We start from the raw sequence: 57,671 nt of genomic DNA, 5'->3' as shown, positions 1-57,671 counted from the left end.
GTTCAGAACGCCCGCTACAAAAAACAATTAAAATTATGCCAAGATCAGTAAATTCTGTAGCAAAAAGAGCCAGAAGAAAAAAGGTTCTTAAACAAGCAAAAGGTTACTTTGGGAGACGTAAAAACGTTTGGACAGTAGCAAAAAATGCGGTTGATAAAGCGATGCAATACTCGTATAGAGACCGTAGAAACAAAAAGAGAACATTTCGTGCTTTATGGATTACGCGTATTAACGCTGGAGCCAGAGAACATGGTTTATCTTATTCTCAATTTATGGGGAAATTAAAAGCTAATGATATTGAATTAAACCGTAAGGTTTTAGCAGATTTAGCTATGAATAACCCTGAGGCTTTTAAAGCTGTAGTAGAGAAAGTAAAATAAGGCACTTAGCCTATTGTAAAATCATATTATTCGCTTAATAAAAAATCCGATTCTTTCGAATCGGATTTTTTTTATGTAATAAACATGCTTAGCTTAGGTTTTGAAAAACTAGAGAAATTATTTATTTTTCAATCTATTTCCTATACTATTAAAAATCCGATATCCTAATACTAAAGGATCTCTAAGTAGAAATTTAAGTATCGTGTTATTAAAAAGATATTTTATTCTAAAAATAAACCGCTTATTTCCTTTAAAGGTTTTCAATAAACCATTCAAGTTTAAATAACTAATACATTTATAGTTTGGTATATTATAATTTACTCCCAAACTACTTAAACAGTATAAATAAGGGAAGTTAACCCCCGCACATAACGAAGCATCTAATGTGTACCAAAACCTTGGGTTAATCTCTAAAATCTTATATGCTTTCTTATTTTTATCATATCGGACATCTATATTTGCGACTCCAGACCAATTCAAAGATTTTACTAGCTTTTTAACTTCAATATACAATTCGGGTTCGTATAAAAAATCCAATCCAATTTGTGGCTTAAAAGGTTGGTCATGGAATAAATTTCCTTTTTGCATGGTATAAGCTAAAATAGTTCCCTTTTCACATAAAACATTAACACCTAAATCATAGCCTTCTATGTATTCCTCAATGAGATAATCATAATTGAATGTATTCATTAAAAAAAAATCTTCAACACTTTGCCTTGTCTCAAATTTTTGCATTCCTCTTCCGCCTCCAAATCCTTCAACAGGTTTTATTATTACTGGAAAATTAATCAAAGTTTCTTTTAAAATATTTCCCGCTTTTACGATTATACCTTTAGAGCATTTAATTTGGTTTTTATGCATATGCTTTGATAAGACGCCTTTATTATTGGCTATATCAAAATTTTTAATTGAAGGTATAATGCATAATTTTTCTGCACATGAAAACAATGCCTTGTTTTTAATAGTTAACCGGATACCATATTCATCTACTGGCATTACTAAATCAATGTTAAATCTCTTGACTTCACTATCAATACAATTTACCCATTGTATATCACTATTTAAATTTGGGAAATAACTATAGTTTTTAATATAAATGGAATATTTTATAGGACTATACTTTAAACTAGACATCACATAAATCTTAATGCCTTTAATTTGAGACAAGCTATATAATACGCCCAAAAAATATGGCGAATTGGCATCTGGTATCAAAACGGAAAATGGCTTAAGGCTTTTCATTTTAAAATTTTCATACTCCAAAAGCAGTTATAACTATTTTTCTCACACCGCCATGGTTTCTATGCTCACACAAATAAACGCCTTGCCAAATGCCTAAATTTAATTTACCATTGGTTACAGGTATTTGTACCGAAGCTCCTAATAAAGATGCTTTTATATGGGCTGGCATATCATCAGAGCCTTCGTAAGTATGTTCATAATATGATATATTTTCAGGAACCATACTATTTAAATGGCTTTCAAAATCGGTTCTTACCGTATGATCTGCATTTTCATTTATAGTTAAACTGGCCGAAGTATGTTTTATAAAGATTTGTAATTGGCCTATTTCAATGTCTTTAATTTCTGGAATTGCATTTAAAATTTCATTTGTAATTAAATGAAATCCTCTGCTATATGGTTTCAACGTTATTTCTTTTTGGGAAAATTTCATTTTATTAAAATATAGATTTAATTACAAATAAGGGCTTATGTGGTCTGTTTTTTATTCTAATTTAAACGCAACCTTTTTAATAGATTTTCATCTTTATAATAAAACCAAACGTTTGTCTCTTATGAAAATACGATTTATAATTATACTTATATGTGTTAGCGTATTGTTTAGTTGCTCTGTAAATAATGTAGACAACACTAGCAATAATCAAATAACTATAACACAGTGGAACCTCATTAATACTTCTGGTGGCTTTGCTGGTGTTAATGATAATTTTGAAATCGGTGATATTATTTGGGTTTTTAACGAACTCACTGGAAGTTTAACTGTTATTAATAAAAATACAGATGATATGCTTCAGGATGGATTAGACTCAGGGAATTACAGTTATATTTTTTCAGAAAATGATTCCAATTTATTTCTAACTGTAAATGACTCTATAGAATTTGGCTTGTTAACAATTTCAGAAGACACCGAAACTTTTACCTTAAATCAAAATGTAACCTTAGCAGGAATTGCTGCTGATGGCTTTATTTATACGTTTGAAAAAATGGTTATTATTATAGATTAAAATCTAGATTTTTTATTTAGATCCTTTTACTATTTCTGCAACTGCTGCTTTAAACTCTTTCCAATCGATTAAACCATCGCCATCTTTATCATAACCTTCAATAAGTTTTGTAGTGACAAGCCCTCGAATAAACCCATTAATTTCCGCTTCTTTTAACAAAGCTACTATTTCTTTTTTGGATAATTTTCTATTTCCATTTTTATCAAAAAAATTAAAAGCATCTTCTGGTGTTTTAAAATGCTTGGTTATAACGATTTGAACTTTCTTTAAAATTGATTTTTTTGATGCCATAGTTTATGTTGATTAGTTGTTAGTTTGAAAATTGTATTTGAAGGTTTAAAAAACAATTAAAAACTATGTTTTTTGTTTTTTCTTTCTTGCTGCTGGAAATAAAACATTGTTCAATATTAATCGATAACCTGGTGATGTTGGATGTAAATCGAGTTCTGTTTTGGAATCCCCTACTCTATGTTGATAATCTTCTGGGTCATGTCCCCCATAAAATGTAAAAAATCCTTTTCCTTTTATACCGTGTATATACTTTGCTTCTCCGTTGGATTTGGTTTCTCCCATAACCAATACATTTGATTTGATTTCATCTCTTGTAAACGCTGTTGTTTGCCCCATAAACCCTTTTAAAAGTGCTGTATGGTTTTGACACAGCATGGTAGGAATTGGATCCCATTTAGCCGAGAATTCCATAAGCGTAAAATAATCAGCTGTTTTTGGAATCATCCGTTTTCTAGTCATATCAATAGATGAAAACTCATAAACTTTTGGATTTCGTTCTAATATAAAATTATTAAATGCAAAAGTTTTACGGTAATCAATTTTATTTTGATAGGCTGGATCACTACCATCACCATCAAACATCGGTTCACAAATATCTACACCTTCGGCAGATAATGCGATATCAAAACTATCTGTAGCACTACACATTGCAAACATAAATCCGCCTCCGATAACATAATCACGAATTTTTAGAGCTACTGCTAATTTTGCATCTGAAACTTTATTATATCCAAGCTTTTCGGCTAGTTTCTCAGCATCTTTTTTTTCTTCAATGTACCAAGAAGCTGCCCGATATTGCGCATAAAACTTACCCAATTGTCCTGTAAAATCTTCATGATGCAAGTGCAACCAATCAAAAAGCAACAGACCGTCATTTAAAACTTCTTCATCATAAATAGTTTCATAAGGAATCTCTGCATATTGCAAAACCATGGTTACAGCATCGTCCCAGGGCAGTTTCCCTTTTGGTGTATATACTGCTATTTTTGGCGCTTTTTCTAAAACTACGGCTTCCATATTTTTACTTGGACTGCTTATCGCCTCTAAAATACTTTCAGCCTTGGAATTAGAAATAACTTCAAATGAAATACCGCGTATTTGACATTCGCGTTGAATATTATCTGAATCTGGTAATAAAAAAGAACCTCCTCTATAATTAAGCAACCATTTTACTTTTAGCTCCTTAGTTAAGGTCCAATAGGTTATACCGTAAGCTTTTAAGTGATTTTTTTGACTTTTGGCATCCATAGGTATTAGGATATAGGATGCAAAAGCATTATAATTAATAATGAAGAAGAATATAATAATAATGAGCTTTCTTGTATTCAATGAAAATATTGGTTTTCAAATTAAGCAAGAAAGATACTTAAAATTTATTTTTATTGAATGTATTTAACAGGAGTTTAATTCTTAAAACGGTACATCATCCTCATGATCATTAAATGAACTGCCAAAGGCTTGGTCTGGGCTTGCCTTAAAATTATCTGCTTTAAACGTATCATCGTTTGCAGCAGCATTCATTTTAGAATGAAACTCGAAAGGTGAGTCAAAATCATCTAAATTATCAAACTTACCTAAGTTTCCAATAAATTTCAAACGTATATTTTCTAAACCTCCATTACGGTGTTTTGCTATAATAAATTCTGCTTGTCCTTCAGTAGGTGAACGTTCATCATCATCCCATTCATCAATTTTATAATACTCTGGTCTGTAAATAAAACTTACAATATCGGCATCTTGCTCGATGGCTCCAGATTCACGTAAATCGGATAACAACGGACGTTTACTACCGCCACGAGTTTCAACAGCACGAGATAACTGCGACAAAGCTATAACAGGAACCATAAGTTCTTTTGCCAAAGCTTTAAGGTTTCTAGAAATCATGGATATTTCTTGCTCACGGTTTCCACCATGGTTACTTCCACCTGTCATTAATTGTAAATAATCAATCATGATCAATTTTATACCATGTTGTGATGATAAACGGCGGGCTTTTGCTCTTAAATCGAAAATAGAAAGTGACGGGGTATCGTCAATAAACAACGGTGCTTTTTCTAAACCTTTTACTTTTACATTAAGTTGTTCCCATTCGTGCTTTTCAAGTTTTCCGGTTCTTAATTTTTCAGAAGACAAGCCTGTTTCACTAGAAATTAAACGTGTTATTAATTGTACTGAGGCCATCTCCAACGAGAAAAATGCTACTGGTATATTTTGGTCTACAGCAATATTTCTTGCCATAGACAGCGTTAATGCTGTTTTACCCATACCTGGACGTGCAGCCACAATAATTAAATCGGATGGTTGCCAACCTGAGGTTAATTTATCCAGTTTATTAAACCCAGTTGGAATACCACTAAGGCCTTCTTTATTAGAAATCTCTTCAATTTTCTTTTTGGCTTGTATTACTAAATCTTGTGCTGTTTCACTTGATTTTTTAATATTTCCTTGAGTAACTTCGTATAATTTAGATTCAGCTTTATCTAATAAGTCGAAAACATCTTTAGTTTCATCGTAAGATTCTTCAATAATTTCGTTAGAAATTTTAATCAAACTACGTTGTATAAATTTCTGCAAAATAATGCGCGCATGAAACTCGATATGTGCTGAAGATGATACTTTTTGTGTTAACGAAATAAGGTAAAAATCGCCACCTGAACGTTCTAGTTTTGAATTTTTCTTTAACTGTGTTGAAACGGTTAATAAGTCAACTGGTTCACTGTTTTCAAACAGATGAAAAATAGCTTCAAAAATATGTTGGTGTGCTTCTTTATAAAACGATTCAGGACTTAAAATATCAATAACCTCATCAACGCCTTTTTTGTCAATCATCATCGCTCCTAAAACAACTTCCTCTAAATCAATAGCTTGCGGAGGTATTTTTCCTTTTTCAAGACTAATAAGTGTGCTTTTATCTACTTTATATCCGGCTACTTGGTTTGGTTGTTTCATAACTGTAAAATTAACTAAAAAGAAAGAGCTTTAGCTATTATTTATTTTGTGATTGTTAACTAACGGTTAACATTTTAACTGTTAATAACTTAAAAATATTGTCAATAAGCATAAAAAAAACCTGAAGTGATACACTTCAGGATTTTATTATGATATGGTTTTAAAAGACTTAACCTTTGTACACACCCATTTGAGCATATTTCTCCATACGCTGTGCTACTAAATCTTTTGGTGATAAGTTTTTAAGTTCTTGATAAGATTTTACGATGGCATCGCTAACCGCTTTAAAAGTTTTTTCTCTATCTCTATGTGCACCTCCAAGAGGTTCTTTGATGATCCCGTCTACTAATTTAAACTTCTTCATATCCGAAGCAGTTAATTTTAAAGCTTCTGCGGCTTGTTCTTTATATTCCCAACTACGCCATAAAATTGAGGAACATGATTCTGGAGAAATTACTGAATACCAAGTGTTTTCTAACATTAAAACTTTATCTCCAACGCCAATACCTAAAGCACCACCTGAAGCGCCTTCGCCAATTACAATAGTAATTACAGGCACTTTTAATCGGGTCATTTCTAAAATATTTCTTGCAATAGCTTCACCTTGTCCGCGTTCTTCAGCTTCTAAACCTGGATAAGCACCTGGTGTATCTAAAAGTGTTACAACTGGAATTCCAAATTTTTCAGCAGATTTCATTAGGCGCAATGCTTTACGATACCCTTCTGGATTTGCCATCCCAAAGTTTCTATACTGTCTTGTTTTTGTATTAAATCCTTTTTGCTGCCCAATGAACATAAAACTTTGGCTGCCAATTTTACCTAATCCACCTATCATCGCTTTATCATCTTTAAAGCTTCGGTCTCCATGAAGTTCTAAAAATGAATCCCCACAAATAGCTCTTATATGATCTAATGTATAAGGTCTGTTTGGATGGCGGGATAATTGAACACGTTGCCACGGTGTTAAGTTTTTATATATATCTTTTTGAGCTACGGCTAGTTTTTTTTCTATTTGCGCACATGTTTCTGTTACATCTACTTCACTCTCTTCTCCAATTACTTTACATTTTTGCAATTGATCTTCAAGCTCTTTTATTGGAAGTTCAAATTCTAAATATTCCATAAAAATTTTGTTTAGGAAGTTATCATTTAGTTAGTCCACAAATATAAAAACTTTAATCTTCTTAGAGTACTATGAATGATTTCTTTTTAATTTTCTACTATTTTTTAATAGGGCATTTAAAATAACCACACTTATAATAATCATAGCGCCGTAATAAAAGGCTGGACTCATTTTTTCTTTCTCTGGAAATAAAATCATAGCCATAATAATACCATATATAGGCTCTAAATTGTATGTTAATACGACTGTATAGGGGCTAATAATTTTCATAACATATACAGATGCTATAAATGCGTAAGCTGTACATATTGAGGCTAATACAAACAGGTACGCTAAGTCTGATGTACTGATATTAAAAAATTCTACTGAAAACCCTTCTCCAAAAAACAATATATAAATAGAAATAAACAAAACACCACTTAAAAATTCATAAAAGGAAATTGTAGTAGCGGTATGGTGCTTTAAAAAAGTACCATTTAGTACAGCAAATAATGATGATAAAAATGCCGAGGAAATCCCAAGAAGAATGCCTATAAGGTATTTTATTTCGCTTTGCGTTATTATAAACACCCCAATAATGACAATAATTCCGAAAATAATTTCGTACGAAATTATACGTCGCTTATATATGATCGGTTCAATAAAAGAGGCGAAAAATGCTCCTGTTGAAAACATAGCCAGCGTAATGGATATATTAGATTCATCTATAGCTCCAAAAAAAGTAATCCAATGTAATGCTATAATTATTCCTGCTATTGAAAATCTAAGTATAGCCTTTGGCTTAATTTTTAATTTAACCTTTGCTATTTTAATATAAATAAGCATTAGAATAGCGGCTATAATCATTCTATACCAAACTAAAGCCACCGCTTTAATAGTTATCAATTCTCCTAAAACAGCGGTAAATCCAGCAATAAAAACTAAAAAATGAAGGTGAATATAGTTTTTTACTTTATCGTTTAGCATTATATAACAGATATGTTGCTAAAATACCAAAAATGATATTAGGAAACCACACAGCAATTATTGGTGGGAAATCTGATTGTTCTGCCATAACTCCAAAAATTTTGTCGAAAAACACAAATACCATAGCTATACAGATACCTACGGCTAGATTAACTCCCATGCCTCCTCGTCGCTTTATTGACGATACTGCCACGGCTATAATAGTTAATATAAATACGGATACTGGCAAACTCCATTTTCGATATAATACCAATTTAAAGCGCCCGACATTTGATGATCCACGGGCTTCTTCTTTTGCTATAAATTGTTTTAAATCGCCATACATTTTGGTTTCTGCAGCATAAATTACTGGTATGAGATCATCAACATGAAATGAAAACAAGGTGTCTTTTTTTCTTTCTTTTTCCAAGACATCTTCATGTTCCCCAATATCTCTTTTCACATAATTAGTCAACCTATACATGGTATCTGCTTCTATATACTTTATGGTATTGGCAGAAATTTTGTATTTAAGCTTATTGTCTTCAAAATGCTCTAAAGTAAAGTTACTACCTGTTTTATTTTTAACATCAAAATTACTCACGTATATAATATCGCTATCATTTATCTGCCTAAATACATTGGTATTAACAACGGCACTTCGCCCTCTTTTGAAGTATTTATAATGAAAATCATTAAATCCTTCGCTTGCTTTTGGCGCTAAAAATAAGCCTAATAAAATAGCTAAAAGACCTACTATCGTGGCTCCAATCATATAAGGCCTTAAAAAACGTGTAAATGAAACTCCTGAACTCAAAAAAGCAATAACTTCGGTATTATTAGCAAGCTTGGATGTAAACCAAATAACCGATAAGAATAAAAATAGCGGAAATAATAAATGAGCAAAATAAATGGTAAAATCCAGAAGGTAGAGTAAAACTTCATTTAAAGGCACTTCATTTTCAAGAATCTTTCCGATTTTCTCAGCTAGATGTACTGTTATTCCTATGGGAATAAACAATAGTAGCATCATAAAAAATGTAAATAAATAGCGCTTTAATATGTACCAATCTAAAATTTTCAATTCAATGTCTTGTTTATTTTTAAGAAAAAAGATAATAGAAAAAAGACTGTTGAAGTATAATTCTTCCTTGTTCGTTACTCTTTGTTCTTTACTCTTTACTCTTTACTCTATATTCTAAAATGTCTTATAAACGGTTATCCATTTGTTTTACCATTTTTTCTTTCCAGATTTTAAAATCTCCTGCTAATATATGTTTTCTTGCTTCGCGAACCAACCATAAATAAAACCCCAAATTATGAATAGTAGCTATTTGTTTTCCTAACAACTCATTAACGGTAAATAAATGTCTTAAATAGGCTTTGCTATATTCGGTATCTACAAATGTAATTCCCATATCATCTATTGGAGAAAAATCATCTGCCCATTTTAAATTTTTAATATTTATAGTGCCTTGGGCTGTAAATAACATCCCATTTCTGGCATTTCTTGTTGGCATTACACAATCAAACATATCTACACCTAACGCTATATTTTCCAAAATATTGATTGGAGTACCAACGCCCATTAAATAACGCGGTTTATCTTCTGGCAAAATGGAACAAACCACATCGGTCATGGCATACATTTCTTCTGCTGGCTCACCTACAGATAAACCACCAATAGCATTACCAACAGCTCCTGCGTTGGCTATATATTCTGCAGACTGCTTACGTAAATCTTTATATGTACTTCCTTGTACTATAGGAAAAAAAGCTTGGTTATAATCGTATTTTAATGGTGTTTTTTCTAAATGGTTTATACATCTATTTAACCAACGGTGCGTCATATGCATGGAACGCTTTGCATAATTATAATCACAAGGGTAAGGTGTACACTCGTCAAAAGCCATGATGATATCCGCTCCAATACTACGCTGGATTTCCATAACGTTTTCTGGTGTGAAGGTATGGTAACTGCCGTCTATATGCGATTTAAACTTAACACCTTCTTCCTTAATTTTTCTGTTAGCTGACAGTGAATATACTTGGTAACCTCCAGAATCTGTTAAAATATTTCTATCCCAATTCATAAACTTATGAAGTCCACCAGCCTTTTCAATAATATGGGTTTGTGGACGCAAATACAAATGGTAAGTATTCCCTAATATGATATCAGGATTTATATCTTCTTTTAACTCGCGTTGGTGGACACCTTTTACAGTAGCCACAGTGCCAACTGGCATAAAAATAGGCGTTTCTATAATACCGTGATCTGTAGTTATTTTACCTGCTCTGGCTTTACTTTGAGCATCTTTAGCTTTTAATTCAAATTTCATCTATGTGATACTATAAGTTGGCAAACCTACATATTTTTTTAATTTAAATTCGTTTTATTCTATCAAATTAATGTTAGTTCACTGACTCCAATTTATTGAAATAACAATCAGGAAGTAAAGATAAATAACTGAAAAGTGATAATGATTGTTATGAAAAGAAAATAATATGCTTTTGGCAACGTTTTTGATACAATGAACTCGTTTAAACAAGTTCTATAATTCAAATTTAAAAACGAACATTATGAAAAGTCTAAAAAGCTTTCACGAACACTTTAAAAGTTTTAGTGACGTGAGTAAACATCTATTTTTTATTTTATTGGTTATTATTATCACGCCATCAATTTCTATAGCACAAACAGCTCAAGGTATTGGCTTTAAGGCTGGGTTAAATTACAATGGTAATGGTAAGTACATTGAATCTATTAACAACAATTCACAAAATCCAGACAGAAATGTTGGTTATCATTTTGGGCTATTTGGTAAAATTGGGGAGGATTGGTATCTTAAACCAGAGATTGTTTATACTAGTACCAAAAGTGATTATAATGATGATAGCTTTAAAATGCAAAAAATTGATGCGCCTTTGCTCGTTGGTTTTAAAGTACTAGGCCCTATTAGTGTATTTGCAGGTCCATCGCTTCAATATATCTTGGATACTGAATTTGATGGTATTTCTATAAATGATATTGAAAGTGACTTTTCTGTTGGGCTAAACTTTGGTGTTGCGTTTAACTTAAAAAAGTTAGGTATTGATTTAAGGTACGAACGTGGTTTTAGTGATAATGAGGCTACCTTTTTAGATAATAATGGGGTTAATATTAATAGATTAGACACACGTCCAGATCAACTGATTTTGAGTTTATCATTGATTTTATAAATCTTTTCAGTAAAAATAAACCCTCGTGTGACGAGGGTTTATTTTTACTTAACTATAAAGTCTGTTTCTTCTGGATCTAAATATCTGGCTATACCGTTTTTTCCGATGTCGTTAGTTGGATCACCATCGTCATCTAAATCTTCATTTATAGTTGGTATACCATCGCCATCATCATCTGAATCAAAATAATCTGGAGTACCATCACCATCTGTATCATCATCGGCAAATCCTTCAAAAGTAAGAAGCTCTTCATTTCCATTTCTGTCTTCTAAGTAAGATGGAATCCCATCACCATCTTGGTCATTTTCAAGCATTTTATATAAATCAAACTTAAAAATAAGAGGCGAATAAGGTGTAATTCCTCCACTAGGTCCTGTGCCATTAAAATATGCTAAACCAGATGGTAAAAACATAACGCCTGAGCCGTGATTCATATAATCAACTGTTCCATCACCATTTTCAGCAAAACCTACTGCTGTATTAAATTGAGGAAAAACTTTTCTCCATCCCACTATCACTGAAGATAAATCAAAAAAAACTTCAGGGTTAACTTGACTATCAAAAACCTCACCATCTAATGTAAACCCTTCATAGGTTCCAAATACGCTATCAGCAAATTTCGGAGAGTCAACTCCATCTCCTTGGTTTAGTCTTAATATATAATAATCATAAGTAGTATCTGCATAAGTTATTGTAATAGTCTCAACAACATTAGGATCACTTAATAATCTACTCCCTACAGGCACAGTTTCACCATCTTCTAACTGAGTGATAACCAAATCCTGAGTACTTATCGTATTAGCATCCGTAAAAGCACTTGCATTATAGTAATGAGTGTCTAAATATTCTAATAATAAAGCCTTATCTATAACTTGCTGTTCTGTTCTATCATTAGGTGGGATAATTATTATCTCTGTTGCATTATCATCATCCTTTTTACAAGATAAAAAACCAAGCGTTAAAATTAAAATGAGTAAAGTAACTTTTCTTAATCGCATTATTGTTTATTTTTGAGGGTGCAAGATACAATTTTAATGTAATCTTGCACAACAACATTAACGTAGTTTTAGTAATAATTGTATGCGAATAGACAAGTATTTATGGTGTGTTAGGTATTATAAAACAAGAACGCTTGCCACCACGGCTTGTAAGAAAGGCCAAGTACGTGTTAATGACGATATTGTTAAACCGAGTAGAGAGGTTTATCCTCAAGATGTTATTGGACTTAGAAAGAACCAAATAAACTATAAGCTTACTGTTACAGATATTCCTGAACGTAGAATTAGTGCTAAATTAGTTGATATTTACAGAACTGATATTACGCCAAAGGAACAGTTTGAAGCGCAAGAGCTTTTAAAATATTCTAAAGAGTATTACAGAAAAAAGGGTGTTGGTAGACCAACTAAAAAAGATAGACGGGATATTGACGATTTTACGGGTGAAACATTGACAACATAATTTTGACCAAGGAAGCTACAGTCTACCCACATCTTTAAAGCGTTAAAATACACGAATAATTTCTTAGCATCACCTTTTGTCATTTGACAGGACGTTTTGTAACTTTTTGATTATCAGTCCTTTTAAAGCCATACTTTTTTCATTGATGAAAAAGCAGGGCAAAAACCTAGGCTTACGAGCATATTACTGAAAATACTACGGAGTCACCTACCACAGATAAAAAGAACTCGCTCTATGGCCATTTATTGTTTGCTATCTGTTAGCTTGCCCATGCAATCTACCTGTTAGTAATGTAGTTGGTTTGCTCGGATAGCTTTTTACCTCTCAGCCTTTGCACTACCTTCTTGATTTTCTAGTAATATTATCAGGAAGGGTGTTTTTTTTAATTATTATATCTGTCCTTTAAAAAAAGATGAAATAAATAGATAAAAATGAGTAATTTTATACTTTAAATTCTTAGATATACTATAATGACAGCTATCAATAATATTATACTTAATCATGATGAAATTAATCATAAAATAAGACGTATTGCGTTTCAAATTTATGAAACAAATGTCAATGAAAAGGAAATTATCTTAGCTGGTATTGATAAGAACGGTTATGTTTTTGCTAAAAAACTAAAAACCATACTTCAAAAAATATCTGATATAAGTGTTGTGCTTTGTAAAGTTAGTATTGACAAAAAAAATCCTTCTTCTGAAATAAAAACTTCAATTTCTGAAAATGATTATAAAAATAAGTCTTTGGTTTTGGTTGATGATGTTTTAAACTCAGGGACTACTTTAATTTATGGAGTTAAGCATTTTTTAAACGTGCCGTTAAAGCAATTTAAAACTGCTGTTTTAGTAAACAGAAATCATAAAAAATATCCTGTAAAAGCAGATTTTAAAGGTATTTCGCTTTCTACATCATTACATGAGCATATCCATGTTGTTCTTGAAGGCAAAACCTTTGAGGCGGTTTTAGAATAATTCTAAAATAATATCTTCAACAATGTCGTCTTTTGTTTTATCATCAATGGTCACTTTTGTTTCTGCCTGATCATAAAACGGTATTCGCTCAAATAAATGTTTCCCTATAAACTCTGCCATGGCTTCTTCGGTTTCAATATGAGCAATTAAAGGTCGTTTATCCTTTTTCTTAATAAGTTTTTTAACTAATGTAGAAATTGAAGCTTTTAAATAAATACTGGTTACATGATCCGCATTTAAAATATCTTGCATATTATTACTATAACATGGGGTACCACCTCCAACTGATAGTATGATATTGCTATTATCGTTAAGCAATTCTTTTAAAAAAAATGATTCTTGTTTTCTAAAATAGATTTCGCCTTTGGTTTTAAAAATATCAGAAACAGATAATTTTTCCTTTTCTTCAATAAAATCATCTAAATCAATAAAATTATAATTCAATTTTTCAGCTAATTTCTTTCCTAAAGACGTCTTTCCAGAAGCCATATATCCAATTAATACAATGATCATTTTTATGCTATAAATTGATTATTAAAAACATACGTTTAAGTGGTGCAAAAAAACAAAAATTTATTGAAAAAAAGTATTGTTTTATTAATTAAACATTTTATATTTGCACCCGCTAACAGCAATATGTTAGTTATTATTAATGACCTGGTAGCTCAGTTGGTAGAGCATCTCCCTTTTAAGGAGAGGGTCCTGGGTTCGAGCCCCAGCCCGGTCACAAAAAAAGTTAAGCGATATTGCTTAACTTTTTTTATTTTAGAACTTATTTAAAAGCGCACGTGGCGGAATTGGTAGACGCGCTGGCTTGAGGGGCCAGTATCCGTTTAGGATGTGGAAGTTCGAATCTTCTCGTGCGCACTTTTCTTTTAAAAACGCATACCCGTTGTTTATACATCTATCACTAGGTAATATTAAAAATGGCACCCATTTTTAAAAATTTAATACTTTATCAATATTTTTTCACCAGTATTCTAATAATTATGCTTACTTTTGTTTAACTTAAATTAAATTTTGATGAACAATATTCAGGTTAACTTTAGTATTAAAGATTTAGAAAATCTTACAGGTATCAAAGCACATACCATACGAATATGGGAAAAACGTTATAATTTACTTAGCCCAGATCGATCAGATACTAACATTAGAAACTACAGTTTAACGAGCTTTCAGAAATTATTAAATATATCATATTTAAATAATAATGGACTTAAAATTTCTAAAATAGCTAATCTAAAGGAAGAAGAAATACCTATAAAAGTTCGGGAAATTGCATCTAGAGCAAAAATTGAAGACCATGCCATTAATGCTTTAAAAATGGCCATGATTAATTTTGATCAAGTTCTATTTTACAGTACTTACAACAACCTTTTAGAAAACAAAACCTTTAGTGAAATTTTCTATTCGGTATTTTTACCACTACTGAATGAAATTGGTCTCTTATGGCAAACTAATACTATTACTCCCGCTCACGAACATTTTTTATCGGTTCATATCAAACAAAAAATTCTTTTAAATACTGAAAGACTCCAGCTTTTAGAACCAAAACCAGTATCAAAAACATTTGTACTGTTTTTACCTGAAAATGAAATTCATGATATTGGTTTGCTTTTTATAAACTACCAGCTTAGAAGTAAAGGTTACCATACTATCTTTTTAGGCGAAAGTGTACCGATGGAAAGTTTAACCGATTTACTTGAGTTTTTTGATGAAGTTACATTTGTTTCATATTTTACTGTGTACCCAATAGTAAATGAAATTCCAGATTATATAAATAAATTCAATACATTGCTTCTAGGAAAAGATAATACAAAATTACTATTATTAGGAAAACAGCTTTCTGAAATAAATCTTGACAAGCATTCTGAAAAGGTAAGTATATTCAATTCCATTGAAAATTTAGTTAAAGAATTATAAATATTATATTTTTGTTTAACTTTTAACTATATTTGTTAAACAAATGAAAAAAACTATACATATAATTGGTTCTGGCTTCTCATCTCTAGCGGCTTCCTGTTATTTAGCTCAAGCTGGCTATGATGTAACAGTATTTGAAAAAAATAAAACCATTGGGGGTCGAGCAAGGCAATTAGTAAAAGAAGGATTTACTTTTGACATCGGACCAACTTGGTATTGGATGCCTGATGTTTTTGAACGCTTTTTTGCTGATTTTAATAAAAAACCTTCTGATTACTATATCCTAAAAAAATTAAATCCTGCCTACAGTGTTTACTTTGGTAAAGACGATTTTATTACTATAGAAAATACTTTAGAAAAGATTATAAATGCTTTTGAAAAAGAAGAGCCTGGTAGTTCTAAAAAGCTTAAAAAATTTATACAGACTGCTAAAAGCAATTATAACATAGCTATAAAAGACTTGGTTTATAACCCTGGGGTTTCTGCTTTGGAATTAATTACACCAGCAACCATAAAAAAAGTAAATCAATTTTTTAGCACCATTAAACGTGATGTCAGAAAAGAATTTAAGAATGACAGATTAGTAAAAATCCTTGAATTCCCTGTATTGTTTTTAGGTGCTAAACCTAGCGATACGCCTTCATTTTACAGTTTTATGAATTACGCCGATTTTGGTTTAGGGACTTTTCATCCCAAAAAAGGCATGTACCAAGTCATACTAGCCATGGAACGCTTAGCTTTAGAACTGGGCGTAACCATAAAAACAGATGCTCCTATTGAAAAAATCATTGTTAAAAATAAAGAGGCTAAAGGCATTGTCTCAAAAGGTAAGCTATTCAAATCTGATATTGTAGTTAGTGGTGCCGATTACCACCACACAGAAACGCTTTTAGACAAACCATTCAGGCAATATTCTGAAAGCTATTGGAACAAAAAGACCTTTGCGCCATCTTCACTCCTATTTTATGTTGGCTTTGATAAAAAACTAATTAACGTTAACCACCATACCTTATTTTTTGATGTAGATTTTGATATTCATGCTGAAGCTATTTATGACACCCCTAAATGGCCAGAAAACCCGTTGTTCTATGCAAGTTTTCCTAGTATAACAGACAACAATTCTGCACCTGACGGAAAAGAAGCTGGTATCTTTTTAATTCCATTAGCTCCTGGTTTAGAGGACACTCCTGAATTAAGAGCCACTTATTTTGAAAAAATAATGACACGTTTTGAAAATTTAACCTCCCAAAGTGTAAAAAATCATGTTATATTTAAGGAAAGTTTTTGTATAAACGATTTTATAAAGGATTATAATTCCTATAAAGGCAATGCATACGGCATGGCAAATACTTTAATGCAAACCGCCTTTTTAAGACCTAAATTGAAAAGTAAACGTGTTAAGAATTTATTTTTTACGGGACAATTAACCGTTCCTGGGCCTGGAGTTCCGCCTTCATTGATATCAGGAAAATTAGTAGCAGATTTAGTAACAAAGTACCACAATATTTAAGTATGAAGGCATTATTTGATACCGTATCTTACCATAGTAGCAAACTAGTCACCAAAACGTACAGTACGTCTTTTTCATTGGCTACAAAAATGCTGTACAAATCTATTCGTAGTGATATTTATAATATTTATGGTTTTGTTCGGTTTGCTGACGAAATTGTAGATTCTTTTCATGATTATGACAAAGCATTCCTTTTTAACAAGTTTTCGGAAGATTTAGAACTGGCATTGAAACATAAAATCAGTTTAAACCCCATACTAAATTCATTTCAACACACCTATCATAAATACGGTATTGACAAAGCCTTAGTTGACGCCTTTATGAAAAGTATGCGTTTGGATTTACATAAAACCAACTATCTTACTGAAGAAGAATACAAAGCTTATATTTATGGATCTGCCGATGTTGTGGGCCTTATGTGCTTAAAAGTTTTTGTAAAAGGCGATAAAACTAAATACAATGAACTTAAAGACACCGCTATGGCTCTAGGTTCTGCATTCCAAAAAGTGAATTTTTTAAGAGATTTAAAAGCCGATTTTGAAGGTTTGGATCGAACCTATTTCCCTAATACGGATTTAAATAATTTAGATGAAGTTTCTAAACAACATATTATTGATGATATTGAAACCGATTTTGAAAAAGGGTTAAGCGGCATTAAAAAATTACCTATTGAAGCCAAATTTGGTGTTTTTATGGCCTATAGGTATTATAGCCAATTACTAAAAAAGCTAAAGAAAACACCTGCTTTAAAAATAAAAGACTCTAGAATACGCGTTTCTAATCCTAAAAAAATTGAACTTTTAATGCGTAGTTATGTAAAATATCAATTAAATTTAATGTAAAATTTTAGTGATGGACACCTTACTTTGGATACTTGTTTTTTTAGGCACGTATTGTATTATGGAATTTATGGCTTGGTTTACACATAAATATGTCATGCATGGTTTTTTATGGAGCTTACATAAAGACCATCATAAAAAAGACCACGATAGTTGGTTTGAACGTAATGATGCTTTTTTTATTTTTTACGCAGTAGTTAGCATAGGCTTTTTTTTACTATGGAAAAACACTAGCTTTTGGCAAGGACTACCTATTGGCTTAGGGATTTTCGCTTATGGTTTATCCTATTTTATTGTGCACGATATTTTTATACACCAACGCTTTAAATTGTTTAGAAACGCCAACAATTGGTATGCTAAAGGCGTAAGGCGGGCACACAAAATACACCATAAACATTTAGGCAAAGACAAAGGTGAATGCTTTGGGATGTTATTTGTTCCGTTTAAATACTTCAAAAAGTAACGGATCAATGAATTATTTATATCTGTTGCTAAACCTAGGATCGCTATCCGTTCCTTTTATTTTCAGTTTTCATCCTAAATTAAAGTTCTACAAACTATGGAAACCATTATTTATAGGGATAATAATTAGTATGTTGATTTTTATTCCTTGGGATATTGTTTTTACACAACAAGGTATTTGGGGTTTTAATGAGGATTATTTTTTAGGAACTAAACTATTTTTTCTACCTATTGAAGAATGGTTGTTTTTTATATGTATCCCTTATGCCTGCGTTTTTACGCATTATGCACTAATTTATTATTTTCCTAATTTGAAATTACCAATGAAAACAACAAAAACATTAAGCTATTTATTTATTGTCATATTGACCATACTTGCATTCAGTAACTATAATAAATGGTACAGTTTTATAAATTTCTCGTTAGGGGCATTATTAATCACTATTGCTATAAATAATAGTATTGAGTTATTAGCGAATTTCTACATCACTTTTTTAGTGATGCTAATTCCTTTTTTTATTGTGAATGGTGTATTAACAGGAAGCTTTATTGAAAATGAAGTGGTTTGGTATAATAATTTAGAAAATTTAAATATTAGGTTATTTACTATTCCTATTGAAGATACAGTATATGCCTTTTCCCTTATTCTTTTAAATTTATTTATTATGAATTTGTTAGAAACAAAAAAACTACCTCAATAAATTATCAATAGTACTAATAACGATTTTACTATTCCTGTAGGCCGTTCCAGATTTATCAATTAACTATAAACATATAAGGCACAGTCCCAATATGGAAACCATGCCTTAAATCTAACAAAAATAGTCTTATACATTATCTAGTAACTTCACCCCAAGGTAAAGACCCTAGATTTTGTCCGAAGTCATGCGTTGTAGGTGCTGTTTCTTGTCCTGACACCCCTACTAAAGGTTTCATAACAAAAGGTGCTGGTGAATCATCTGGAACAGGCTCTACAGATACAACAACGGTACGTCCTCTAACATCTAAAGGAAATGTTTCCCCTGCTGGTGCATTTATGAAAAAATCTTCTCCGGGCACTGGTGGTCCTGGTTGTGCTGTTTCACTAAAGTCATCAAAACTATCACGGGCATCAAAAGCTGTAAAGGTTCCTGTTGTAATTGGCCCTGTTTCACCAACTACCCAACCTTCATAAGTCCACCCTGCTGGCAACATTGGTAACACAAAATTTGGTGCTGGTGGCATTCCAGGCGTCCCAAACCAAACACCATAATGATCATTTCCATTATTCATACCAGTTTCATCTGTTGGCGATCTTAAAAAGAAAGCTCCGGATGCATTGCTGAAATCTCCAACAATAGCTGAATTTACATCAGCTGTATTTCCAGAAAAATCTCCAACTAAAAGTTTGGTATCCGCTGGCGCTGGATCTGGATCAACTGCTGGTTCAATAGAAAGTACAAATCTAACAGCATTAGCTAATTGTGTTGCATCAACTGTAAAAGATTGTGGAAATGTAACAGAGGTAAACGTTCCTGTTGAAACAGGTACTCCATCTACAATAATCCAACCTTCATAAACAAAATCGGCACCTAAAGCTTCTAAACCGTTTAAGTCTAAAGTTAAACTTGCTATTGCTTGTCCGTTATCATCGTCATTACTACAAGAACTAGCAAAAAAACCTATTGCTAGTACTGCTAAAAACATTTTCTTAATCATGGTATTTTTTTTTAAAGTTTTTTAATACTTCAAAAGTATATCATGACAATATTTTAAAATGTTAGCTATCTAACACTAGGCAATATTTTTATGAATTCTTATTTCTTTTCGAGTAAATTCTATGACTTGTTCTTCTTTTAATTCATTTAAAAGAATATTTAATGTTGGTCTAGATGTACCAATTAAGGAAGCTATATCTTTTTGGGTATAGGGGTGTTGAATAACCTTATCGCCTGTTTTTTCACAATCATACCCATAGTCAGCGCATAACTCATCCAAAAACTCTATAAGGCGTGTTTTGGCATCTTTAAATAACAATAACTGTAAACGTCTTTCCAATTTCTTTAATTTAAAGCCAATGACTTTATATATTTTAAAACTAAAGGTTTGATTATCCCGCATTAAGTCGTGCATAGTATCAACGCCTATAGGGCAAATACTTGTGCTATTATCTATGGATTGTGCAAATTCTTCTCGTACCGATTCTCCTAAAATAGCAGTTTCTCCAAATAACTCACCTCGTGTTAAAATGGCTTTGACAACTTCGTTACCTTCTTCACTATAATATCCAATTTTAACTTTCCCTTTTTCTATAAGGTATACTTTGTTTGCAGAATCTTCTTCAAAGTAGATGTAATCTTTCTTTTTATAGGCATCAAAATCATGATCTGACTTATAAGCTTTAAACTTGTGTGGGCAGAGTACCTTGAAAAGATTGACATCGTCAAAAAACCAAAGTGATTTCATTATGTTTATTGTTTTGTTAGACTTATAGTGTCGAAAAAAAACAATATAACTTACTTTTAAAGCATAAAAAAAGCCTCTAGAATTAGAGGCTACATTTTTATAGTCTTATGTTATTTATTCTTCTTCATTAGAAGCTTCACTATCTCCATCATCAGAGTCTAATGTATCTAACATATTATGTTTCTGCAATATATTATACCATTGTATAACCTTTTTGATATCACTAGCGTACACGCGATCTTCATCATATTCAGGTAAAATACCAAAGAAATATTCCTCTAACTTATCCTTACTATCTTTTGGCTTAACACTAGCAGGTGCACCATTTTCTTTTTCCTTAATACTGTTAAGCACCCGGCTTAAAGGCACTTCTTCTGTTAGTGTGTATATGGCAATTTCACTTAAAACACTAATATTGTTTTGTACACTTACAGATATGCGTTTGTTATCCAGCAACGACTCAGCAACAAAACCACCACGCGTTTGTGCTATTAACTTGTATAATCCTGGTTTTCCTGATATTGATAATACTTTTTCTAAACTCATAAATTACTTTTTGAAAGGGGCAAATATCAAATGTTTATTGATGTCTTGCAAATATTATCGTTTCTTTTTTTGGTCTGGGAAACGCATTCTATAATCTACATTTATCTTTCCTTTGGAAATATTTGTTAGCCTTCCTTTTATTAAACGTTTTTTTAAACTTGATAGTTTATCGGTAAACAAAATGCCTTCAATATGATCATATTCATGCTGTATAACTCTGGCTATCAAACCATCAAAAGTTTCCTTATGAGGTTTAAAGTTTTCATCAACATACTCAATTGTTATATTCGGTTTTCTAAAAACATCTTCTCTAATATCAGGAATACTAAGGCAACCTTCATTAAAAGCCCATTCGTCACCAGATTCATCTGTTATTTTTGCATTTATAAAAACACGTTTAAAACCTTTTAAAGTGTCTTGTTCTTCTTTGGTTAAACCTTCGTCTTCAGAAAAAGGCGTGGTATCAACTAAAAACATTCGGATAGGCAACCCTATTTGTGGCGCTGCTAAACCCACTCCAAAAGCATTATACATCGTTTCAAACATATCTTCTAAAAGACCATCAAAATTATGATAATCTTTAGAAATATCTTTCGCTTTCTTTTTTAAAACTGGGTCTCCGTAAGCTACAATTGGTAAAATCATCTATATGTTTTGTTAGGAATTGCAAAAATACTAACTTATAATTTATTGATCGTATTTATAAATTATTCTTTTAAAGCATCATTTATTTAGAATATAAATAGCTTTGTAAAATAAGAGTTGCACTAATCTCGTCTATAAGTGCCTTGTTTTTTCTTTGATTCTTTTTTAAGCCACTATCAATCATCGTTTGGAACGCCATTTTAGATGTAAAGCGCTCATCCACTCTTTGAATAGGAATTTTTGGGAATACTTTTTCTAATGTCGTAATAAAAGGTAAAATATGCACTTCGCTCTCTGAAGCTGAATTATCCATTTGTTTAGGTTCACCTACTAAAAACAATTCTACGGATTCATTTTTAATATAGTCCTTTAGAAATTGTAATAAGTCTTTAGTATTAACTGTGGTCAATCCAGAAGCTATAATTTGTAACTCATCTGTTACAGCTATTCCTGTTCTTTTAGTGCCATAATCTATTGCTAAAATTCGTGACATAGTATCTTTTTTGCAAAAATAGACATAAAAACAAGAAAGGCTATCTTTTCAGACAGCCTTTATAAATAGAAATAACCTTATTATTAATATTTGAACATTATTGTTTAAGCCTTTATCGCTTTATTTATTTTTGGAAATAATAATTTAATATTACTAACTTTTCTTTTACGGTTTAAGTAAATTCTAATATCACTAGCAGTGCGTGCTATAGATCCTTTTAATGTTTCAGCATCAATTAGTAATGAATCGTTTTCTTTTACTGTATTAATTTCAGTTACAACAACTGTATTTACATCTTCATTAGAAACAGAAACACTATTACTAGTTTTAACTTCTAAAGCTGCCTCAGTACTTTGAGCATTTCCTAAAGAGAAAGAAAGTGTTAAAATTAATAATATGTAAATATTTATTTTCATCTGTTTATCATTGTTTGATGGTTCAAATATATATCCACATCAATACTAATGCACAAAAAATTAGTTATATGCCTTGTATTTTCGATTATAAGAGGAGTGTAATATTTTTATCGATGAATAGTTGAAATACATTTTTAATCGCTCAAATACCCTTTTTTGTGTATTTTGTCCTATACGCTATTAGGTAAAAAGATAAAATGCATATTTCATTCTATGAAAAACCGCTAATAAAATTGAAGATTTATTAGATAAACCCATTTATTATTATGGCTATTTCATACCCTTTTTAAATGATACCCATTATATTTGCTGAAAATTATATATCAATGACTGAATTACAACAAATCATAGAGAGAGCTTGGGATAATAGAGACCTACTAAAAGAAGAAGCTACAACTTCTGCCATAAGAAATGTAATAGATTTATTAGATAAGGGCAAATTAAGAGTTGCAGAGCCTATTACTGGTGGTTGGCAAGTTAATGAATGGGTGAAAAAAGCCGTTGTTTTATACTTTCCTATCCAAAAGATGGAAACTATCGAGTGTGGGCCTTTAGAATTTCATGATAAAATTCCATTAAAGACAGGATATGCTGAAAAAGGCATACGTGTGGTACCACATGCTGTTGCAAGACATGGTGCTTATATTTCTGCGGGTACGATATTAATGCCTAGTTATGTTAATATTGGTGCTCATGTAGATGAAGGCACTATGGTTGACACTTGGGCTACAGTTGGAAGCTGTGCACAAATTGGTAAAAATGTTCATTTATCAGGTGGTGTTGGTATTGGAGGCGTTTTAGAACCTTTACAAGCCGCTCCAGTAATTATCGAGGATAATGCTTTTATTGGTTCGCGTTGTATCGTGGTTGAAGGAGTTCGTGTAGAGACCGAATCTGTTTTAGGAGCTGGTGTTGTATTAACAATGAGCACAAAAATTATTGATGTTACTGGTGATGAACCCGTTCAATATAAAGGTAGAGTTCCTGCACGTTCTGTAGTTATACCAGGTAGTTATGCTAAAGAATTTCCTTCTGGAAGTTATAACGTACCTTGTGCATTAATTATAGGCAAACGTAAAGAAAGCACCAATAAAAAAACATCGCTTAATGATGCTCTTCGTGAGCATGATGTTGCAGTTTAAAAGAGTTTACAGTATTCAGTGGCAGCAAGCAGTTCTTACTCTTACGTAAGAACTCATAAAAAAATCAAAATTATTAATTTTGAAAATTTTAGTAATACAACAGAAAATGATTGGCGATGTGTTAACAAGCAGTATATTGTTTGAAGCACTTCGTCAAAAATTTCCTGACGCTCAGTTAGATTACTTAATTAACACACATACCTACCCTGTTGTAGAAAACAATCCTTTTATAGATGATTTTATATTTTTCACTAAAAAAGAGGAAACCAGTAAAAACGCTTTTTTTAAACTCGCCAAATCTGTAAAACATAAAAACTATGATATCGTAATTGATGTGTACTCAAAGCTATCTAGTAATTTTATAAGCGTTGTGTCGCAAGCAAAAACTAGAATTTCATACCACAAGTACTACACAACGCTATTTTATAATTATAATATAAAAAGACAAAAAAGCACAGATCAAAAAGCTGGTTTAGCTATTGCTAATAGAATGCAATTATTAAGTCCCTTAAATATTGAATCCAAATCTATTAAACCAAAAATCTATTTAACTAAACATGAAATTGCTAACAGCAAGCGTTTTTTAGAAAAATACCATATCGATTTAAAAAAGCCACTGTATATGATAAGTGTACTTGGTAGTGGTGATAACAAAACCTACCCTGCACCTTATATGGCTAAAGCCATTGATATAATAGCCCAACAAACACAAGGACAAATTCTATTTAATTATATACCAAAACAAGAAACACAAGCTAAGGAAATTTTTAATTTATGTGAAGACCATACTAAAACCCACATTTTTTTTAATGTCTTTGGTAAAAGTTTAAGAGATTTTTTAGCAATCACTTACCATTGTGATGCATTAATTGGAAATGAAGGTGGTGCCGTAAATATGGCTAAAGCCTTGGATATAAAAACATTTACAATATTTTCTCCATGGATAGATAAAGCCACTTGGGGTCTTTTTGAAGACAGCAACAACATTAGTGTACATTTAAAAGACTTTAAACCAGAATTGTACACAAAGCCAGAAAAGAAACTCAAAAAAGAAACTTTTGCTTTATACCATAAATTTAATCCTGAGCTATTTTTTGATAAATTAAAGTCTTTTTTACAAAACTAGACGTTTAAAGTTTCTATAGCTTTATTTACAGCCTCCTCAACAAATTGACCTTTCATTACTTTTTCTTGAACCTTTTGGACGTTATGCTTCATAGTTTTATAGTCTGCTTCTGTTAAATTTTCCATGATTTTATTCAAATCTGCTAAATTAGAAACAGCTATTCCAAGATTGTTTTCAACAATAAAGGTGGCTATTGCAGCTTTATCCCATACTATTACTGGAAGTCCGCACACAAGGTATAGTGAGGTTTTATGAGGGTTGTTATATTTTAAGTATGCTCCTAAATCTCCGCTACATGATTTGGTTGAAATGCCATCCCAAACCAATCCAAAATCCGCTTCAATTTTATAAGCTATTTGATCAGACGGAAAAGCGCCTTGGTAATAAATAACAGATTTCTCCTCACTTACTTTTCGTTTATTAGGATCAAAACCAACACCATAAAGTTTTAAATTATACCTATTGTTTTCTAAGATATCAAAATCAAAAATATATGCGTTTTTACCATCACCAAAGCCACCAGCATAAGCAATATTATATTTTTCTTTTTCAACCGTTGCTTTATTTTGAATAGGTTTTTCTTTTGATACATAATCAAAAATACCCAAAACCACTATCGGTATTTTAGTGCCTTGATCTAAAAACCATTGTTTCATAGAGGTATTATGAACAATAATAACATCAGAATTTATAATTTTGGATAATTCTTTATTAATGTCTTTAACCCTCCCTTTTAAAACCCTAACATCATGTACAATGGTAATAATTTTGCATCGTTTTAGCTTTGCAAAAAACATGATAAGCTTTCTAAACTTATTATTAGGATATTGTGTACATATTACAGCCTTAAAAGGCAACCTTAATAAAGCTATAGAAATTCCAAAGAAATTCTTAATCGTACCAATAGCTGAATTAGGTATTGAAGATTGTTTAAAACCTAAATTCTTAAATCCTATATTTCTGAGTGTATGTTCACAATCTGTTTTAGCCTTTCCTGCAGCATTGAACAATGATTTATAGTTTCTAGAAATATAATACATCAGGTTGAAAAGTTTTTAGGAAATTTAATCCTAGTTTTGTTAAAAATATAAAAGTATGCAAAAATATGATTATTTAATTGTTGGTGCAGGATTATTTGGAAGCGTTTTTGCTCATGAAGCAACTAAAGCTGGGAAAAAATGTTTGGTCATTGATAAAAGAGCTCATGCAGGTGGAAATGTATATTGTGAAAACGTGGATGGTATTAATGTTCATAAATATGGCGCTCATATATTTCATACTAATGACAAGACAATCTGGGATTATGTAAACCAGTTTGCTGAATTCAACAATTATGTAAATTCACCTGTTTCAATCTCTAAAGGTAAATTATACAATTTACCTTTTAATATGAATACTTTTTATCAATTATGGGGAACAAAAACACCAGAAGAAGCTAAATCTATTATTGAAAACCAAATAAATGAATATGGCTATAAAAACCCTAAAAATCTTGAAGAACAGGCTTTATCTTTAATTGGGAAAGATGTTTATGAAACCCTTATAAAAGAATATACTGAAAAGCAATGGGGTAAAAAAGCAACTGAGCTTCCTGCTTTTATTATTAAACGATTACCAGTACGTTATACATTTGACAACAATTATTTTAATGATAAATATCAAGGCATTCCAATTGGTGGTTATAATAAAATAATTGAAGGTTTATTAAAAGGTATAGAGGTAAAAACAAATATTGATTTTTTTAAGGATAAAGTAGCCCTAAGTGCACTTTCAGAAAAAATAGTATTCACAGGTAAAATTGATGAATTCTATGATTATAAATATGGAAATCTAGAATACCGATCCCTTAGGTTTGAAAACACAAGATTAGAAAAAGAAAACCATCAAGGAAATGCTGTGGTAAATTATAATGATGATCATGTTCCTTATACACGTATTATAGAACATAAGCATTTTGAATTTGGCAAACAAAAACACACGATTATAACAAAAGAATTCCCGGAGCAATGGACAAAAGAAAAAGAAGCCTACTACCCTATTAATAATGATGATAATCAAAATAAATACCAACAGTATAAAGCACTAACTTCAAAAGAATCTAATACCATTTTTGGAGGCAGACTAGCCGAGTATAAGTATTATGACATGCATCAAATAATTGCTTCTGCTTTACAAAAAGTTAAAAAAGAATTAAATTAATTGGATTGGTTTATACCAAAATCAGTATAAACCAACTTATTTTTTTTTGTGAGTTTTCTTATTGAACTATTAAACTGTAACGCTTCTTCATTTTTATAGGGTCTTTCGTGATACAAGTGTAAACAAATGGCACTATACCGAACTTGTTTAAACGTTATGCCTTTATTCATTAAACGCTTGCCTAACTCTCTATCCTCGCCACCATATTGCATACGTTCATCAAAACCATTAACATCTAAAATATCTTGTTTCCAACCAGAAACGTTCATGCCATCAAATGTAGCTTTGGTTGGTGTAAACGCATTTAAAAACCAAGTTTTAAAGCCTTTAGCTGTTATTTTATTAGTTTTAAATGACTTTTTAACTCCGTTTTCAAGTAACCATTTCAATTTAAAACACTCTTGGTGCTCTATATTTGCTCTTGTTATGGTATTAGAAGTTATACTAGGTAATTTAAAATACCCTCCTGATAAAAAACAATTGTCTTTTTTTAATCTTAAATGCGTTTCGACAAAATCATGTCTAGGGATACAATCTCCATCAGTAAAAATTAAATAACTGGATGAAGCCTTTTTAATCGCTTTATTTAAAATCTTTGTTTTTTGAAACCCATTGTCTTCTTGCCAAATATGCATAATGGTCATTGATGTGGAAGCTATAAAATTATCCACAACCTTTTTAGTTTCAATAGTAGAACCATCATCAGCAATAATGATTTCAAAATTAATTTCTGTTTGAAATTCATAACCCCAAAGTACTTTTTCTAACCATTTAGGTTGGTTATAAGTACTTATAATTACTGACAAATCGAATGTGCTCATTGTAACAAAAATAGTTATTTTTGACAAACCATACATAGAATATGATTAAAGTATCTGGAGTTATTATTACCTATAATGAATCACGAAATATTGAAAATTGCTTGCAGTCTTTAATTTCAGTTGTTGATGAAATTGTGGTTGTCGATTCTTTTTCAACCGACAATACAAAGTCTATTTGTGCTAAATACAATGTAAAGTTTATAGAACAAGAGTTTTTAGGTTACATTGAACAAAAAAACTTTGCGCTTACTCAAGCATCTCATGATTATATTGTTTCTCTAGATGGTGACGAAGCGCTTTCTGAAACTCTTCAAAAATCTATTAACGAATTAAAGGCTAATTGGAATTTTAATGGCTATTACTGCAACAGGTTTAATAATTTTTGTGGCCAGTGGATTAAATATTCTGATTGGTATCCCAATAAAAAATTACGGGTTTTTGACAGGCGTAAATCTGAATGGAAAGGTATAAATCCTCATGACAATGTTGTTTTAAATAATCCAAAAGAAAAAACCAGCCACCTAAAAGGTGATATTTTGCATTGGACCTACCAAACATATTCCGAGTTTAATTTAAAGACAGAACATTTTTCAAGCATTTCAGCTAAAGCATATTATGATTTAGGAAAAACGGCGCCTTTTTGGAAAATAGTAGTCAACCCAACCTGGGCATTCTTTAAAGCCTATTTTATTCGATTAGGCTTTCTTGATGGTTTAAACGGGTTTGTAATTTGTGTACAAACTGCAAACATTACGTTTTTAAAATACACCAAATTGCGCGAATTAATAAAACAGAAAGGTTAACCCTTTTTCCAAAATTTCAATTTCTTTTTTAGTCTGCGTTTACGATGGTATTTCTCTTGAAAGTTTTCGGTTTCTTGCCACATTAAATCAAAAATAGTATCATAATGTTCTCCAGAACATTTTGCATATTCGCTACTCATTACTTCTATCATTGACTTATGAATGGTTAGTCTTGAAAAGTTTTTGATTCGTGTTTCAAAATCCAAAGGTTTAAATTCCATTCGGTTTAAATCCACCAAATAAAATTTATAATGACCATTATTAATTTGAATTAAGGTATTTCCCGGAGAATGGTCTAAAAAATGAACCCCTTTTTCATGCAACTGATAGGTAAACCTTGTAAACGCCCTCAGTATAGCTTCATGGTTAGGGTAACTTAAATCTGTGGTTAATTCTCTATAAGTTAAATCGTCCTGTATTTGCTCACTTATATAATAACTTTTCTTAAATAAAAAAGGTGTGGTAAATTCATAATAAGCAATAGGTTTAGGTGTTCCTATATTTAATTCTACAAGCTTATTAGCATACTCAAAAGAACGCTGCGCCTTACTTTTTCTAAAAAACCGATACGCTATTTGATTAACTATATTTGGAACTTTAAACGACTTAACATTTATTGTTTTATTGTTTAATTCAAATAATTTTAATGAATTTCTATCTTGATTACCAAATGGAATTCCTTTAGAATCGAAATTTAAAATAAAATCATCCAATAAACCTACTTGGTTTTTAAACGCTTGTTGTATGTGTTGCTTTTTATTCAAAATAAAGAATTATGAATTTAAAAAATAGCCATCTATAGTTTTTGAACAATTTTCCCAAGTATATGGCAAAACTGTTTTTCTAATATTGGTTTTCAAGGTATACGCCTTTTCTATTAAAGGAATAACATCCAAATACGTGGCATCTACATCAAATAAAAAACCATTTTCACCATGGTTAATTAAATCTGTACAAAAACCTGTTTTTGAAACTACTGGAACACAATTAGACATCATCGCTTCTAATACCGGCACTGGCCCTCCTTCTAATAAAGAAGGTGAAACAAAAACATCTATTTTACTATACAATTCTGGATAAGTTTCGTAAGGTACATTATTATAATATGTGAAATTTGGTAATCGCACTAAGTCTTCAAAATTCTCATAAAGTTCCCAATTCCTTCCTATTAAATAAAAGGCTCGGTCTGGTAAATTCTTAACGATATCCAAAATTAAATCTGGATTCTTACGCACATGAAAACTAGAACAAAAACCTACAGCGCCATTTGATCTATCATGGTCATAAAAAAACGTTGAAGATGTTCCAATATGTAAAACTTTAAGCAAATTAGGTTTTACCCCCATTTTAATTAAAGAAGATTTAATTTCGGAGTTTAAACATATAATGACATCTGCTTTATTGAGGCACCAAACCACATGCACTTTAGAGTATTTATCAGACCAATTTGGATGTGTAAACATCACTACATTTCTTTTTCGTAAAATACTTGGAGTACTACGAATACAGCGACAAAAATAGTTTTGATAAATATAAAAATACCCATCGGCTTCTGGTAAATTCCGTAATTTATTATGAAAATGAGTTTTAGCATTTAAACCAGAAAACTTTGATAGACGTCTAACTTTTGCTCCAAAAATCCAATCCTTATCTTTTTCTCTTGCAACATATACTAAGCTTTCAACAGCTTTAGACGTTTTAGACGTTTTAGACGTTTTAGACGTTTTAGAAGAATAAAATTTCGAGCAAAATATAGCCCAAAGATATTTCCATTTATGGCATATTATAAAATAAAGGTTTTCTCCTAAGTTGTGCATATTTACTTTTAATTATAAGGCATTAAACACCTAAGATTACGCTTTCATATTTTTAAAGTATAAATAAATAGGGTAATACATATTTTGAATTGCAAATGTATGAAAACACGATTAAGAAAATAGAAGTATAAATACTTTAATGTTATAGACGTAATATAAAAATCTTTTCTATTTTTGTTTGCTAACCCACTGTAACTATGTATCAAATAGCTGTAATTTTAATAAATTATAACTCTTCAGATTTCACAATTAATGCCGTTAAATCTCTTATTGACAACACTTCAAAAGAACTTAATTATCAAATCATTATTGTCGATAACGCTTCAAAATACGATGATTATCTCATACTAAAAAAAGAGCTTCAAGACATAGACCATTTAACACTTTTTAGAAGTAAAATAAATACAGGATTTGGTGGTGGAAACATGCTGGGCGTACAATTTGCAGATGCAAAATACTATGCTTTTGTGAATAATGATACTTTGGTTAAAAACGACTGTTTATCTATACTTTCAGAATTTCTAGAACACAACAACAATATAGCTCTTTGTTCTCCACAAGGGTTTGATGAAGATGATAATGTTTTAAAATCGTTCGATCATTTTTTAACATTAAAGCGTGAATTATTTGGCAGAAAAGTACTTGAAAAACTCAACCCTAAAGAATACCCTAAAAGGAACAGAAAATATCATGATCCGATAAAAGTGAACTGTATACCAGGATCTTTTCTTTTTGCAGAAGCAAATGCTTTTAATGCTGTTGGAGGTTTTGATACGAACATATTTCTGTATTACGAAGAAACTGATTTAGCATATAGAATAAGTAAATTAAAGGATAGACATGCGTGTTATTTAGTACCTAGTGCACAATACATTCACTTTAGAGGAAAAAGTACGTCAAAAAATATTAATATAAAAAAAGAACTAAAACTATCTTTATTATATGTACTTAAAAAGAATTCTTCTTATTTAAGTTATTTAGTTTTAAAAACAATCATGATTATACAATATTTTCTTAAATCTATAATAAAGCCAAAAAAATTTACTTTTATAAACTTATTATTATTTCAAGGAGCTTCACTAAGTAAATCTCTAAAACATTCACAAAAAATATTAGAAAAGTAAATGACTATTTTACATGTTTCGGGTGTTACAAATTGGGGAGGCGGTGAAAATCACTTGGAAAATTTGTATTATGAAATTGATAAATCCAACCCAGAAGTATCTCAACATATTTTTTGTGTAAAAGGTGCAGACTTTCATAAAAGATTAACAAAAGAAAATTACAGTATTATAGCAGCACCGTTAGATCTTAAAATTGATCCTCGATTTATATTTAAGCTCATTAAAACGTGTTATTCTAAAAAAATCGATTTAATTCATATACACGACCCAACAGCCTTAACCCTCTGTGTTATAGCCGATCGTATTTACAGGAAACTTCCGTTATTTATTTATGCTAAGAAAACATCTTTCCCTATAAAAGATAGAAAATCAACACTTTTTAAGTACAATTATAAAAAAATACAAAAATATATCTGTGTGTCTAAAGCTGTTGAATTAGTGGCTTCAAAAAGCATTGCGGATACATCAAAAATTACAACTATTTATAATGGTATTAGGTTTAGTAATAAAAGTCGAAAAACAGATTTTTTTTTAAAAGAAAAGTTTAACATCCCCAATAACAAAGTGGTTATTGGCAATATTGGCAATCATATAAGAGCAAAAAATTTATTTACTTTTATTGATGTGATAAATGAAATTGTAAACATAAAAAAGAACACATCTTTTCATTTTGTGCAAATAGGAAACTTTACCGAAAGAACTCAAATGTATTTAGATAAAATTAAAGAATACAATCTTGAAGAGTATATTACTTTTACAGGCTTTATTGATAGTGCTTCTAATTTTATTCCTCAGTTTGATATCTTTCTACTAACATCGCAATCTGAAGGTTTGCCTCAAGTTATAAACGAAGCTTTTTATTTTAAAGTTCCTGTAGTATCTACAAACCCTGGTGGAATTCCAGAAATTATAAAAAATGAAGAAAATGGTTTTATATCTAACATTAATGATGTAAAAGAATTATCCAAAAATATAATCACTTTAAATTCCAACAAAACACTATACAATCGTTTTACCGAAAAATCATTTAAACAAATAACAACCTTTTTCTCTTCAGAAATTATGGCAAAAAAAACGTTAGAGGTTTATAAATCAATTCTTAAAAAAAACTAACACATGGATTACGAAAATAAACCAGACGGTTATTATAATGATGATAGAGAAGAAATGCTTATTTATCTTCCTAAATCTGCAAAAAAAATATTAGATGTAGGTTGTGGAAACGGTATTTTTGCTACGAACTTAAAAAGAATGAATAATGCTGAAGTATGGGGCATTGAACTTATGAAAGAAGAAGCCGAAATTGCAAGAAAAGAACTTTTTAAAGTATTCGATGGTCCATGCGAAGAAAATATTGAATTATTACCCGATAATTATTTTGATGTCATTTATTTTAATGATGTACTGGAGCATCTTACAGACCCCTATACCGTTTTGAAAAAAATAAAATCAAAACTTAACAAAGGAGGAATTATCATAAGTTCTATACCAAATATTAGATATCATAATGTATTAATACCTCTTATATTTAAAAAGAAATTTGAATATGAAGCCTATGGCGTATTAGACAGAACACATTTACGTTTTTTTACTAAAAAAAGTATTAAAACGATGTACGAAAACTTAGGATATAAAATCATTACTCACGAAGGGATTAATGGTAGTAGATCCCTAAAACCTATTCTCTACAATATCCCTATGTTATTTACTGCTACAGATATAAAATATCCACAATTTGCTACTGTTGTTTCAGTGCTTTAGAAAAACCATGCAAAATCAAATAAAAGAAACAGTACAAACTATAAAAAATGGCGGACTCATCCTCTACCCAACAGATACCGTTTGGGGTATTGGTTGCGATGCTTCAAATCCAGAAGCAGTAAAAAAAGTATATGCATTAAAACAAAGAGTAGACTCCAAAGCATTAATCTGTTTAGTAGCTGATGATAGAATGCTCAAAAGATATATTAAGACTGTTCCCGAAGCTGCTTTAGACATCATTGAAATTAGCGATAAACCCACAACAATAATTTATGACAATGCTCAAAATTTAGCACCTAATTTAATTGCTGAAGACGGAACTATTGCTATTAGAATACCTGATGATGACTTTTGCTATCAATTAACAAGAAAATTTAATGGTGCCATTGTATCTACATCTGCAAATATAAGCGGACAACCAACCGCTAAATCATTTAAAGAAATAGACCCAGTCATTTTAAAAGGTGTGGACTATGTTGTAAATTTGCAACGCGAAAAAATCTGTGATAAACCATCATCAATTATTAAGTTAAGCAATTCTGGTATCGTTAAGATTATCCGTAAATAAAAACACAAATTCCAAGTACTAAATTCCAAAAATAGGTCTTGGAATTTAGAATTTGATTTTTGGAATTTAGTCTATGAATTACAAAGAAGCATTACAACATTCTATTTTTAAAATCATTTCTAAATCTGCATCAGAATTAGGGTTAGAAAGCTATGTTATTGGTGGTTTTGTTCGGGATTTTATTTTAAAGCGTGGTCATGCAAAAGACATCGATATTGTAGCCGTTGGAGATGGTATAAAATTAGCAAAACAGGTTGCCAAAAACCTTCCTAGTAAACCCAAAGTCCAAGTTTTTAAAACCTACGGAACAGCCATGTTAAGACATGATGATATCGAAATTGAATTTGTTGGCGCTCGCAAAGAATCTTATACTGAAAACAGCAGAAATCCAGCAGTGGAAAACGGCACACTTCAAGATGACCAAAACCGCAGAGATTTTACCATAAATGCCTTAGCCTTAAATTTAAACGAAGAACATTTCGGCAATTTACTAGACCCTTTTGGCGGCATTACAGATTTAGAAAAACAAATAATACGTACACCTCTAAATCCAGATATTACATACAGTGATGACCCACTCCGAATGATGCGAGCCATAAGATTTGCAACACAGTTAAATTTTACAATCGAAGAAACATCATTACAATCCATTAATAATAATAGCCGTAGAATTAAAATTATAACCAAAGAACGCATTGTAACAGAGCTCAATAAAATTCTTGGAAGTAAAAAACCATCCATTGGTTTTTTACTATTAGAAAAAACAGGACTATTAGACTATATTTTACCCGAACTAACCGCTTTAAAAGGTATTGATGAAATTGAAGGGCAACGCCATAAAGACAATTTTTATCATACACTTGAAGTCGTTGACAATATTTCTAAAAACACAGAAAACCTTTGGCTCCGTTGGGCAGCTTTATTACACGATATTGGTAAAGCACCAACAAAAAAGTTTAGCAAAAAAGTCGGCTGGACCTTTCATGCTCACGAGTTTGAAGGCTCTAAAATGGTGTATCATTTATTTAAAAGACTAAAAATGCCATTAAATGATAAAATGAAATTTGTTCAAAAAATGGTATTTATGAGCTCTCGTCCTATTGCGTTGGCTCAAGAAGTTACAGATTCCGCAGTTCGCCGTTTAGTTTTTGATGCAGGCGATTATGTTGATGATTTAATGACACTTTGCGAAGCAGATATCACTACAAAAAACCCTAAAAAGTTTAGCAAATATCATAACAACTTTAAAATAGTTCGTAATAAAATTATTGAGGTTGAAGAACGGGATCATGTTAGAAACTTTCAGCCTCCAATTACTGGTAGCGACATCATAGCAGCATTTGATTTAAAACCATCACGCGAAATAGGTGTCATCAAAGAAGCCATAAAAGAAGCTATTTTAGAAGGCCATATTCCTAACGAATATGAAGCAGCCTATAAATTAATGTTAGAAAAAGGCAAACAAATTGGTTTAAAAGTAAAAGATGATAAAACTAATTAGGACCAACTCAGATAATGTAGACTTTATTAACTTAGTTAATCAGCTAGATACTTACCTAAAAATAGTTGACGGCAAAGACCATGCATTTTATAATCAATACAATAATATTGATGTTTTAAAAAACACAGTCGTTGCATACATAAACGAGATCCCTATTGGTTGTGGTGCTTTTAAACCTTATAACACTAATACTGTTGAGATTAAACGGATGTTTACACTACCAGAATCAAGAGAAAAAGGCATAGCTAGTTTAATACTAAAAGAATTAGAAAATTGGGCAAATGAATTAGGATATAAATATTGTGTTTTAGAAACAGGAAAAAGACAAGTTGAAGCTGTTTGCTTTTATGACAAGATGCATTACACCATTATTTCTAATTTTGGCCCATATAAAAATGTATCAAACAGTCTATGCTTTCAAAAAAAACTTATTTAAGGTTATGAAAAAAGACAATAACAAAGTTATTTATTGGCTATTAACAGGATGCATACTTATTTTTATAATGGTCGTAGTCGGTGGCATTACTAGACTTACCCATTCCGGTTTATCTATATCAAATTATAAATTAATATCTGGCACTATTCCTCCTTTGAATGATATAGAATGGGAAACCGCTTTCGATTTATACAAACAATACCCTGAATACCAAAAACTAAACAACCAATTTACACTTCAAGATTTTAAAGATATCTATTTCTGGGAATGGCTCCATCGTGTTATTGGCAGATTTATAGGGTTGGTGTTCTTATTACCCTTTATATATTTTTTAGTTACCAAACAACTCACAAAATCAACTACAAAAAAAGCTGTAATTCTTTTAAGCTTAGGTGCCTTTCAAGGTTTTCTAGGCTGGTATATGGTGAAAAGCGGCTTGGTAGATAATCCAGATGTTAGTCATTATAGATTAGCAGCCCATCTAACAACAGCTTTTATAACATTTGCTTACACATTTTGGGTCGCATTAGATTTAGTATTTCCAAATAAAAAAGAAGTCAATAAAAGCTTTAGAAATTTAATACGTTTCGGACTCGCTCTATTAATTCTTCAAATTATTTACGGGGCATTTGTAGCTGGTTTGGACGCCGGTTTTATCCATAACCATTGGCCAATGATGAGTGAAGGCAAGTTTATGCACGACACTGTATATATTGAACAAAATCCTATATTTAAAAATTTTATTGAAGGCAAAAGTGGTGTACAATTTATTCATAGAATATTGGCATATCTTGTTGTAGCTTTAATTTTATTAATTTATGCAAAAGCTAAAAAGCTAAGCTTAACCACTTACCAGTTCAAAGGCATCAACTTTCTATTAGTTATGGTTGGTATTCAGTTTTTATTGGGTGTGTTTACAATTCTACTACAAGTTCCTGTTTGGCTTGGCGTAGCTCACCAAATAGGTGCATTTTTCTTATTAAGTGGCATGACATTTACATTGCATCGTTTTTCTAAATAATTTAAAAAAAGTTTACCTTTGTAATATAATTTATTACTAATGATTTATAGATTTAGAGTTATACTTGATAATGATACAGAAGATGATATTTTTCGTGATTTAGAAATCCGAGAAGCAGATACTCTTGAAGATTTACATAATATTATTACGCAATCTTTTGGGTTTGATGGTACAGAAATGGCTTCGTTTTATTTAAGTGATGACCAATGGGATCAAGGTGAAGAAATTTCACTGTTTGATTTAAGTGAAGGGGAACCATCACGTTTAATGAATGAAACTGTTATTAACGATGTTGTTCACGAACTTCAAACAAAACTCATATATGTTTATGACTTTTTAAGCATGTGGACATTTTATGTGGAATTAGCAGAAATTGTTGATGAAGCTGAAGGTCACGATTACCCAAACCTTATGTTTGTTCAAGGTCAAGTACCCGATACAGCACCAGAAAAACTATTCGAAGCTGATCACGAAGACAGTTTTGATGAATTTGATGATGGTATTGATGTCGATGACTATAACAACTTAGATTTTGACGAAAACTGGAATTAATTTATTTTTTTAAGTTTAAAGGGTTTACATCTTCATAATTTCTAGTTAAAAACCCTAAAGCATCCCTAAGAATTTCGCCCATGTTTTTACATTTTTTAAATTTTATATCCTGAGAATAATCAAATATTTTCAACTTCAGTAAATCTATATTTTCTTTTTTAGAAATAGAATCTTCCAACATACATTCTAATAACTGGTCTATTCTACCATGAAAACTTTTTAAACGTTTTACTAAAATGGAGCGTTCTTCGATTTTATATTGATCTATTGATAACTTTTGAAAACACTCAGAAACCAACTCAACCATCTTTAAATTTTCTTTGAAAAATTGGGGCCTATAAATATTAAACTTTCCTTCATAAGATTGCTGATCAAAATCAATGGCTCTAATTTTATAAACAACATGGTCAAAATCGTGAGTCGGCACAATAACGTAATTATAGGATCGCATATCGCCCAAAAGTCTAATCATACAACGTTCATTAAACTTTACAAACTCTTTGGCTATTTGCGATTTTTCAGATTTATTACATTTTGGTAACATATTTTTTATAAACTCATCACCAGGAATACCTGCAATATGTTCTTCTATTAAAGTATCCTTATAGACTAAAAAATTCAAATTATAAGGCGATAACATATGCTCTAATTCCAAACCATAAACACGAGAAGCATCAGCTGTTTTTATATAAAAATAAGTGTAATTATCATTTAAGATATTTCTAATTTTAATCCTAAAAGGTTTTGAATTTCCAAACGTGCAAAAATCAATGGCGTCTACATTAAGAAACGGGATTGTACTTTCATTTCCATCAGAATGTAAAATAGTGTACATTTTTTTTAACGATAAATCAATTTCCTCACGTTCATAATCATTGTAATAAACACGTATCCAAAGTGTATCGTTATCATCTTTATCATAAACAACTATCGAACCCTGAAAGCGCAACAAATCATCATAAAAAATAGGTATTTTTATATTCCTATTATATTGTGAAAGATAATCATGCAACTTAGGTGTTATAGGAAACGATGGTTTTTTTTTAGATATCTTTAAATCTTGCATAGGTTTTGAAACTTATCCAAATTTAATGTTTTTATTCATAACTATGTAACAAAAATCAATGCGTATCGTCATACTTAAATAACTAATCTACGCTAATTTATATCGTTAGCGTTAAAAACTAATATAGTTTGGAAGCCATACTTACAATAAATAACCTCACTAAAAAATTCGGATACTTAACCGCTGTAAAAAACCTGTCGTTTACTATAAACAAAGGGAATGTTTATGGCATTTTGGGACCAAACGGTAGTGGAAAATCCACAACATTAGGTATTGTTTTAAATGTTGTAAATAAAACAGAAGGTAATTTCCATTGGTTTGACGGCAACACAACAACACATGATGCATTAAAAAAAGTAGGCGCCATAATAGAGCGTCCTAATTTTTATCCTTACATGACAGCCACACAAAATCTAAAGCTTGTTTGTAAAATCAAAGGTATAGATTATAGTAAAATAGATAAAAAACTAGAGATTGTTGGTTTACATGAACGAAAGGATAGTAAATTCAGAACCTATTCATTAGGTATGAAACAGCGTTTAGCCATTGCTTCTGCCCTATTGAATGACCCTGAAATTTTAATTCTCGATGAACCTACTAACGGTTTAGACCCACAAGGTATCCATCAAATTAGAGAAATCATTAAACAAATTGCCACCAAAGGCACTACTATTTTGTTAGCATCGCATTTGCTAGATGAAGTTGAAAAAGTTTGTACACATGTTGTTGTACTTCGCAAAGGTGCTAAATTATATTCAGGCAGAGTCGATGAAATGATTTCCAGTCATGGTTTTTTCGAATTAAAATCCAATGACAACCCCCAATTAATACAATTACTGGAAAATCATGAATCCTTTGGAAAAATTAAGGTTCAAGATGATTTAGTGACCGCCTTTTTAAAAGTACCTATGCAATCTGAAGATTTCAATAAATTCTTATTCGAAAAAGGTATTATACTAACACATCTAGTGCAACGTAAGGAAAGTTTAGAAGAACAATTTTTACAATTAACCGATAACAACCAAAACTAAACACATGTTACGACTTTTAAATTTAGAATTGCAAAAATTATTGTTAAACAGAACTAGTAAAATACTCATTTTTATATCGTTTATTTTGCCTTTTTTCGTAATCCTTCTATCTTCTTTAAAAATTAATGTTTTTGGTTTTTTTACTTTAGAATTAGGCGAGCTAGGGATTTTTAACTTTCCTATAATTTGGCATTTAACGACCTTTTTTGCATCACAATTCAAATTCTTTTTTGCCATTGTTGTGGTCAGTATGATTGGTAATGAATACAGCAACAAAACCATTAAGCAAAACCTTATTGATGGTTTGAGTAAAAAGGAATTTATTTTATCTAAATTTTATACTATTGTATTTTTCTCACTTCTATCAACTATACTTATTAGCTTAATCTCATTTTGTGTAGGTTTATATTATTCCAGTTATACCGAAGCATCAATAATTTTTAGAGAAACCGAGTTTTTAATGGCATACTTCATTAAATTAATAGCATTTTTTAGTTTATGCTTATTTTTTGGAATGTTGGTAAAACGTTCAGCGTTTGCTTTAGCATTTCTATTTATTCTTTACATATTAGAATGGATTATTTTTGGTTTATTAACATGGAAGTTAGATAGTGGCTTAGCTGAAAAAATTCAAAATTTTTTTCCGCTAAAATCTATGTATAAGTTAATAGACCAACCTTTTCAGCGTATTGCCATGACCAAATTCCCTGATAAAACAGATTTGGCATACGACTATGCCGTACATTGGTACGAATTTGCTATAGTAATTTTTTGGACTGCTCTATTTGTCTTTTTATCGCTTAGATTATTAAAAAAGCGAGATTTGTAATATATTTGTTAGCTATTGCTAATAAAAAATGAAAAAGACTAAAATATTCATAATATGCTATATTATTGGATGCCATGCATTTGCTCAAAACGAAGCTTCTAATTGGTACTTTGGTGAAAATGCTGGAATAAAATTTAATGTTTTTACAGGAGGGGTTTCACCACTTTCAGATGGTCAAATAAAAACCCGTGAAGGTTGTGCCTCTATTTCTAATTCAAGTGGCGAATTATTATTTTATACAGACGGCACAACGGTTTACAACGCATCTCATAACGTTATGCCCAATGGAAATGATTTGTTAGGTGACGAGTCTAGCACACAATCCGCTATAGTTGTTCCTAAACCAAATGACCCCAATATTTATTATATTTTTACCGTTGGCTCAAATCAAACCAATGAAGGACTTAATTATTCTATTGTTGATGTTTCAGCTAACTCAGGAAATGGTGAAGTAAAAAATAAAAACACAAATTTAATTCTAAACTGTGCCGAAAAAATATCTGCAGTGGTTAAAGATTGTGAAACAAAATCCATTTGGGTCATAACACTATCAACAGAAAGTGGTTTTGTGAGTACTACAACACCTTTAAATACATTTTATGCGTATAGTGTTAGTAATGCAGGTGTTAATACCATTCCTGTAAAAAGCACATTACCTATAAGTATTTTTGATCGTCGAGGCTATTTAAAACTCTCACCCAGTGGCTCAAAATTAGCATGTGCCAATGTAGTTTCTGGGCTACATTTATTTGATTTTGATTCTGATACTGGCATTGTTAGAAACCCTAAACAATTAAGTATTAATAATGTAAATGATAAACCTTATGGTGTTGAATTTTCACCTAATAGTGAATTGTTATACGTAACATCTACAAATGACTTTTTTGATAGAATAGTCGGCGCAAACAATGATATCCCTGAAAACCATAATTCTATACTATTACAATTTAATTTAAATGCAACAGATATAGAAAGCAGTCAAATTATTTTAGATAATAGAAATCTTTATCGGAGCGCATTACAACTAGGCCCTAATGGAAAAATATATAGATCATTAAGTGTAACCTATAATCTTGGTTTTAATGGACTAGGCGCTATTAACAATCCAAACGCTTTAGGCGTTGCCGCATCATATCAACATGATGCCATTAGTTTAGGAGCTAACAACTCTACTCAAGGGCTTCCACCTTTTATAACATCTTTTTTTAATGACCAAATAGATATCATAAAAAATGGAAATGAAACAGCTTACCTACCATTATGCGAAGACGATACGTATACCTTAACTGCTGAGGACATTCCTGGGTCAAAATATATATGGACCCGAGACGGTATCTTACTACCAGAATCAGACTTTGACTTAGTTGTTTCAAAAAATGGCGAATATTCAGAAAGCGGAACCTATAAAGTTGTCATAGAACCTTTAGATACTGTTATTACAAATTCATGCGGATTTCCCCAAGGGCAGGCAACTATAGAGTTTTTTGATTATCCAGAGGCAACAGACACCTCATTATTTCAATGCGATTTAGATTTAAGCACAGTTGGTATAACAACTTTTGATTTAACTGAAGCCTATGAAATGATAACCAGTCCCTCTGATGATACTACAGTAACATTTCATTATACAATAAGTGATGCTACAAATGGTATTAATGCCATTTCTAACCCAAAAGTATATGAGAACACACAACCAAATGAACTATTACACACTCGTGTAACCCATGATTTAAGTGGATGCTTTGAAATAGCAACCCTTAATTTAGGTGTTAGTAACACTCAAGTGCCTCTATTTACAGCAAACCCCATTTGCGATGAAATCGATTCGCCAGATGGTATTGACTTAATTCAGCTTACCCCTTATGTAACTCAGATAGCGGATAACTTATCTATTCTTATAACAGATATTAGAGTAAAATTTTATGTAAGTCTTGATGATGCACTTTTAGAAGAAAATGAAATTTTTGAATACCAAAATACAACACCATATTCTCAAACTTTATTTTATAGAGTAGAAACCATAAGCAATAATGAATGCTATGGAATAAATGAAATTGAATTAACCATAGATAAATTACCAGATATTATAGAAAATGAAACGTTTTATTACTGTACAAATACGTTTCCGCAAACTATAACTATAGATGCAGCGGTTTTAAATGATTCCCCAAACAATTACACTTACAATTGGTCTAATGGTGAAAGCGGTTATGAAATTCAAATAAACGAACCCAATACGTATACCGTAATAGTTACAAATGCAAATGGTTGTTCTAAAACAAGAACGGTAGTCGTAGAGCCTTCAAATACAGCTACTTTTAGTAAGCCCCCTTATGCTATAAAAGATTTTTCTACAAACAATTCAATTACTGTTTTTATTAATGAAGATAGTAAAGATAGCTTCCAATTTGCTTTATTGGATGAGAATGATGTCATATACAGAGATTTTCAAGATAGTAATGTATTTGAAAATCTTTCACCCGGAATATATACCATAAATGTAAAAGAGATCAAAAATGACTGTGGTATTGTTTCTCTACCAGTCTCAGTTATTGGATTTCCAAAATTCTTCACCCCTAATAATGATGGTGTACACGATACTTGGCAGATAATAGGCGTATCAGCTATGTTTCAACCTAATACTAAAATTAAAATTTTTAATCGTTTTGGAAAATTAATTAAGGAACTGGACCCATTAGGCGAAGGATGGAATGGTTTAACAAATGGTAATAAGTTGCCTACAGATGATTATTGGTTTTCTATTAGGCTGCAAGACGGAAGGGTAATTAATAACCATTTCACTTTAAAATATTAAAATATTGAAGTTACTTTTAAAACTTAGTTTTTTTTGCTTACTAACAATCTATTGTAGTAAAACTTACGGGCAGCAACCAACAGATTGTATTAATGCCGTTATTGCATGTGGGAATTCAGATCTAACATTAGACGTTAGCGGTGTAGGCACTCAGGAACTTAGTGGTTCTAATACCTGTTCCAGCCAAGAAAACAACAGTATATGGTTACAGGTTACACTGGTTTCAGACGGCACATTAGGCTTTACATTAACACCTAATAGCGCTAATATTAATGAAGATTATGATTTTTTTGTATTCGGACCAAATGCTTCCTGTGGAAATATAGGTCAAGCCATTAGATGCTCGACAACAAATCCTGATAATGCAGGTCAAAGTAATAATTTAACAGGAATGAATGGCACTTCAACTGATACTTCTGAAGGGCCTGGTCCCGATGGTGATAGTTTTGTAAGGTGGCTTGATGTACTTGCTGGTGAAACTTATTATATCGTCATAGACAGACCTATAGGAAATAGCCCTTTTAATTTAGAATGGACAGGTACTGCATCGTTTTCCGAACCACCAACCGATCAATCAACCATAACAGGAACAGTATTGGATTTAGAAAACTGTGATGTAGACATACCGTTTACAGATGGGTTTACAACATTCAACCTATCCGATAATACAGCTTTTATTAGAGGCTCACAAACCGATGTGGATATTACTTATCATGAATCCGCAAGTGATGCCAATATTGGCATTGATCCATTATCAGACCGGTATACTAATATCAGTAACCCGCAAACCATTTATACAAGAATAACAAATAGAACTACAGGATGTTTTGAAGTGAGCAGTTTTGATTTAAATGTAAATTTAGGTCCGGATTTTAATCCCCCTTCAGATTTTATACTTTGTGATAATTTAAATGACGGTGATAATAAAAATGGACGTGTTACTTTTGATTTAACATCTAAAAATGAAGAAATTTTAAATGGATTAAACCCCGCTGATTTTAATGTTTCATACCATACCACACTAACTGATGCAGAAACAAAGACAGGCCCTTTCAACGCCTATTATAATACAACGCCATTTAATGACCAAGTTTTTGTTAGAATTGAAGATGTATTAAATCCAGATTGTAGAAGTATAACCACTCTAAATCTAATAGTAATCCGAACACCAGAGGCCTTTAATCATACGGTATTGCAATGTGATGAAGATGGCTTATTAGATGGTATTACCATGTTTAATCTAAATCAATCCAATATTGAGTTAACCGGTAATATTGATGGTAGGTCTACAAAGTTTTATGAGGACGTATCAAGAACTAAAGAAGTAAATGGAGATGCATATACCTCGACTACGGACAGTCAGATTATTTATGTCGAAGTTATTAATGATGAAACAGGTTGTTCAAGTTTTTCAGAATTAAACCTCAATGTTAGCCTAACAGATGCTCAAGATACAATGTTAGAAGTATGTGATGATGATGGTATTGAAGACGGATTTCATCTATTTAATTTATTAAATGCCAATAACACTCTTGTTGATGGACTTCCTGATGGATTAGATATTTCATATTATGAAACTTATAATAATGCTTTGCTAGAGCAAAATGTTTTAGATCCTTCCTTTACCAATACCATACCAGATTCCCAAATCATTTATGCGCGTGTTGAGAATATGAACAATTGCTACGGCATTAGTGAAGTTAATTTGGTAGTTAATCCATTACCAGAAATTAATATTGATGATTTAGATTATTATTGTTTAAATATATTTCCTAATACCATTCCAATTGACGCTGCACTTTTAAACGACATACCCAGTAATTATACCTATGCTTGGTCTACAGGTGAAAACACTTATGAAATTCAAATAAATCAAGCAGACATATATAACGTTACAGTTACCAATATTACTTCGGGCTGTTCTAAAAACAGAACAGTTGTTATAGAAAACTCCAATATAGCTTCTTTTGACTCGATAGAGCCTTTTCAAGTTACGGATGCCTCTCAAAACAACACCATAATCGTATTTGCTACTGGCGAGGGAATATATCAATACGCATTATATGATGATGACAATACCGATGTTTATAAACCATTTCAAGACAGTAATGTCTTTGAAAATATTTCTCCAGGAATTTATACCGTGCGCGTAAAAGATGTTAAAAATGATTGTGGTACCATAAAAGATAAGGTTTCGGTAATAGGCTTTCCAAAATTCTTTACCCCTAATAATGATGGTGTAAATGACACTTGGCAAGTATTAGGCGTATCAAGTATGTTTCAACCCAATACAAGAATTCTCATTTTTAATCGTTTTGGTAAGTTAATAAAGGAATTAGATCCATTAGGTAAAGGCTGGAATGGCTTATTAAATGGCGTAAAGTTACCAACTGATGACTATTGGTTTGCAATTACATTACAAGATGGTAGAATCTTTAAAAATCATTTTACTTTAAAATATTAAAGCTAAAAAACCCATTTAAGCATCTTTTAATCGATTTTTTTTGCATTTCATCTGAAAAATATATACTTTTCGCCAGAAATTGTGCCACATTGTTGGTAAAATTTTAGCCTGAAAAATCTAAAAGAAAAACACCTACAAGCTATGAGGTTTATTTACTATATCTTATTTACGCTCCTTTGCAGTAGCAATTTTGTGTTTTCTCAACAAATATCTGTCGATGATTCTGTTGATTTACAAGCCCTTATAGAAAACAATTTAGTTGATGGTTGTGTAGATATTACCAATATAACTTCTTTAGTTAATGGTAACTCATTTGGGCTTCCAAGTTATGCCTATTTTGAAAGAGGAAGTTCAAATTTTCCTTTTCAAAATGGTATTATGCTTTCAACCGGTGGAGCAGCTTCTGGAGGAAATGCAGAAAGAACACCTACACTCAGTGAAGGCTCTACAACTTGGGGCACAGACCCCGATTTAGAAGCCGCTTTAGGCACTACAAATGCTTATGTTAATGCAACCTCCATAGAATTTGACTTTGTTTCAATTTCAAATCAATTTCAGTTTAACTATTTATTAGCATCAGAAGAATATTTTGGCATAAACCCTTGTCAATTTTCAGATGGCTTTGTTTTTCTTATTAAAGAAGCTGGAAGTCCAGCCCCTTTTCAAAATATTGCATTAATACCTGGAAGCACCATTCCTGTTAACACCAACACCATTCACAATGAAATTTTTGGTGTGTGTCCAGCCCAAAACGAAGAATACTTTGAGGGTTACAACCTAGGCGATACCAATTACAATGGTAGAACAACTGTTTTAACAGCATCGGGAAGCATCTTACCCAATGTAACTTATCGTATTAAATTAATTATAGCCGATCAAACAGATGGAACTTTTGACTCAGCTGTATTTATTGAAGGAGACAGTTTTAGAATATTAGATTTAGGGCCTGATGTTTCAACTTGCGCTAGTTCAGTAACCCTAAATGCCGATTTACAAAACCCATTAGCCTCTTACGCATGGTATCGAAATAACACCTTAATTGGTGGAGCTAGCAATGCTACATTCAATGCGGTACAAGATGGTACTTACAGGGTTGAAGTATCCGTACCCGTAAATGGTACAAGTTGTGTTGAAGAAGATGAAATTGTTGTTGTTTTAAATACCGAAGAGCCTATTTCCCCTATAACAAATTATGAACTATGCGATGATTCATCTGCTGATGGCATAGAACTATTTGATTTAACAACAAAAGACGCAGAACTCATAATCAATATAGAAAATATACCCTTTACAAATTATGACTACAGCTATCATTTATCCGAAACTGAAGCAAGAAACAATACAAACCCCATAACCGCTCCTATTTCTAATACCACAAGTCCACAGTCTATTTTTGTTAGAATAATCGATTTGGATGGTAACTGTTTTGCTTATACCAGTTTTGATTTGATAGTTAATGCAATTCCAAATATAGTAGCACCAACGCCATTAGATATTTGTGATGGTGATGATAACCCCGATGGCTTTGCTATAATTGACTTAACACAAAAAAATGAAGAAATAACATCAGGCAATACCAATCTATTTGTAAGTTATCATTATAATACTTTAGATGTTAGTACAGGTAATAACCCCATACCAACACCATACATCAACAGCACATCAACAGAAACAGTTTATGCTAGAGTTCTTAACACAACTACCGGATGTGTAAATACAACCACGTTAGACGTTAACGTTACTATTAGCCCGATAGTGAATAGAGACACCCAATATATTGATGCCTGTGATACCGATCTGGATGGTAATGCTAATTTTGACCTAACCCAAGTAATCAGCGCTATTCTGAATGGTTTAACCAATGTTAGCACAACATTTCACACAACATTTAATGATGCAGAAATGGATGTTAATGCCATAGCAGATGAAACCAATTATGAATATACCAATGCCATTATTGAACCAGGCTCAGCAACCATCTATTTAAGAGTTGAAGATGATAATACAGGCTGTGCATCTATTGTACCCTTTGAAATACATACCAACCTATTACTAACAGCTACGGATACTGGTAGTTTTGCCATATGTGATGATGACGATGATAGCACCAATGAATTTGGATTTAATTTGGTTACCGTTGAAACGTTTATAGAAAACGATTTGCCAAACCCTATTACAGTTACATTCTATGAATCTGAAGATGATAGAGACAATGGAATTAATGCCTTAAACAAGTCACAAATATATTCATCCACTAGCCCTCAAGTTTTATATATCAGTCTTGATGATGGCGCATGTACAGAAGATACAGAAATTACTTTATTAGTAAACCCAATATTAGTGTTTCCTGATGTAATTGTTCCCTATTGTGATGATGACGATGATGGTATAACCAGTATAGATTTACAATCTTTAGACGATATTATTACGAATTCCAATCCAAACTTTACAGTTAGTTATTTTGATAATGAACCCGATGCACAAGGCAACATTAACCAATTACCTCAATTTTATGCCAACACAAACCCCATAGAAACCTTATATGCACGTATAGAAAGTGATGGTTCTTTAGGTTGTTCTACAGTAAACCCTTTTCAAATTGAAGTCCTAACAGCACCAACAACTACACAACCACAAAACATTATTATTTGTGATGATAATGATGATGGACAGTTTATCATTAATCTTAATGATAAAATCTCTGAAATTGTACCAAGTACAGCAGGCTTAGCCATTGATTTTTATACATCCTTTGATGACGCAGATACAAATGCAAATGCAATTACAGATAGAAGTGCTTATAACACAACTACACAAACCATTTATGTACGTGTGGAAGACACAGCTAGTGGAACAGGATGTTATGCAATCGTTTCTTTTGAAGCCATTATAAATACAGTACCAAGTATTCCAACAGACATTATTTTTCAAATCTGTGAAGATGATGGTGATAGTTTTGCTGACTTTTTACTAGTTGAAACAGATGATGACATTTTAAACGGACAAACCGACAAAGAAGTCTTTTACTTTGAAGATGAAATTGATGCTACCAATGGAAATTTAGCAAACGCTATAGATAAAAATAATATTTATAGAAATACTTCAGGAACACAAACCATATACATACGTGTCCAGAATATTACCGATTCTGATTGTTTTGATACAGGAGAAATCACATTACAAGTATCGCCAGACCCTATTTACGACCCTATAATAGATTTTCTAGTCTGTGATGATGCTAGCAATGATGGTTTTAATGAATTCAATTTAGATGAAAAAGCCAATGAAATACAATCAACTTCTCCTGATGTTTTAAATATTTCATTTCACTTATCCCCTCAAGAGGCTGAAGATAACATGAGCCCTTTAGGAGCAACATATACCAACATTACCAACCCACAATCCATTTATATTAGAATTGAAAGCAATGCCTCTTTTTGCTATGTAGTTGAAGAACTCGGTATCAATATTGTTGCACCACCAGATGTCTTTTTTGACCAACCTTCCATAGCAAATTGTGATGCCGATTATGATGGCATGACATCTTTCGATTTAACAGCTTTTAATTTAGACACCGCAAATGCCAATTTTGAGGTTCTGGACAGGGTAAAAAGCAACCTAGATATACATTATTTCGAAAACTTAAGTGATATCAATTTAAGTAATGGTTTAGATAATACATTAGCCATTACAAACCCTACAAACCTCATTTCAAATACAAAAACGGTTTATATAAAAGTAGCAAATACGTTAACCGAATGCTTTACCATTATTCCCTTAGAACTTATCGTTAATTTACCTCCACCAATTATCACTATCGGAACAATACCAATTTGCGATAATGATACGGATACTTACGATTTGTCATTGGTAAATACCATGATTGTCCACACCACCACTTCGGCAAATATCTCATATCATAATGATGCAAATGATGCTGAAAATAATTTAGCGCCATTAAACACTATTTACAATTATACAGCGAGTAGTCACACCATTTTTGCTAGAATTTCAGATATTACTACAGGCTGTCATATTGTATCGTCTTTTACTTTACAAATCAATCCAAATCCAATAGCCGTAACACCGCCAGATTTAATCAGTTGTGATGACGATTTTGATGGTATTTTTGAATTCACATTATCAGATAACACCAATGCTATTTTAGGTTCAGAAGACCCTACGCAGTTTACAATTACATATTATAGTGATTTAACAGATGCTGAAGCAAACACAAACCCATTAAACAATCAACACCCAGCAGAAGATGGAGATACCGTTTACGCCAGACTGGAAAATAACAATACAAGGTGTTATGACACCACACAGTTTAACATTACAGTAAATCCATTGCCAATAATTAATATAAATGATATCGTACCATTATGTCTCGATGATTTACCTTTGTTTGTAGATGCAGATACAGGTGTTTTAGGAGAAACGTATTCATGGTCAACACTTGTAAATCCTCGTGAAAACAATAGTACCAATTCCCAAATACAAATAAACCCAACTGAATTGGGCGTATATTCTGTTACCGTTACATCACCTGAAGGTTGTCCGATTACCAGAACTTTTGAAGTTAGGGAATCCGAACAAGCAGAAATAACATTTACCTCAACCGTCAATTTTGCAGACCCAAATAGCATTACTGTTGATATTGATACTAGTAGAATAGGAAACTATGTTTATATCTTAGATAATGGAGAACCTCAAATTTCTAATATTTTTGAAAATGTAACTTTTGGAATGCATACCGTAACCGTTCAAGATTTAAATGGTTGTATGGATGAAACAAGAGATGTGTTTGTTTTCGATATTCCTAAATTTGTAACACCAAATGATGACTCCTATTTTGATACCTGGCACATTATTGGTGCCGACCAATTAACAGGCACCATAGTCTATATTTATAACAGACACGGAAAACTGTTAAAAACATTATCGCATACTTCATTGGGATGGGATGGTACTTTTAATGGCCAAAATATGCCTTCAGATGATTATTGGTTTCTTGCAAAAGTCATTGATTTAGATGGCAATGCATTTGATGTTAAAGGGCATTTTGCCTTAAAACGATAAAATCACATACTGATTCCATAAGCCCATTATAAAGAAAACCTCCTTTTGTACAATAAATTAAAATATAATAGGGTGTTAATCTATTAATTACAACCGTTTATCGTAAAGCCCTAATATACCTATAATTGGGTATGGTGAAACTCTTTTTTTATCAATAAATTTACAATAGCTATTAACCATGATTAGTTAGTGTATCGTTTACATTGGCTAATAAAAAACTAAAACCTAGCATGAAGTATTTTTTTTCGCTAGCCCTTTTTTTATGTTTTATATTTTCGAATGTAACACATTCTCAACAAATCTCTACAGATAGTTCTATTTCCTTAGAACAACTTATTTTAAACAATTTAGCTGAAGGTTGTGTAGAAATAACCAATATACAATCTAATGTAAATGGTAGTAGTAGTAACTTAGAAAGTTATGGCTATTTTGAAAAAGCATTATCAAACTTTCCCTTTGAGAATGGTATTGTACTTTCAACAGGTAGTGTAAATTCAGCTGGAAACACAACAAATACAAATATTTTAGCAGAAGGAGATGATAATTGGGGCACAGATACAGATCTAGAAACCGCTTTAGGTATTAGCAATACACTAAACGCCACATCCATAGAGTTTGACTTTGTATCTTTCTCTAACCAAGTTCAATTTAATTATCTTTTAGCTTCAGAAGAATATTACGAAACCAATCCCTGTAATTATTCCGATGGATTTGCATTTTTAATAAAAGAAGCCGATACAGCAAACCCATATGAAAACATTGCGCTAATCCCTGGAACAAATACCCCCGTAAACACAACAACCATACATGAAAACATTGTTGACTTTTGTGCTGCACAAAATGAAGCATACTTTGAAGGTTTTAATATAGGAGACACAAACTTTAATGGAAGAACCACGGTTTTTACAGCAAATGCAACCATTACACCTAATGTAAAATACCACATTAAATTAGTGATTGCCGATCAAACAGATTATAAATTCGATTCTGCAGTTTTTATAGAAGGAAATAGCTTTAACGCCTCCGTAGATTTAGGTTCAGATGTATCAACCTGTGCCAACACTGTAGATTTAAATGCCGATATTAATAACAATTTAGCGTCTTACGCATGGTTTTTAAATGACGTTTTAATTCCTGGTGAAAATGACGCCACTTATGCAGCTATAACCTCAGGGATATACAAAGTCGAAATAACCCTGCAAGTCAATAATACCTCATGTACTATTGAAGATGCCATTGAAGTCACTCTAAATGGCGAACAAATTTCTGGTAATATATCGGACTTCATTCTCTGTGATACAGCTGATAATGATGGTGTAGAAAATTTTGATTTAAATTTAAAATATTACGAAATCCTATATTCCGTACCTTCAGGAAACTATAACATTTCTTACCATGCCACTGATGATGATGCTAAAAATAATACTAATCCAATTATTTCAGCATATTCAAATACCAGTAACCCAGAAACCATACATGTTAGAATTGAAGACACCAATAATGGTTGCTTAGCCTATCCAACATTCAATTTAGTTGTAAATGAAGTTCCCGAAATTAATGACCCTGAACCTATTATTGTTTGCGATATCCAAGACGAAGATGGTAACGATGGATTTAGAATAATAGATTTAACTCAAGCTAATGATGAGATTACTAGTGGAGACACCACTTTACAAGTTACCTACCACTATTCGCAACAAGATGCAGATAATGGGTACTACCAAATATACCCCCCATACATAAATATTAACCCAACAGACACCTTATATGTTAGAGTTTATAGTTCTTTTACCGGATGTTATACAACCACAACTATAGATGTTACCGTTCAACCAAACCCTGATATAAATTTAGAAGACAGACATTATATCAATGCTTGTGAAGAGAATTCAGATGGTTTTGCAGACTTTGATTTAACCTCGGTTTTAGGTAACGTTCTAAATGGTGTGACCAATGCAACAACCACTTTTCACCTAAACGAAGCAGATGCACAAAACGGCATTAATGAAATAGCTAACGAAACCAATTACCAAAATATAGACCCCTTTTTCCAGCTCATTTACATACGGGTTGTAGATAATACAACAGGATGTTTCTCAATTACTCCTGTTGAATTACAAACCAATTTAGTTGAATTTGGCATTGATTTTAAAGAATATATCATTTGTGATGATTTTTCCAATGATGGTATTGAAGATTTTCATTTAAGTGATATTGAAAACGATATAAAAGCAGAATATGGCGATTTAGATGTGGTTTTTTATGAAAGTCAAGATGATTTAGACAATCAAACCAATCCTCTAAACGAAAATATTCCATTTACAGTAAGCTCTAGTCCAACCATACTTTACACAACTGTTGTTGATGATGTTTGTAAAGTAAACTTACTCGTAGATTTAGTAATTAACCCCGCATTAGAATTACCAGATGTTAATAGCGTGGATTATTGCGATACCGATACCGATGGCTATACCTCAATTGTGTTAAGTACCTTTGATAATGATTTAACAGCAGGAATATCACCAGTAAGTATAAACTACTTTTATAGTGAAATAGATGCACAAAACGACGAAAACAGATTACCGCCTACATTTTACAATTCATCAAATCCACAAACATTATATATAAGGGTTTTTAACCCACAAATAGGATGTGTAGCTATAAAACCTATTGATATTAATATCATAACAGCACCAGTTGTTAATTATCCTGACAACATCATTATATGTGATGATGATCAAGATGCCTTTTCCATAGTAGATTTAACAAATGTTGTACCAGATATTGTTTCAGATACTTCAAACTTAGAAATTAGCTATTTTAGTGATTATTGGGCCGCTTTTAATGACGAAAATGAAATTGCCGATCCTGAAAATTTCAATGCAACGAATCAATACATCTACTTTAGAGTCAAGAGCAACACAACCTCATGCTTCAACATCTCTTATGTTTATATAAATGTAAATACATTACCTATTTTTCCTGAGCTCAGCATCTTTGAAAATTGCGAATCTGGCACAAACGATATTGCTGATTTTTATTTCTACGTTAAAGATGGCGAAATTTTAAACGGTCAATATGGCAAACAAGTCCTCTATTTTGAAACCGAACAAAATGCCATAGATCGCACTAATGAAATTGACAAATACAACATATACAATAACACCTCAAACCCTCAAACCATCTTTGTAAGAGTTGAAAGTATTACAGACCCCGAATGTTATGACACCGCTTCTTTTGGAGTAGAAGTAGGCTCCATCCCTTTATTTAATGAGCCTAATGACATTAAAGTTTGTGATGATATTTCTAACGATGCTATTGAAACATTCGACCTAACATCGACCATAGATGATATAAAAGAAGGTATGAGCGAAAACCTAACCGTGACCCTTCACACAAGTCAATATGACGCTGAATATGGCTATAATGAAATAGACCCGAATTTTACAAACTATTACAATCCACAAACTATTTTTGCACGTATTACCAATGGCACCTACTGCCATGGCATAGCCGATTTCACACTTAGTATCGTACAAGTACCAAGTACCACAGAGCCAGAACCGCTTAAGGTATGTGATGTCGATTATGATGGTTTGGTAACCTTCGATTTAAAACAATCAGAAGTGCAAATTTTAGGACTCAGACAAGATAATTTAGTAATAACATATCACACGTCGCAAGATGGCGTAGATAATGATACAGCAATAATTAGCGACCCTGAAAATTTCAATAATACGAGTAACCCCCAAACCGTATTTATAAAAATCAATAATATCATTTCAAACTGTTGGGTTAGTTTACCTATAGAACTTGTAGCAGACTTACCTCCTGCAATTGTAGAGTTCGAAACCTATGAAATCTGTGATAACCCAGCAAGTTATTTCAACTTAAATGATATTAATACAGAAATTGTAGATAACGATCCAGATGCTATAATTACATATTATTTAAATTCAACTGATGCGGAAATTGGCAATGCACCAATTAGCACCGATTACAACTATACGACTACAAATGATATCATTTATATTCGAGTAGAATCGGCAATTAGAGGGTGTCATTATGTCTATCCGTTTCAACTTATTGTAAACCCTTTACCCATAGCCAATCAACCTACAGATATGGAGTCTTGTGATGATGTTAGTGCCGATGGCTTCGAAATTTTCGACCTTTCAACACAAAACACTAGTGTTTTAGGCGGGCAAAATCCTAGTGCCTTTTCGATAACTTATCATGGTAGCAATGCCTCGGCTAATAATAACAGTACGCCTTTAACAACAAATTATAATGCCGAAAATGATCAAATCATCTATGTTCGTATTGAAAATAATGTAACAGGATGTTATAGTACAACCCAATTTAACACCATTGTACACCAATATCCTAATCAAGTAACACCACTCGTACAATGTGATGTAGATTACGATGAAACAGTTATTTTCGATATTTCATCAAATGAAAATAATTTATTTACTTCACCTTCAAGTAATATTGTAATATCATATTTTGATGATTTAACACTAATTGATAATGAGGCATCTGCCATTGCTGATCCCGTAAACTATAATAACAGCTCCAATCCACAGACCATTTATATTAAAGTTTATAATATTTCAGCAGATTGCTACAATGTCATTAATCAAGAACTCATCGTTACATTGCCGCCCGCAATTAATGAATTTGAAACCTATGAAATCTGTGATAATCCAACACGCTATTTTGACTTAAACACCATTAATGACATAATAGTAACTAATGACCCAGATGCCCTCATTTCATATCACTTAAGTGCTACAGATGCAGAGATTAGCAACACCCCTATTCCAACAGATTATACATATGTAACGACTAATGACACCATCTATATAAGAATAGAATCAGCCGACAGAGGCTGTCATTACGTCTATCCGTTTCAACTCATTATAAACCCATTACCCATCGCAAACCAACCTAATACGATGGAAGCTTGTGATGATGCAAGTACAGATAGATTTGAAATTTTTGACCTTTCTTTACAAAATGCGGCAATACTCGGAAGTCAAAACCTTGATGACTACAACATCACATTTCATGATAATGCCAACTCTGCAAACAATGATGATTCTGCCTTAGCAACAAATTACAATGCCGAAAACGGACAAACAATCTATGCTCGTATTGAAAACAAGGCCACTGGATGTTATAGTACTACAGAGTTTAACACAATTGTACATATATATCCAAACGAAGTACAGCCACTTATACAATGTGATGTAGATTACGATGAAACTGTTGTTTTCGATATTTCATCAAATGAAAATAATTTATTTGCTTCACCTTCAAGTAATATTGTAATATCATATTTTGATGATTTAACACTAATTGATAATGAGGCATCTGCCATTGCTGATCCCGTAAACTATAATAACAGCTCCAATCCACAGACCATTTATATTAAAGTTTATAATATTTCAGCAGATTGCTACAATGTCATTAATCAAGAACTCATCGTTACATTGCCGCCCGCAATTAATGAATTTGAAACCTATGAAATCTGTGATAATCCAACACGCTATTTTGACTTAAACACCATTAATGACATAATAGTAACTAATGACCCAGATGCACTCATTTCATATCACTTAAGTGCTACAGATGCAGAGATTAGCAACACCCCTATTCCAACAGATTATACATATATAACGACTAATGACACCATCTATATAAGAATAGAATCAGCCGACAGAGGCTGTCATTACGTCTATCCGTTTCAACTCATTATAAACCCATTACCCATCGCAAACCAACCAGATGACATAGAATCCTGTGATAATGATTACGATAACATATATGGTTTCGATTTAACAACTCAAGACAATCAGGTTTTAGGGACTCAAAGTAACTCAGATTTTAATATAAGTTACTATTTAAATGAAGACGATGCCAATAACAGCTCCAATGTATTAAGTAATATTCATAACGTAGATGTTGAAAGTATAATTTATGCCAGAATTGAAAATAATAGAACAGGATGCTTTAGCACAACAAACTTTACAGCCTATGTTAGAAGAAAACCAATAAACGATATAAAAGACCAAGTTATATGTTTAGAAAACTTTCCGCTTCAAGTAACAGGAGAAACTGGCTATGCTACCGATTCATATTTATGGGAGCCTTACGGCGAAACTGATGCTAGTATTGATATTTCAGTTATTGGAGAATACAGTTTAACTATTACATCAACTTTTGGGTGTGAAACAAAAAAAACCTTTAATGTTATAGAATCCGAACAAGCCACCATAGAATTTGAAGAAACCGTAGATTTTTCAGACCCAAATAACATCACCATTACCGTTAGCGGTATTGGTGATTACCTGTATCAATTGGATGATGGTGAACCACAACGCTCTAACTTTTTCACCTATGTGCCTATTGGCGAACGAACCATAACAGTTATTGATGTTAACGGCTGTCTATCAGTATCTAAAAAAGTTATGATTTTTGACATTCCAAAATTTGTTACACCAAACGATGATGGCTATTTTGATACATGGCACATTACTGGTGTTAATCAATTAGAAGGCACTATAATTTACATTTATAATCGCTATGGCAAACTCATGAAAACCCTACCACATACCTCTGCTGGTTGGGACGGAACTTATAATGG

At 31.7% G+C, this 57,671-nt stretch carries 50 protein-coding genes and 2 tRNA genes (1 of these 52 cut by a window edge); 30 read left to right on the top strand and 22 right to left on the bottom strand.

What is annotated here, in order from left to right; genetic code table 11:
* Positions 1 to 35: 35 nt before the first annotated feature.
* A complete protein-coding gene (rplT, locus tag ABD941_RS11510) occupies positions 36 to 380 on the top strand; it encodes a 50S ribosomal protein L20 (RefSeq protein WP_169669915.1) in 345 nt (114 codons plus the stop codon).
* A 117-nt stretch (positions 381 to 497) separates the two neighbouring features.
* On the opposite strand, the gene ABD941_RS11505 is transcribed toward rplT, so the two are convergent.
* Positions 498 to 1,622 carry an ATP-grasp domain-containing protein gene (locus tag ABD941_RS11505; protein WP_345274284.1) on the bottom strand — a complete coding sequence of 375 codons (1,125 nt, stop codon included), beginning with the start codon at positions 1,620 to 1,622 and terminating at the stop codon, positions 498 to 500.
* A gap of 10 nt (positions 1,623 to 1,632) precedes the next feature.
* Complete coding sequence (locus ABD941_RS11500) at positions 1,633 to 2,055, bottom strand: secondary thiamine-phosphate synthase enzyme YjbQ (RefSeq protein WP_345274283.1); 423 nt, start codon at positions 2,053 to 2,055, stop codon at positions 1,633 to 1,635.
* A gap of 121 nt (positions 2,056 to 2,176) precedes the next feature.
* On the opposite strand from ABD941_RS11500, the gene ABD941_RS11495 reads away from it, so the two are divergent.
* Positions 2,177 to 2,626: a hypothetical protein gene (locus ABD941_RS11495; protein ID WP_345274282.1), complete on the top strand. Its 450-nt coding sequence runs from the start codon at positions 2,177 to 2,179 to the stop codon at positions 2,624 to 2,626.
* Between the two features lie 12 nt (positions 2,627 to 2,638).
* Here ABD941_RS11495 and ABD941_RS11490 read toward each other — a convergent pair whose 3' ends face one another.
* From ABD941_RS11490 to tgt, 7 genes are all read right to left on the bottom strand, one after another.
* Positions 2,639 to 2,917 carry an EF-hand domain-containing protein gene (locus ABD941_RS11490; protein ID WP_345274281.1) on the bottom strand — a complete coding sequence of 93 codons (279 nt, stop codon included), beginning with the start codon at positions 2,915 to 2,917 and terminating at the stop codon, positions 2,639 to 2,641.
* Between the two features lie 63 nt (positions 2,918 to 2,980).
* Positions 2,981 to 4,165 carry an asparagine synthetase B gene (locus tag ABD941_RS11485; RefSeq protein WP_345274288.1) on the bottom strand — a complete coding sequence of 395 codons (1,185 nt, stop codon included), beginning with the start codon at positions 4,163 to 4,165 and terminating at the stop codon, positions 2,981 to 2,983.
* Between the two features lie 162 nt (positions 4,166 to 4,327).
* Positions 4,328 to 5,866, bottom strand: a complete 1,539-nt coding sequence (gene dnaB, locus ABD941_RS11480) for a replicative DNA helicase (RefSeq protein WP_345274280.1) — start codon at positions 5,864 to 5,866, stop codon at positions 4,328 to 4,330.
* Between the two features lie 169 nt (positions 5,867 to 6,035).
* The gene (locus ABD941_RS11475; RefSeq protein ID WP_345274279.1) at positions 6,036 to 6,989 is read right to left on the bottom strand and encodes an acetyl-CoA carboxylase carboxyltransferase subunit alpha; all 954 of its coding nucleotides are present in this window, start codon (positions 6,987 to 6,989) and stop codon (positions 6,036 to 6,038) included.
* Between the two features lie 69 nt (positions 6,990 to 7,058).
* Positions 7,059 to 7,955 (bottom strand): DMT family transporter, encoded by an 897-nt coding sequence (locus tag ABD941_RS11470; RefSeq protein ID WP_345274278.1) that lies wholly within the window; start codon positions 7,953 to 7,955, stop codon positions 7,059 to 7,061.
* Positions 7,942 to 9,018, bottom strand: coding sequence for an LptF/LptG family permease (locus ABD941_RS11465; protein ID WP_345274277.1), 1,077 nt, complete (start codon positions 9,016 to 9,018; stop codon positions 7,942 to 7,944). Before ABD941_RS11465 ends, ABD941_RS11470 begins: the two co-directional genes overlap by 14 nt.
* A 124-nt stretch (positions 9,019 to 9,142) precedes the next feature.
* On the bottom strand, positions 9,143 to 10,273 hold the full coding sequence (gene tgt / locus ABD941_RS11460; protein ID WP_345274276.1) for a tRNA guanosine(34) transglycosylase Tgt: 1,131 nt from the start codon (positions 10,271 to 10,273) through the stop codon (positions 9,143 to 9,145).
* Positions 10,274 to 10,514: 241 nt separating this feature from the next.
* Between tgt and ABD941_RS11455 the strand changes: the two genes are divergently transcribed.
* Positions 10,515 to 11,150 (top strand): outer membrane beta-barrel protein, encoded by a 636-nt coding sequence (locus ABD941_RS11455; protein WP_345274275.1) that lies wholly within the window; start codon positions 10,515 to 10,517, stop codon positions 11,148 to 11,150.
* 44 nt (positions 11,151 to 11,194) lie between these two features.
* Here the strand turns inward: ABD941_RS11455 and ABD941_RS11450 are convergent, their stop codons facing one another.
* On the bottom strand, positions 11,195 to 12,148 hold the full coding sequence (locus tag ABD941_RS11450) for an FKBP-type peptidyl-prolyl cis-trans isomerase (RefSeq protein ID WP_345274274.1): 954 nt from the start codon (positions 12,146 to 12,148) through the stop codon (positions 11,195 to 11,197).
* Between the two features lie 82 nt (positions 12,149 to 12,230).
* Between ABD941_RS11450 and ABD941_RS11445 the strand changes: the two genes are divergently transcribed.
* Both ABD941_RS11445 and ABD941_RS11440 read left to right on the top strand, forming a co-directional pair.
* Positions 12,231 to 12,608, top strand: coding sequence for an RNA-binding S4 domain-containing protein (locus ABD941_RS11445; protein WP_345274273.1), 378 nt, complete (start codon positions 12,231 to 12,233; stop codon positions 12,606 to 12,608).
* A 470-nt stretch (positions 12,609 to 13,078) separates the two neighbouring features.
* The gene (locus tag ABD941_RS11440; protein WP_345274272.1) at positions 13,079 to 13,582 is read left to right on the top strand and encodes a phosphoribosyltransferase domain-containing protein; all 504 of its coding nucleotides are present in this window, start codon (positions 13,079 to 13,081) and stop codon (positions 13,580 to 13,582) included.
* Here the strand turns inward: ABD941_RS11440 and ABD941_RS11435 are convergent.
* The gene (locus tag ABD941_RS11435; protein WP_345274271.1) at positions 13,574 to 14,095 is read right to left on the bottom strand and encodes a shikimate kinase; all 522 of its coding nucleotides are present in this window, start codon (positions 14,093 to 14,095) and stop codon (positions 13,574 to 13,576) included. The two genes, ABD941_RS11440 and ABD941_RS11435, sit on opposite strands and share 9 nt — an antisense overlap.
* Positions 14,096 to 14,236: 141 nt before the next feature.
* Between ABD941_RS11435 and ABD941_RS11430 the strand changes: the two genes are divergently transcribed.
* The 7 genes from ABD941_RS11430 to ABD941_RS11400 all read left to right on the top strand — a co-directional run bounded on the left by ABD941_RS11430 (position 14,237) and on the right by ABD941_RS11400 (position 19,017).
* Positions 14,237 to 14,309, top strand: a tRNA-Lys gene (locus tag ABD941_RS11430).
* A gap of 55 nt (positions 14,310 to 14,364) precedes the next feature.
* Positions 14,365 to 14,449, top strand: a tRNA-Leu gene (locus tag ABD941_RS11425).
* A 156-nt stretch (positions 14,450 to 14,605) separates the two neighbouring features.
* The gene (locus ABD941_RS11420; RefSeq protein ID WP_345274270.1) at positions 14,606 to 15,505 is read left to right on the top strand and encodes a MerR family transcriptional regulator; all 900 of its coding nucleotides are present in this window, start codon (positions 14,606 to 14,608) and stop codon (positions 15,503 to 15,505) included.
* A gap of 43 nt (positions 15,506 to 15,548) precedes the next feature.
* Positions 15,549 to 17,015 (top strand): phytoene desaturase family protein, encoded by a 1,467-nt coding sequence (locus tag ABD941_RS11415; RefSeq protein ID WP_345274269.1) that lies wholly within the window; start codon positions 15,549 to 15,551, stop codon positions 17,013 to 17,015.
* A gap of 2 nt (positions 17,016 to 17,017) precedes the next feature.
* Complete coding sequence (locus tag ABD941_RS11410) at positions 17,018 to 17,857, top strand: phytoene/squalene synthase family protein (RefSeq protein ID WP_345274268.1); 840 nt, start codon at positions 17,018 to 17,020, stop codon at positions 17,855 to 17,857.
* Positions 17,858 to 17,867: 10 nt separating this feature from the next.
* Positions 17,868 to 18,317, top strand: a complete 450-nt coding sequence (locus ABD941_RS11405; protein WP_345274267.1) for a sterol desaturase family protein — start codon at positions 17,868 to 17,870, stop codon at positions 18,315 to 18,317.
* 7 nt (positions 18,318 to 18,324) lie between these two features.
* Complete coding sequence (locus ABD941_RS11400) at positions 18,325 to 19,017, top strand: lycopene cyclase domain-containing protein (RefSeq protein ID WP_345274266.1); 693 nt, start codon at positions 18,325 to 18,327, stop codon at positions 19,015 to 19,017.
* 133 nt (positions 19,018 to 19,150) lie between these two features.
* Here ABD941_RS11400 and ABD941_RS11395 read toward each other — a convergent pair whose 3' ends face one another.
* The 6 genes from ABD941_RS11395 to ABD941_RS11370 all read right to left on the bottom strand — a co-directional run bounded on the left by ABD941_RS11395 (position 19,151) and on the right by ABD941_RS11370 (position 22,861).
* Entirely contained in the window at positions 19,151 to 20,014 is an 864-nt protein-coding gene (locus tag ABD941_RS11395; protein WP_345274265.1) for an anti-sigma factor, read from the bottom strand.
* A 75-nt stretch (positions 20,015 to 20,089) separates the two neighbouring features.
* Positions 20,090 to 20,761 carry a Crp/Fnr family transcriptional regulator gene (locus tag ABD941_RS11390; protein ID WP_345274264.1) on the bottom strand — a complete coding sequence of 224 codons (672 nt, stop codon included), beginning with the start codon at positions 20,759 to 20,761 and terminating at the stop codon, positions 20,090 to 20,092.
* Between the two features lie 114 nt (positions 20,762 to 20,875).
* Positions 20,876 to 21,307, bottom strand: a complete 432-nt coding sequence (locus ABD941_RS11385) for a DUF5606 family protein (protein ID WP_345274263.1) — start codon at positions 21,305 to 21,307, stop codon at positions 20,876 to 20,878.
* A gap of 54 nt (positions 21,308 to 21,361) precedes the next feature.
* Positions 21,362 to 21,952, bottom strand: coding sequence for a peptide deformylase (gene def / locus ABD941_RS11380; RefSeq protein WP_345274262.1), 591 nt, complete (start codon positions 21,950 to 21,952; stop codon positions 21,362 to 21,364).
* An 82-nt stretch (positions 21,953 to 22,034) separates the two neighbouring features.
* On the bottom strand, positions 22,035 to 22,445 hold the full coding sequence (gene ruvX / locus ABD941_RS11375) for a Holliday junction resolvase RuvX (RefSeq protein ID WP_345274261.1): 411 nt from the start codon (positions 22,443 to 22,445) through the stop codon (positions 22,035 to 22,037).
* Positions 22,446 to 22,549: 104 nt separating this feature from the next.
* A complete protein-coding gene (locus ABD941_RS11370; protein ID WP_345274260.1) occupies positions 22,550 to 22,861 on the bottom strand; it encodes a hypothetical protein in 312 nt (103 codons plus the stop codon).
* A gap of 326 nt (positions 22,862 to 23,187) precedes the next feature.
* Between ABD941_RS11370 and ABD941_RS11365 the strand changes: the two genes are divergently transcribed.
* Positions 23,188 to 24,003, top strand: a complete 816-nt coding sequence (locus ABD941_RS11365; RefSeq protein ID WP_345274287.1) for a 2,3,4,5-tetrahydropyridine-2,6-dicarboxylate N-succinyltransferase — start codon at positions 23,188 to 23,190, stop codon at positions 24,001 to 24,003.
* Positions 24,004 to 24,082: 79 nt separating this feature from the next.
* Positions 24,083 to 25,129, top strand: coding sequence for a glycosyltransferase family 9 protein (locus ABD941_RS11360; protein ID WP_345274259.1), 1,047 nt, complete (start codon positions 24,083 to 24,085; stop codon positions 25,127 to 25,129).
* On the opposite strand, the gene ABD941_RS11355 is transcribed toward ABD941_RS11360, so the two are convergent.
* Complete coding sequence (locus ABD941_RS11355) at positions 25,126 to 26,169, bottom strand: glycosyltransferase (RefSeq protein WP_345274258.1); 1,044 nt, start codon at positions 26,167 to 26,169, stop codon at positions 25,126 to 25,128. The genes ABD941_RS11360 and ABD941_RS11355 overlap by 4 nt on opposite strands.
* Before the next feature lie 55 nt (positions 26,170 to 26,224).
* Between ABD941_RS11355 and glf the strand changes: the two genes are divergently transcribed.
* Entirely contained in the window at positions 26,225 to 27,328 is a 1,104-nt protein-coding gene (gene glf / locus ABD941_RS11350; RefSeq protein ID WP_345274257.1) for a UDP-galactopyranose mutase, read from the top strand.
* Here glf and ABD941_RS11345 read toward each other — a convergent pair.
* The gene (locus ABD941_RS11345) at positions 27,325 to 28,149 is read right to left on the bottom strand and encodes a glycosyltransferase family 2 protein (protein WP_345274256.1); all 825 of its coding nucleotides are present in this window, start codon (positions 28,147 to 28,149) and stop codon (positions 27,325 to 27,327) included. The genes glf and ABD941_RS11345 overlap by 4 nt on opposite strands.
* A gap of 41 nt (positions 28,150 to 28,190) precedes the next feature.
* Here ABD941_RS11345 and ABD941_RS11340 point away from each other — a divergent pair, with 41 nt between their 5' ends.
* On the top strand, positions 28,191 to 28,952 hold the full coding sequence (locus tag ABD941_RS11340; protein ID WP_345274255.1) for a glycosyltransferase family 2 protein: 762 nt from the start codon (positions 28,191 to 28,193) through the stop codon (positions 28,950 to 28,952).
* Here the strand turns inward: ABD941_RS11340 and ABD941_RS11335 are convergent.
* Positions 28,949 to 29,716, bottom strand: a complete 768-nt coding sequence (locus ABD941_RS11335; RefSeq protein ID WP_345274254.1) for a lipopolysaccharide kinase InaA family protein — start codon at positions 29,714 to 29,716, stop codon at positions 28,949 to 28,951. The two genes, ABD941_RS11340 and ABD941_RS11335, sit on opposite strands and share 4 nt — an antisense overlap.
* Before the next feature lie 9 nt (positions 29,717 to 29,725).
* Positions 29,726 to 30,769 (bottom strand): glycosyltransferase family 4 protein, encoded by a 1,044-nt coding sequence (locus ABD941_RS11330; protein ID WP_345274253.1) that lies wholly within the window; start codon positions 30,767 to 30,769, stop codon positions 29,726 to 29,728.
* Between the two features lie 197 nt (positions 30,770 to 30,966).
* On the opposite strand from ABD941_RS11330, the gene ABD941_RS11325 reads away from it, so the two are divergent.
* The 8 genes from ABD941_RS11325 (at position 30,967) to ABD941_RS11290 (ending at position 37,732) form a co-directional block, all read left to right on the top strand.
* Complete coding sequence (locus tag ABD941_RS11325) at positions 30,967 to 31,893, top strand: glycosyltransferase family 2 protein (RefSeq protein ID WP_345274252.1); 927 nt, start codon at positions 30,967 to 30,969, stop codon at positions 31,891 to 31,893.
* The gene (locus tag ABD941_RS11320) at positions 31,894 to 33,006 is read left to right on the top strand and encodes a glycosyltransferase family 4 protein (RefSeq protein WP_345274251.1); all 1,113 of its coding nucleotides are present in this window, start codon (positions 31,894 to 31,896) and stop codon (positions 33,004 to 33,006) included.
* A 3-nt stretch (positions 33,007 to 33,009) separates the two neighbouring features.
* Positions 33,010 to 33,654 carry a class I SAM-dependent methyltransferase gene (locus ABD941_RS11315; RefSeq protein WP_345274250.1) on the top strand — a complete coding sequence of 215 codons (645 nt, stop codon included), beginning with the start codon at positions 33,010 to 33,012 and terminating at the stop codon, positions 33,652 to 33,654.
* A gap of 7 nt (positions 33,655 to 33,661) precedes the next feature.
* Positions 33,662 to 34,222 carry an L-threonylcarbamoyladenylate synthase gene (locus ABD941_RS11310; protein WP_345274249.1) on the top strand — a complete coding sequence of 187 codons (561 nt, stop codon included), beginning with the start codon at positions 33,662 to 33,664 and terminating at the stop codon, positions 34,220 to 34,222.
* Between the two features lie 73 nt (positions 34,223 to 34,295).
* Positions 34,296 to 35,723, top strand: a complete 1,428-nt coding sequence (locus tag ABD941_RS11305) for a CCA tRNA nucleotidyltransferase (protein WP_345274248.1) — start codon at positions 34,296 to 34,298, stop codon at positions 35,721 to 35,723.
* A complete protein-coding gene (locus tag ABD941_RS11300; protein WP_345274247.1) occupies positions 35,707 to 36,159 on the top strand; it encodes a GNAT family N-acetyltransferase in 453 nt (150 codons plus the stop codon). Before ABD941_RS11305 ends, ABD941_RS11300 begins: the two co-directional genes overlap by 17 nt.
* Before the next feature lie 4 nt (positions 36,160 to 36,163).
* A complete protein-coding gene (locus ABD941_RS11295) occupies positions 36,164 to 37,180 on the top strand; it encodes a COX15/CtaA family protein (RefSeq protein WP_345274246.1) in 1,017 nt (338 codons plus the stop codon).
* 39 nt (positions 37,181 to 37,219) lie between these two features.
* Positions 37,220 to 37,732 (top strand): IS1096 element passenger TnpR family protein, encoded by a 513-nt coding sequence (locus ABD941_RS11290; protein ID WP_345274245.1) that lies wholly within the window; start codon positions 37,220 to 37,222, stop codon positions 37,730 to 37,732.
* A gap of 1 nt (position 37,733) precedes the next feature.
* Here ABD941_RS11290 and ABD941_RS11285 read toward each other — a convergent pair whose 3' ends face one another.
* Positions 37,734 to 38,798: a hypothetical protein gene (locus ABD941_RS11285; protein ID WP_345274244.1), complete on the bottom strand. Its 1,065-nt coding sequence runs from the start codon at positions 38,796 to 38,798 to the stop codon at positions 37,734 to 37,736.
* A 128-nt stretch (positions 38,799 to 38,926) separates the two neighbouring features.
* Here ABD941_RS11285 and ABD941_RS11280 point away from each other — a divergent pair, with 128 nt between their 5' ends.
* The 6 genes from ABD941_RS11280 to ABD941_RS11255 form a co-directional block, all read left to right on the top strand.
* Positions 38,927 to 39,829, top strand: a complete 903-nt coding sequence (locus ABD941_RS11280; RefSeq protein ID WP_345274243.1) for an ABC transporter ATP-binding protein — start codon at positions 38,927 to 38,929, stop codon at positions 39,827 to 39,829.
* 4 nt (positions 39,830 to 39,833) lie between these two features.
* Positions 39,834 to 40,658 (top strand): ABC transporter permease, encoded by an 825-nt coding sequence (locus ABD941_RS11275; protein ID WP_345274242.1) that lies wholly within the window; start codon positions 39,834 to 39,836, stop codon positions 40,656 to 40,658.
* 28 nt (positions 40,659 to 40,686) lie between these two features.
* Positions 40,687 to 43,473, top strand: coding sequence for a T9SS type B sorting domain-containing protein (locus ABD941_RS11270; RefSeq protein WP_345274241.1), 2,787 nt, complete (start codon positions 40,687 to 40,689; stop codon positions 43,471 to 43,473).
* A 4-nt stretch (positions 43,474 to 43,477) separates the two neighbouring features.
* Entirely contained in the window at positions 43,478 to 45,937 is a 2,460-nt protein-coding gene (locus tag ABD941_RS11265) for a T9SS type B sorting domain-containing protein (protein WP_345274240.1), read from the top strand.
* A gap of 141 nt (positions 45,938 to 46,078) precedes the next feature.
* Positions 46,079 to 51,019, top strand: a complete 4,941-nt coding sequence (locus ABD941_RS11260) for a T9SS type B sorting domain-containing protein (RefSeq protein WP_345274239.1) — start codon at positions 46,079 to 46,081, stop codon at positions 51,017 to 51,019.
* Between the two features lie 230 nt (positions 51,020 to 51,249).
* A protein-coding gene (locus tag ABD941_RS11255) for a choice-of-anchor L domain-containing protein (RefSeq protein ID WP_345274238.1) crosses the window boundary here: on the top strand, positions 51,250 to 57,671 show its 5' portion. 97 nt of this gene lie beyond the right edge of the window; only the first 6,422 of its 6,519 coding nucleotides appear in the window; its start codon is at positions 51,250 to 51,252; its stop codon lies beyond the right edge, outside the window.

Source organism: Flaviramulus aquimarinus, from assembly GCF_039543205.1.
Classification (GTDB): domain Bacteria; phylum Bacteroidota; class Bacteroidia; order Flavobacteriales; family Flavobacteriaceae; genus Flaviramulus_B; species Flaviramulus_B aquimarinus.
The sequence above is the reverse complement of the archived record's forward strand: the minus strand, read 5'-3'. Positions and strand labels throughout refer to the sequence as shown.

Excerpts from the sequence above, each read along its gene's own strand:
- ABD941_RS11315 (WP_345274250.1), top strand. The coding sequence starts at position 33,010 with ATGGATTACGAAAATAAACCAGACGGTTATTATAATGATGATAGAGAA.
- ABD941_RS11405 (WP_345274267.1), top strand. The coding sequence starts at position 17,868 with ATGGACACCTTACTTTGGATACTTGTTTTTTTAGGCACGTATTGTATT.
- ABD941_RS11295 (WP_345274246.1), top strand. The coding sequence starts at position 36,164 with ATGAAAAAAGACAATAACAAAGTTATTTATTGGCTATTAACAGGATGC.
- def (WP_345274262.1), bottom strand. The coding sequence starts at position 21,952 with ATGATTTTACCAATTGTAGCTTACGGAGACCCAGTTTTAAAAAAGAAA.
- ABD941_RS11450 (WP_345274274.1), bottom strand. The coding sequence starts at position 12,148 with ATGCGATTAAGAAAAGTTACTTTACTCATTTTAATTTTAACGCTTGGT.
- ABD941_RS11505 (WP_345274284.1), bottom strand. The coding sequence starts at position 1,622 with ATGAAAAGCCTTAAGCCATTTTCCGTTTTGATACCAGATGCCAATTCG.
- ABD941_RS11330 (WP_345274253.1), bottom strand. The coding sequence starts at position 30,769 with ATGCACAACTTAGGAGAAAACCTTTATTTTATAATATGCCATAAATGG.
- ABD941_RS11475 (WP_345274279.1), bottom strand. The coding sequence starts at position 6,989 with ATGGAATATTTAGAATTTGAACTTCCAATAAAAGAGCTTGAAGATCAA.
- ABD941_RS11440 (WP_345274272.1), top strand. The coding sequence starts at position 13,079 with ATGACAGCTATCAATAATATTATACTTAATCATGATGAAATTAATCAT.
- ABD941_RS11485 (WP_345274288.1), bottom strand. The coding sequence starts at position 4,165 with ATGGATGCCAAAAGTCAAAAAAATCACTTAAAAGCTTACGGTATAACC.
- ABD941_RS11420 (WP_345274270.1), top strand. The coding sequence starts at position 14,606 with ATGAACAATATTCAGGTTAACTTTAGTATTAAAGATTTAGAAAATCTT.
- ABD941_RS11385 (WP_345274263.1), bottom strand. The coding sequence starts at position 21,307 with ATGAGTTTAGAAAAAGTATTATCAATATCAGGAAAACCAGGATTATAC.
- ABD941_RS11260 (WP_345274239.1), top strand. The coding sequence starts at position 46,079 with ATGAGGTTTATTTACTATATCTTATTTACGCTCCTTTGCAGTAGCAAT.
- tgt (WP_345274276.1), bottom strand. The coding sequence starts at position 10,273 with ATGAAATTTGAATTAAAAGCTAAAGATGCTCAAAGTAAAGCCAGAGCA.
- ABD941_RS11285 (WP_345274244.1), bottom strand. The coding sequence starts at position 38,798 with ATGCAAGATTTAAAGATATCTAAAAAAAAACCATCGTTTCCTATAACA.
- ABD941_RS11365 (WP_345274287.1), top strand. The coding sequence starts at position 23,188 with ATGACTGAATTACAACAAATCATAGAGAGAGCTTGGGATAATAGAGAC.
- dnaB (WP_345274280.1), bottom strand. The coding sequence starts at position 5,866 with ATGAAACAACCAAACCAAGTAGCCGGATATAAAGTAGATAAAAGCACA.
- ABD941_RS11300 (WP_345274247.1), top strand. The coding sequence starts at position 35,707 with ATGATAAAACTAATTAGGACCAACTCAGATAATGTAGACTTTATTAAC.
- ABD941_RS11370 (WP_345274260.1), bottom strand. The coding sequence starts at position 22,861 with ATGAAAATAAATATTTACATATTATTAATTTTAACACTTTCTTTCTCT.
- ABD941_RS11410 (WP_345274268.1), top strand. The coding sequence starts at position 17,018 with ATGAAGGCATTATTTGATACCGTATCTTACCATAGTAGCAAACTAGTC.
- ABD941_RS11290 (WP_345274245.1), top strand. The coding sequence starts at position 37,220 with ATGATTTATAGATTTAGAGTTATACTTGATAATGATACAGAAGATGAT.
- ABD941_RS11345 (WP_345274256.1), bottom strand. The coding sequence starts at position 28,149 with ATGAGCACATTCGATTTGTCAGTAATTATAAGTACTTATAACCAACCT.
- rplT (WP_169669915.1), top strand. The coding sequence starts at position 36 with ATGCCAAGATCAGTAAATTCTGTAGCAAAAAGAGCCAGAAGAAAAAAG.
- ABD941_RS11340 (WP_345274255.1), top strand. The coding sequence starts at position 28,191 with ATGATTAAAGTATCTGGAGTTATTATTACCTATAATGAATCACGAAAT.
- ABD941_RS11500 (WP_345274283.1), bottom strand. The coding sequence starts at position 2,055 with ATGAAATTTTCCCAAAAAGAAATAACGTTGAAACCATATAGCAGAGGA.
- ABD941_RS11400 (WP_345274266.1), top strand. The coding sequence starts at position 18,325 with ATGAATTATTTATATCTGTTGCTAAACCTAGGATCGCTATCCGTTCCT.
- ABD941_RS11320 (WP_345274251.1), top strand. The coding sequence starts at position 31,894 with ATGACTATTTTACATGTTTCGGGTGTTACAAATTGGGGAGGCGGTGAA.
- ABD941_RS11435 (WP_345274271.1), bottom strand. The coding sequence starts at position 14,095 with ATGATCATTGTATTAATTGGATATATGGCTTCTGGAAAGACGTCTTTA.
- ABD941_RS11310 (WP_345274249.1), top strand. The coding sequence starts at position 33,662 with ATGCAAAATCAAATAAAAGAAACAGTACAAACTATAAAAAATGGCGGA.
- ruvX (WP_345274261.1), bottom strand. The coding sequence starts at position 22,445 with ATGTCACGAATTTTAGCAATAGATTATGGCACTAAAAGAACAGGAATA.
- ABD941_RS11390 (WP_345274264.1), bottom strand. The coding sequence starts at position 20,761 with ATGAAATCACTTTGGTTTTTTGACGATGTCAATCTTTTCAAGGTACTC.
- ABD941_RS11415 (WP_345274269.1), top strand. The coding sequence starts at position 15,549 with ATGAAAAAAACTATACATATAATTGGTTCTGGCTTCTCATCTCTAGCG.
- ABD941_RS11495 (WP_345274282.1), top strand. The coding sequence starts at position 2,177 with ATGAAAATACGATTTATAATTATACTTATATGTGTTAGCGTATTGTTT.
- ABD941_RS11270 (WP_345274241.1), top strand. The coding sequence starts at position 40,687 with ATGAAAAAGACTAAAATATTCATAATATGCTATATTATTGGATGCCAT.
- ABD941_RS11355 (WP_345274258.1), bottom strand. The coding sequence starts at position 26,169 with ATGTATTATATTTCTAGAAACTATAAATCATTGTTCAATGCTGCAGGA.
- ABD941_RS11470 (WP_345274278.1), bottom strand. The coding sequence starts at position 7,955 with ATGCTAAACGATAAAGTAAAAAACTATATTCACCTTCATTTTTTAGTT.
- ABD941_RS11305 (WP_345274248.1), top strand. The coding sequence starts at position 34,296 with ATGAATTACAAAGAAGCATTACAACATTCTATTTTTAAAATCATTTCT.
- ABD941_RS11395 (WP_345274265.1), bottom strand. The coding sequence starts at position 20,014 with ATGATTAAGAAAATGTTTTTAGCAGTACTAGCAATAGGTTTTTTTGCT.
- ABD941_RS11325 (WP_345274252.1), top strand. The coding sequence starts at position 30,967 with ATGTATCAAATAGCTGTAATTTTAATAAATTATAACTCTTCAGATTTC.
- glf (WP_345274257.1), top strand. The coding sequence starts at position 26,225 with ATGCAAAAATATGATTATTTAATTGTTGGTGCAGGATTATTTGGAAGC.
- ABD941_RS11455 (WP_345274275.1), top strand. The coding sequence starts at position 10,515 with ATGAAAAGTCTAAAAAGCTTTCACGAACACTTTAAAAGTTTTAGTGAC.
- ABD941_RS11275 (WP_345274242.1), top strand. The coding sequence starts at position 39,834 with ATGTTACGACTTTTAAATTTAGAATTGCAAAAATTATTGTTAAACAGA.
- ABD941_RS11445 (WP_345274273.1), top strand. The coding sequence starts at position 12,231 with ATGCGAATAGACAAGTATTTATGGTGTGTTAGGTATTATAAAACAAGA.
- ABD941_RS11490 (WP_345274281.1), bottom strand. The coding sequence starts at position 2,917 with ATGGCATCAAAAAAATCAATTTTAAAGAAAGTTCAAATCGTTATAACC.